Here is a 55744-nt window from a genome sequence, read left to right as displayed (position 1 = left end):
GCGAGTCGGGCACGTCCTTGAAATGGACGATGTCGCGGCGTTCCTCGCCGAATTCGCCGATCAGCACGTGATCGGACGTATAGATGCGCAGCGGTACCTTCGGACGATAGTCGGTCAGCGCGTCGAGCGACGGCATGTTCGGCCACGCGACGACGAGCGCGTAGCCGAGCACGAGGCCGCCGGCCACGACGAGGGCCACGCACATCGCGGCGAGGCCGATCAGGACTTTCAGCCACCAGGACCGCTTCTTCGGCTCGGGCGCGGGAGGCGGGGACGTAGGAGACGTGGATTGCATAGGCATACCGGAAAACAGTCCCGCGATTATAGCTGCCCGGTAAGACCGGTCCTGACGCGGGGGGCGGCGGCCGGAAACCGGCTGATCGCGGTGCCGCCGGCATAGTGTCCGCGAGGTCGCCCCGTGCCACAACTGGCCGTCCGGCCGACTGTCGGGCACACGCGCCGCTTTGCAGAATCAGGCCTCGGAAACGCGGCGTGGGCCGCAACGATCGCGGGAGGCTGGGATGACAGGACGATGGGCGGCGCGGTTCGCGCCGGGCAGGCACCGTTCGACGGGCATCGACGTCGGGGCGGACGAGGTGAGGGTGGCCGTGCTGAGCCGGCGCGGGCGGGCCGTGGAGGTGCGGGTCGAAGGACTCGAGCGGGAGCCGGTCGGATTGCAGGACGGGCCGGAGGAGGCGCGCTGGGCCGCGGTCGCACGCGCGTTGGCGGCGGCCGTGTCGCGATTGTCGGCGGCGGGCGTGCGCTGCGACACGCGCGGCGTGATGGCGCTGCGCGACGACGAAATGCGGACCGCGACGCTCGACCTGGCCGGGCGCGACGACATCGCGGACGCCGCCCGGCAGGCCGCTGAACGGATTTCGGGGCTGGCGCCCGACACCCTCGCGTTCGACTGGCGGCAGGACGACGGCGCGTGCCCGGGCGAGATCGAGGTCGCCGTGGCGCCGCAGGCATTGCTCGAACGGCGGATCGACGTGGCGGCGCAGGCCGGCGTCGACCTGACGGCCGTCGACGGCGAGTCCGCCGCCGCGCTGCGCGCGTTGCGCTATGCCGCGCAGTTCGAACCCGACGCCCACGGTCCGTACGCCGCATTCTGGTTCTGCGACACGGGCGTGCGCGGCTGGCGGGTCGACGGTGCGATCGCCGTACCGGTGCTCGCGGTGTCCGGCGACGTGCAGGCGGCGTTCCCCGACGCATTGCGCCAGTGCGTGTTCGAGCCGGTGCGCTGCGTGCTCGTGGCCGGCGACGCGCGCAGCATCGCCCGCTGCGGTACGTCGGCCGCCGATATCGGCGATGCGCTCGGCGTGGCCGCGGTGCCGTTCGACTGCACCGGATGGGACGGGCTGCCGGGCGTGCCCGCCGGAACGCAGGGCGGTCCGGCGTTTGCCCTCGCGATCGGGCTGGCGCTGCGCGGGGTGTGGGAATGATGGCCGATGTGGGGTTCGGGCGAACTGCCGCCGGTCACGCCGTGCTCGGCGGCTTCAATCTGCTGCCGTACCGTGAGCGGCTGGCGCAGGCTTTGCGGCGGCGCCGTGCCGCGCAGTGCGGGGCGGCGATCGTGCTCGGCGTGCTCGGGGCCTGCATTTGGACGGGGGCGGCGACGGCGTGGCGATGGCGCGTGGATGCGGAGCGTACGCGTGTGGAGGCGCGGCTGCGGCAATTGCAGCCACGGATCGATGCCGCACGGCGCGCCGCCGGCGTAGCCGCCGACCTTGCGCGACGCGATGCACAGGCGGTCGTGCTTGGCGCACCTTACCGGCGGGTCGCCGGGCTGCTCGCGACGCTGGCGCAGGTGCGCGACGATACCGTCCGGCTCGACGCATTGCGCACGACTGCGTCCGGCGCCGTGCTCGACGCGCGCACGACGAGTTACCGGGCGGCCGCGCGGTGGCTCGCACGGATGGCGGCCGAGCAGCGTGACTGGCGATTCGATGTCGGCGCGCTGACCCCGGCCACTCAAGTCACGGGTTCGGCCGCGCCGTTCCGGTTTTCCGTGCAGGTGCGTTGGGACGACCCGCCGCCGCGGCAGAAGGCCGCGGGAGGCGACGCATGACGGCGATCACGCATCGGACCATGCCGGCCGGTACCGGGCGGCGCGGCCGCGTGGCACGGCTGTCGCCGGCCGCGGCACATGCCGTCGGCTGCGTGGCGGCATTCGCGTGCGTGACGATGGGCACCATTCATCTGGTGGATGCCGTCGACGCGAGCGGACTCGCACGCAGTCGCGCGTTGCTGGCAACGGCACAAGTGCGTGCCGCCGACGCACAGCGGCTGCTCGCGACCGCGCCACGGCGCGACCCGGACCCGGCTGCCGGGCACGCCTCCAGCGTGCCGCGTGCATCGGGGTGGCCCGCACTGATGCTCGAGCTGGCGGACCTGGCCGGCGCGAGCGGACTGCGGATCGTGTCGATCGAGCCGCGGCGCACTGACGAAGCGGCCCCGGATGGCCGGCGCACGGTGCGGATCGTCGCGGACGGCGGCTTTCCGGCGCTGCTGCGGCTGATGGGCGGGCTGGCGAGTGTTCCCGCGCTGGTGGTGCCGTCGAGGCTGCATATCGAGCGGAAACCGCCCGCGTTGCGGGTGGACATGACGATCGACGTGTTTCCGGCGCTGTCGGGGGCTCGTGTTCCCGATGGCACGGTGCGGCTGCTTGCCGGCGTGCCGAGCGACGATCCATTCGGCGGCGATGGCTTGCCCGCGCGGGCCGACGATGCGACGCCGCGCCTGGCCGGCACGATTCGCGACGTACACGCCGGGCTCGCGCTGTTCGACGCGGGCGATGGCGCATTCGCGACCGTTGCGCCGGGCGAAGCGTTCGGGATGTCACGCGTGGTGAGCGTCGATGCCGGTGCGGTGACGCTTGCGACAGCCGACGGCGCGCGCCGGTTCGCCATGGATGACGGAGGTCGCCCATGACGAAGTACGGATGGCGGGCGATCGCATTCTGGGTCGGATCGGGCGTCGCCGCGGCACACGCGGCGCTGCCGCCGTTGCCCCTGTTGCCGCCTTTGCCGCCGGCCGACTGGCCGATCGCATCGATGCAGGCGCATGCCCAGGACACACCGCTGCCGCAGGGCGCGCCCGACGGTGCGGACGGCGCGGACGGTGCAGCGCCCGCGCATGACGGCCCGCCGCCGTTCGATCAGGCCGTGCGCGCGGCGCTTCAAGCGGACACAACCGCACCGGTGCCCCAGCTGGAGGGGCCGCCGATTCCATTGCCGCCGCCGATGCGCATGAGCGACGCCGCGGCGCGGCACCCCGGCGATGCGGATGACGCGCGGCGGATCTCGCTGAATCTGCAAGGCGCCGGGCTCGCTGCCGCGTTCGACGCGCTCGCGCGATTCACCGGGCTGAACATCATCGTCGGCGAGCAGGTGCGCGGCACCGTGACGTTACGTCTGAACAATGTCCGCTGGCGCGATGCGTTCGACACGTTGCTCGACACGCACGGGCTGGCGATGTCCCGGCGCGGCAACGTGATCTGGGTCACGGCGGCGGCCGAACTCGCGGCGCGCGAGCGCGAGCGCTTCGAAACGCACGCACGCGCGGCCGAGCTGGAGCCGCTCGCGAGCCGGACCTTCGCGCTGCATTACCCGCGCGCGCAGGACGTGCAGCGGTTGCTGGCCGGAGCGACCGGCCAGCGCCTGCTGTCGAAACGCGGTGCCGCGGCGGCCGATCCGCGCACGAACCTGTTGTTCGTCACCGATCTGGCGCCGCGCATCGCGCAGATCGCGGGCTTGATCGACGCGATCGACCGGCCATCGCGGCAGGTCCGGATCGAGGCGCGCATCGTCGAAGGCGAGCAGGGCTTCTCGCGCAACCTCGGTGCACGCGTCGCGCTGCGCGCGCAGGGACGGGCGCCCGCGGCCGACGGCGTGGCAGTCGCGACGGACACGCGCAACGCGCTCGACCTGGCCGCACGACCGCTCGGCGGCTTCGAGGCGGCGACGGCCGGCTTCACGTTGTTCGCCGCGCCGCTCAGCCGCGTGCTCGACGTTGAATTGAGCGCGCTCGAGGCGCAAGGGCGGGGCCAGATCGTTTCCAGCCCGCGCGTGGTGACGGCCGACCGCGTGAAGGCGATCGTCGAACAGGGCTCGGAGCTGCCGTACCAAGCCAAGGTCGGCAACGGCGTGAGCGGCGTGCAGTTCCGCCGCGCGACGCTGAAGCTCGAGGTCGAGCCGCAGATCACGCCCGACGGGCGCGTCGTGCTGGACCTGGACGTGACGAAGGACAGCATCGGCGAGCCGACGGCGGCCGGCCCGGCGATTCATACGAAGCACGTCCAGACACGCGTCGAGGTCGAGGACGGCGGAACGGTCGCGATCGGCGGGATTTACGAGCAGTTGAACCGGGACGATGTGACGAGGGTGCCGCTCTTGGGCAAAATACCGGTACTGGGCGCGCTTTTCCGGCACCGCGCACGGCGCGACCAGCGCAGCGAATTGGTCGTCTTCATCACGCCGACGGTCGTCGGCGCGCGTTGCGAGACGGCCGGCGCGGGCGACGCGGATGCGGGAAAAACGGGGCCGGAAGCCGGCGGCGCAGGCTCGACAAGGCAGCCGCTTTGCCAGTAAGCTGCGCCACACACCAGCAAGATTCAAGCAGAGGAAGCCGTTGCAAGCGCGGGACCCACATGCAAACGTATTTTTCGTCGGCCTTATGGGAGCGGGTAAGACCACCGTGGGCCGTGCGGTCGCGCGCCGGCTCGACAGGACGTTCTTCGACTCCGACCACGAAATCGAGGCCCGCACGGGTGCGCGCATTCCGGTGATCTTCGAGATGGAGGGCGAGGCCGGGTTTCGCGACCGCGAATCGCAGGTGATCGCCGATCTCACGCAGCGCGAGAACATCGTGCTCGCGACGGGCGGCGGCGCGGTGCTGCGGCCCGAGAATCGCGACTGCCTGAAAAGCAGCGGCATCGTCATCTATCTGCGCGCCAATCCGCACGATCTGTGGCTGCGCACCCGCAAGGACAAGAACCGCCCGCTGTTGCAGACCGACGATCCGAAGGCGCGTCTCGAAGCGCTCTACGAAGTGCGCGACCCGCTGTACCGCGAATGCGCGGACTTCATCATCGAGACCGGCCGCCCGTCGGTCAACGGCCTCGTCAACATGGTGCTGATGCAACTCGAACTGGCAGGCGTCATCGCCAAGCCGCTACAAGCATGATTACCGTCAACGTCGATCTGGGCGAGCGCGCCTACCCGATTCACATTGGTGCCGGCCTGATCGGCCGCACCGAGCTGTTCGCCCCTCACATCACCGGTTCGTCGGTCACGATCGTCACGAACACGACGGTCGATCCGCTCTACGGCGACGTGCTGCGCGCGGCGCTCGCGCCGCTCGGCAAGCGCGTGTCGACGGTCGTGCTGCCGGACGGCGAGGCCTACAAGAACTGGGAAACGCTGAACCTGATCTTCGACGGCCTGCTGACCGAGCGTGCCGACCGCAAGACGACGCTCGTCGCACTCGGCGGCGGCGTGATCGGCGACATGACCGGCTTCGCCGCCGCGTGCTACATGCGCGGCGTGCCGTTCATCCAGGTGCCGACGACGCTGCTGTCGCAGGTCGATTCGTCGGTCGGCGGCAAGACGGGCATCAACCACCCGCTCGGCAAGAACATGATCGGCGCGTTCTACCAGCCGCAGGCCGTGATCGCCGATATCGGCGCGCTGACCACGTTGCCCGATCGCGAGCTGGCGGCCGGCGTGGCCGAGGTCATCAAGACGGGCGCGATCGCCGATGCGGCGTTCTTCGACTGGATCGAGGCGAACGTCGAGGCGCTGAACCGCCGCGAGCCGGCCGCGCTCGCGCATGCGGTGAAGCGCTCGTGCGAGATCAAGGCGAGCGTGGTCGCAGCCGACGAACGCGAAGGCGGGCTGCGTGCGATCCTGAATTTCGGCCATACGTTCGGCCATGCGATCGAGGCCGGGCTCGGTTATGGCGAGTGGCTGCACGGCGAAGCGGTCGGCTGCGGGATGGTGATGGCGGGCGACCTGTCGGTGCGGCTCGGCCTGCTCGACGAAGCGTCGCGACAGCGGCTCGACGCGGTGATCGCCGCCGCACATCTGCCGGTGCGCGGGCCGGCACTCGGCGATGCGCGCTACATGGACCTGATGCGCGTCGACAAGAAGGCCGAAGCCGGTGCGATCAAGTTCATCCTGCTGAAGCGATTCGGCGATACGCTGATCACCCAGGCGCCCGACGAAGCCGTGTTCGCTACGCTGGCGCAGACGACCCGGTAACGGCGCCCCGGATGCCCCGGCGCCCCTGACATGGAGGAGACGTGAGCGAGACATCCAGCAGCAAACCGACCCGAGCCGGCCGCGCATCCGTCGCGGCGCTGGCCGAGCCGCCGACGCTGGCGGCGCTGGAAGCCCATCTCGCTCCGTATGCCGCCCACGCGTCGCAGTCGCGCGGCCGCCGCCATCAGGAAACGCCGCCGGCGGCGCGCACCGAATTCCAGCGCGACCGCGACCGCATCGTTCATTCGACCGCGTTCCGCCGGCTCGAATACAAGACGCAGGTCTTCGTCAATCACGAAGGCGACCTGTTTCGCACCCGCCTCACGCACAGCCTCGAAGTCGCGCAGATCGCGCGTTCGGTCGCGCGCAACCTGCGCCTGAACGAGGATCTCGTCGAAGCGATCTCGCTCGCGCACGATCTCGGTCATACGCCGTTCGGCCATGCCGGGCAGGACGCGCTGAATGCGTGCATGCGCGAGCACGGCGGCTTCGAGCACAACCTGCAGAGCCTGGCGGTGGTCGACGAACTCGAGGAGCACTACGGCGCGTTCAATGGCCTGAACCTGTGCTTCGAGACGCGCGAAGGCATCCTCAAGCACTGTTCGCGCGAGAACGCCCGCAAGCTCGGCGCACTCGGCGAGCGTTTCCTACAAGGCCGCCAGCCGTCGCTGGAAGCGCAGCTCGCGAACATTGCGGACGAAATCGCGTACAACAACCACGACGTCGACGATGGCCTGCGCTCCGGCCTGATCACGATCGAGCAGCTCGCCGAAGTCGAGCTGTGGCAGCGCCACTACGACGCGGCGCTTGCCGAATTCCCGCATCTCGAAGGCCGCCGCCTCGTGCACGAGACGGTGCGCCGCATCATCAACACGCTGATCGTCGACCTGATCGACGAGACCACGCGCAATCTCGCGCGCGTCGCGCCCGCGTCGCTCGACGACGTGCGCGCCGCGCCGCCGCTCGTCGCGCACAGCGAGCCGATCGCCGCGCAGGCGGCCGCCCTCAAGCGTTTCCTGTTCAAGAACCTCTATCGCCACTACAAGGTGATGCGCATGGCGAGCAAGGCGCAGCGCGTCGTCACCGGGCTGTTCGACGCGTTCATCGACGATCCGCGCCTGCTGCCGCCGCCGTACCAGTCGGACGATGAAGCGCAGCAGCCGCGCCTCGTCGCGCACTACATCGCCGGCATGACCGACCGCTTCGCGCTGAAGGAATACCAGCGCCTGTTCGTCATCAACGACAACTGACTGTCACAAACGATCACTAGACTTCGCCGGTTCAATGGCGACGGGAATGTTGCACACGCTGTTGGTAACGTTTTCACAGGAGAGAGATCGATGAAGAAGAAGCCCGCGGGGACAATGGTTCGCTCGATCGCGCTGGGCGGCGCGCTCATGTTCGGTGTGCAGCATGCGGCGTTCGCCGCGACGGAGATCCAGTTCTGGCATGCGATGGAGTCGGCGCTCGGTGAGCGCGTCAACGAGCTCGCCACGCAGTTCAACGCATCGCAGAGCGACTACAAGATCGTGCCGGTCTTCAAGGGCACGTACGACCAGGCACTCGCGGCGGGCATCGCCGCCTATCGCAGCGGCAACGCGCCGGCGATCCTCCAGGTCTATGAAGTCGGCACCGCGACGATGATGCAGGCGAAGAAGGCCGTCGTGCCGGTCTACGACGTGTTCAAGCAGGCCGGCGTGCCGCTCGACGAAAAGGCGTTCGTACCGACCATCGCGAGCTACTACAGCGACGCGAAGACGGGCCATCTCGTGTCGATGCCGTTCAACAGCTCGACGCCGGTGCTGTACTACAACAAGGACGCGTTCAAGAAGGCCGGGCTCGACCCGAACCAGCCGCCGAAGATGTGGGCCGACGTGCAGGCCGCCGCGGAGAAGCTGCGCAAATCCGGGATGACGTGCGGCTTCACGACCGGCTGGCAGGGCTGGATCCAGCTCGAGAACTACAGCGCGTGGCATGCGCTGCCGTTCGCGAGCCGCAACAACGGCTTCGACGGCGCCGACGCGGCGCTCGAATTCAACAAGCCGCAGCAGATCGCGCACATCGCGTTCCTGCAACAGATGCAGAAGGACGGCACGTTCACGTACGCGGGCCGCAAGGACGAGGCATCGGCGAAGTTCTACAGCGGCGACTGCGGGATCCTGACGACGTCGTCGGGTGCGCTCGCGAACGTGCAGAAGTTCGCGAAGTTCAGCTACGGCACCGGCATGATGCCGTACGACGCGAACGTGAAGGGCGCGCCGCAGAACGCGATCATCGGCGGCGCGAGCCTGTGGGTGCTGGCCGGCAAGGATCCGGCGACCTACAAGGGCGTCGCGAAATTCCTCGCGTTCCTGGCCTCGCCGCCGATCGCCGCGAAGTGGCACCAGGAAACCGGCTACCTGCCGGTCACGACGGCCGCGTACGACCTCACGCGCCAGCAGGGCTTCTATGCGAAGAACCCGAGCGCGGAAACCGCGATCAAGCAGATGATGAACAAGCCGCCGCTGCCGTATACGAAGGGGCTGCGCCTCGGCAACATGCCGCAGATCCGCACGGTCGTCGACGAAGAGCTGGAGCAGGTCTGGGCGGAGAAGAAGTCGCCGAAGGAGGCGCTCGATGCGGCGGCGTCGCGCGGTGACGAGCTGCTGCGCCGCTTCGAGAAGTCGGGCGGCTGAGCCCGCATCGCGTTCGTGCCGCCGCCCGTCGCATCGCGTATGCGCGCGTGCGGGCCGGCGGCACGGTTCCCTTTCCGTTTCGCCTCCGGACACCCGCGATGCAATCCCGTTCCCGTTTCGGCGCGAGCCTGCTGCCGTACCTGCTGATCGCGCCGCAGCTCGCGATCACCGCCGTGTTCTTCCTGTGGCCGGCCGGCGTCGCGCTGTGGCAGTCGACGCAGATGCAGGACGCGTTCGGCACGTCGAGTGAATTCGTCGGTTTCGCGAACTTCACGCACCTGTTCGCCGACCCGCTGTACCTCGACTCGTTCCGCACGACGCTGGTGTTCAGCTCGCTCGTCACGGTCAGCGGGCTCGTCGTGTCGCTGCTGCTCGCCGCCTGCGCCGACCGCGTGATCCGCGGCGCGCGCGTATACCGCACGCTGCTGATCTGGCCGTATGCGGTCGCGCCGACGATCGCGGCCGTGCTGTGGGCGTTCCTGTTCAACCCGAGCATCGGCCTCGTCACCTATGCGCTCGCGAAGGGCGGCATCGTGTGGAATCACGCGCTGAACGGCGGCCAGGCGATGTTTCTCGTCGTGCTCGCGTCGGTATGGAAGCAGGTGAGCTACAACTTCCTGTTCTTCTACGCAGGACTGCAGGCGATTCCGCGCTCGCTGATCGAGGCGGCGGCGATCGACGGTGCCGGGCCGGTGCGGCGTTTCTTCCACATCGTGCTGCCGCTGCTGTCGCCGACGAGCTTCTTCCTGCTGGTCGTGAACCTCGTCTACGCGTTCTTCGACACCTTCCCGGTGATCGACGCGGCCACCGCGGGCGGCCCCGCGCAGAGCACGAAGACGCTGATCTACAAGATCTTCACCGAAGGCTTCCAGGGGCTCGACATCGGCAGCTCGGGCGCGCAGTCGGTCGTGCTGATGATCATCGTCGTCGGCCTGACGGTGATCCAGTTCCGCTTCGTCGAACGCAGGGTGCAATACGCATGATCGAAAATCGCAAGGGCTTCGACCTGTTCTGCCACGCGGTGCTGATCGCGGGCGTCGTGCTGATCGTGTTCCCGGTGTACGTCGCGTTCTGCGCGGCGACCATGAACGCGCAGGAAGTGTTCACGATCCCGCTGTCATTGGTGCCGAGCACGCACCTGCTGGAGAACGTCGCCTATATCTGGGGGCACGGCAGCGGCGGCACGACGGCGCCGTTCGGCCGGCTGCTCGTCAACAGCTTCGTGATGGCGCTCGCGATCGCGGTCGGCAAGATCGCGGTGTCGATCCTGTCCGCGTACGCGATCGTCTACTTCCGCTTCCCGTTCCGCAACACGGCGTTCTGGCTGATCTTCATCACGCTGATGCTGCCGGTCGAGGTGCGGATCTTCCCGACCGTGCAGGTCGTGTCGACGCTCCACATGACGAACACCTACGCGGGGCTCTCGCTGCCGCTGATCGCATCGGCGACCGCGACGTTCCTGTTCCGCCAGTTCTTCATGACGCTGCCCGACGAGCTGATGGACGCCGCGCGCATCGACGGCGCGGGGCCGCTGCGCTTCTTCCGGGACGTCGTGCTGCCGCTGTCGAAGACGAGCATCGCGGCGCTGTTCGTGATCACGTTTATCTACGGCTGGAACCAGTATCTGTGGCCGATCCTGATCACGACGGAGGCGTCGCTGTCGACGGCGGTGGTGGGCATCAAGACGATGATCGCGAGCGGCGACGCCGCGACCGAATGGCAATACGTAATGGCGGCGACGCTGCTGGCGATGATTCCGCCGCTCGTCGTCGTGCTGGCGATGCAGCGCTGGTTCGTGCGCGGCCTCGTCGATTCCGAAAAATAACCGACGTAACCGGGAGAAGGACAAGGTATGGCTGCGCTGAGCTTGAAGGGCGTCAGGAAATCCTACGACGGCAAGCAGCACGTGCTGCATGGCATCGACGTGGAGATCGCCGACGGCGAATTCATCGTGCTGGTCGGCCCGTCGGGCTGCGGCAAGTCGACGCTGCTGCGGATGATCGCGGGGCTCGAGACGGTGACGGACGGCGAGATCGCGATCGGCGAGCGCGTGGTGAATGCGCTGGAGCCGAAGGATCGCGACATCGCGATGGTGTTCCAGAACTACGCGCTGTATCCGCACATGACGGTCGCGCAGAACATGGGCTACGGGCTGAAGATCCGCGGCATCGAGCGCGCGACGATCGACACGCGGGTGGCTGCCGCCGCGAAGATCCTCGAGCTCGAGCCGCTGCTCGCGCGGCGGCCGCGCGAACTGTCGGGCGGCCAGCGGCAGCGCGTCGCGATGGGGCGCGCGATCGTGCGCGAGCCGTCGGTATTCCTGTTCGACGAGCCGTTGTCGAACCTCGACGCGAAGCTGAGCGTGCAGATGCGGCTCGAGATCCAGCGGCTGCATGCGCGGCTCGCGACCACGAGCGTGTACGTGACGCACGACCAGATCGAGGCGATGACGCTCGCGCAGCGCGTGATCGTGATGAACCGCGGCTATGCGGAGCAGATCGGCGCGCCGGTCGACGTGTACGAGAAGCCGGCGACGGTGTTCGTCGCGGGCTTCATCGGCTCGCCGGCGATGAACCTGATGCACGGCCGGCTGTCGGAGGATGGCGCGACGTTTACGGTCGCGGGCGGCGGCCCGGCGCTGCCGGTCGCCGGCGCGCCCGGCATCGGCACCGCGATCGCCACCGGGCGCGACTGGGTGCTCGGCGTGCGGCCGGAGCACATGACGCCGCAGCCGGGCGTCGCGCAGGCGACGCTGCCGGTCGACTCGTGCGAGCTGCTCGGCGCGGACAACCTCGCGCACGGCCGCTGGGGCAATCACGACGTCGCGGTGCGGCTGCCGCACGCGGATCGACCCGCACGCGGCATGGCGCTGGGTGCCGCGCTGCCCGCGCACCGGCTGCATTTCTTCGATCCCGAGACCGGCAAGCGGGCCGGCTGAACCTGACGAACCCGTTGCGAGGCGCATGATGACTTCCCGTACCGACTGGCCCTATCCGTGCGTCGTCGCCCATCGCGGCGGCGGCACGCTCGCACCGGAGAACACGCTCGCCGCGTTCGACGAGGGCGCGCGGCGCGGTCACCGGATGGTCGAGTTCGACGCGAAGCTGTCCGCCGACGACGTGACGTTCCTCCTGCACGACGACACGGTCGACCGCACGTCGAACGGCCGCGGCCCGGCGGCGGGCATGCGTTATGCGGCGCTGGCCGCGCTCGACGCCGGTGCCTGGTTCGACGCGCGTTTCGCGGGCGAGCGGATGCCGACGCTCGAGGCGGCGGCGGCGCGCTGCGTCGCGCACGGGCTGGCGGCGAACGTCGAGATCAAGCCGTGCCCGGGCCGCGAGCGCGACACGGGGCAGCGGGTCGCGGCCGATGCGGCCGCGTACTGGCATGGCGCGGCGGTGCCGCCGCTCTTGTCGTCGTTCTCGTTCGAGGCGCTGCAACAGGCGCGCGCGAGCGCACCGGCGCTGCCGCGCGGGATGCTGTACGAGGCGGTACCGGACGACTGGCACGCGCAGGTCGTCGGTGCGCTGGGTTGCGTATCGTTGCACGCAAACCACAAGGCGCTCGACGAACCGCTCGTGCGCGCGATCAAGGCGGCCGGGCTGCGGATCCTGGTGTACACGGTCAACGACCTCGCCCGGGCGCGCGAACTCGCGCGCTGGGGCGTCGATGCGGTCTGCACGGACCGGATCGACCTGATCGCCCCCGATGCGCTGGACGACATCGCGTAGCGACCGGTCCTGCGCGATGGTCGGCGCGGGAAAACCCTGAGGCAAAAAAACGACGCCCCGGCGGGTTTCCGCCGGGGCGTTTTCCATCGAGGAGACGTTACGTCACGAAAAATCGGCTACAAATTGCAGCAGGATTAACCATTCCCCAAATATTCGACTACGCTTAGAAGCGGTAGCCGATGTTCAGGTACGTGACGATCGGGTTGAGCGAGATCTTCGCTTTCGACGTTTCGGTCAGGGTGCCGACCGGCGTCCGGCGGGCCGTCGTGAAGGTCGCGGTCACGCTGATCGGGATGTACGAGATCGACAGGCCGCCGAACCAGTGTTTCGTGAAGCTGTACGTGAAGCCGGCGTTGAACACGGGCGCCCACTGGTTGCTGGTCGTCGCGCTGGTCGGGCCGCCGAGCACGCCGTTCTCGAAGCTGCTGTTCGTGATCTTTGCGCCGGTGAACCAGGTATATGTCGCGCCGACGCCGACATACGGACGGAACTTCGCGTTGGCGTCGTTGAAGTGGTAGCGCAGCAATACGGCGGGGCTCCACTGGTACGCACGGCCGAGTACGCCGAAGTTTTCGAACCGACCCTTGCCGGTGATGTCGAACTTCGGCGGTATCCCCATGACGAGCTCGGTGGAGATATGGTCGGTGACGAAGTAGCCCGCTGCGAGACCGAGCGTATCGGCGTCGTTGATGCCGGCGCCGGTGTTGGGAATCGACTGGTTGATGGGCGTGCCGCCGACGCCGTACACGAACAGCGGGTCGCTGCTGTCCTGCGGCGAAAAGTGCAGCCAGCCGGTGCTGACGTAGAAGTCACCTGCGGATTGTGCGTGTGCCGTGCCGCCCGCAAATGCGAGCGCTACGGCCCCCGTAATGGCCAGTTTTCGTTTCATTGTGTCTCCTCCGATCAAAGGCGTGCTCATTATGACGACTGCGTTTAAAACCAAACAAGCTCGCAAGTTAGAGCTTTCTCCCTAGGATTCGCACGACCGTACGCTTCCGCGCCCCGCCGGGACAGGCATTCTACGCAGGTGCGCATTTTCGGACCTTCGGGTATTTCCTAACGCGTTCAAACGGACATTCAGCATGGCACGGTTAGCACGACTCTACGTTCCCGACCAGCCGCAGCACGTGATACTGCGCGGCCTGGATCAGCAACCCGCGTTTGTCGACGACCAGGACTACGAACTCTTCATCGATTGTCTGAAGGCCGCGGCACGCGATCACCATCTTTCGGTGCATGCCTATGTGCTGCTGCCGCGTCAGGTGCAGCTCCTCGTGACGCCGAGCGACGAGGCGAGCCTGCCGAAGGCGATGCAGGCGGTCGGCCGCCGCTACGTCGCGCATTTCAACCGGCGCTATTCGCGGCGCGGCACCCTGTGGGAAGGCCGCTATCGCGCGACCGTGATCGAAGGCGAGCGCTATTTCCTGCTCGCGAGCCGCGTGGTCGAGATGAGCCCGGTGCGCGCGCAGCTGGTCGCGACGCCCGACGCCTATCGCTGGTCGAGCTACCGGCACCACGTCGGGCTCACCGTCGACAGCCTGATCACCGACCATCCGCTCTACTGGGCGCTCGGCAACACGCCGTTCGACCGTCAGCGCGCGTACAAGGAGCTGTGCGAGCAGCCGCTCGACGAGCGGCAGGCCGATCAGCTCCAGCAGGCGACGCTGAAGGGCTGGGTGCTCGGCGGCGAGAACTACCGCGAGTGGGCGGCGCGCACGGCGAACCGCCGCGTGTCGCCGCTGCCGCGCGGGCGCCCCAGAAAGGTGCGTGAAAACACGCCGCCGATCCAGCAGTAACGCGGGAAAGGCGGATCACGAGGCGGCGCTGCGGGCGCCGCTTCTTTTTGCACCATAATGATACGGCCCCAATAAAACAGCACCAGATCCGAGCATTGGTTTAAATGGGGTTCGATCAAGCGGTTTTTGTTGCTATTCCTTTGATTCGTCGCGTATATTCCGAATTCCGGTGGCCCGGGTGAAGCTCGCCCAACCACCGTCGGCCGTGCCGTCTCCCGTCGGGAGCGGGATCGACGGCAACAAAAAATGGTTCAACGGCCCTCGAGGCCCCTTTACGACGGTGTCCCCATGAACGACCACCAGCAGCCGCTCGCCGCGGTGCCCGCCGCACAAGGTCTGTACGACCCGCAAAACGAACACGACGCCTGCGGCGTCGGCTTCGTCGCTCACATCAAGGGCAAGAAGAGCCACGAGATCATTCAGCAGGGTCTGAAGATCCTCGAGAACCTCGATCACCGCGGCGCGGTCGGTGCCGATCCGCTGATGGGCGACGGCGCCGGCATCCTGATCCAGATTCCGGACGCGTTCTATCGCGAGGAAATGTCGAAGCAGGGCGTGACGCTGCCGCCGGCCGGCGAATATGGGGTCGGCATGATCTTCCTGCCGAAGGAAAACGCATCGCGTCTCGCGTGCGAGCAGGAGCTCGAGCGGACGGTGCGGGCAGAAGGGCAGGTCGTGCTCGGCTGGCGCGACGTGCCGGTCGACCATACGATGCCGATCTCGCCGACGGTCAAGGCGAGCGAGCCGCTGATCCGCCAGATCTTCATCGGCCGCGGCAAGGACATCATGGTGACGGACGCGCTCGAGCGGAAGCTGTACGTAATCCGCAAGACCGCGAGCCACCGCATCCAGGCGCTGAAGCTCAAGCACGGCAAGGAATACTTCGTGCCGTCGATGTCGGCGCGCACGATCGTCTACAAGGGGCTGCTGCTCGCGGGCCAGGTCGGCGTGTACTACCGCGACCTGCAGGACGCGCGCGTCGTGTCGGCGCTCGCGCTCGTGCACCAGCGCTTCTCGACCAACACGTTCCCCGCCTGGGAGCTGGCGCACCCGTACCGGATGATCGCGCACAACGGCGAGATCAACACCGTCAAGGGCAACGTGAACTGGCTGAACGCGCGTACCGGCGCGATCGCGTCGCACGTGCTCGGCGACGACCTGCCGAAGCTGTGGCCGCTGATCTACCCGGGCCAGTCGGACACCGCATCGTTCGACAACTGTCTCGAACTGCTGGTGATGGCCGGCTACCCGCTCGTGCATGCGGTGATGATGATGATCCCGGAAGCGTGGGAACAGCACACGCTGATGGACGAGAATCGCCGCGCGTTCTACGAATACCACGCTGCGATGATGGAGCCGTGGGACGGCCCCGCCGCGATCGCGTTTACCGACGGCCGCCAGATCGGCGCGACGCTCGACCGTAACGGCCTGCGCCCGGCGCGCTACATCGTGACCGATGACGACCTCGTCATCATGGCGTCGGAAGCCGGCACGCTGCAGATCCCCGAATCGAAGATCGTCAAGAAGTGGCGCCTGCAGCCGGGCAAGATGTTCCTGATCGACATGGAACACGGCCGCATCATCGACGACAAGGAGCTCAAGGACAACCTCGCGAACGCGAAGCCGTACAAGAGCTGGATCGACGCCGTGCGCATCAAGCTCGACGAGATCGAGCCGAAGGCCGAGGACGTCGCGGCCGGCCGCACGCAGGGTGCCGCGCTGCTCGACCGCCAGCAGGCGTTCGGCTATACGCAGGAAGACCTGAAGTTCCTGATGGCGCCGATGGCGCAGCAGGGCGAAGAGGCCGTCGGCTCGATGGGCAACGACTCGCCGCTCGCGGTGATGTCGAACAAGAACAAGACGCTCTATCACTACTTCAAGCAGCTGTTCGCGCAGGTCACGAACCCGCCGATCGACCCGATCCGCGAGAACATGGTGATGTCGCTCGTGTCGTTCATCGGCCCGAAGCCGAACCTGCTCGACACGAACAACATCAACCCGCCGATGCGTCTCGAAGTGTCGCAGCCGGTGCTCGACTTCAAGGACATCGCGAAGATCCGCGCGATCGACCAGTACACGGGCGGCAAGTTCAGCGCGTACGAACTGAACATCTGCTATCCGGTCGCGTGGGGCAAGGAAGGCATCGAGGCGCGCCTCGCGTCGCTGTGCGCGGAAGCCGTCGACGCGGTCAAGTCGGGCTACAACATGCTGATCGTGTCGGACCGCAAGACGGACGCCGAGCACGTCGCGATTCCGGCGCTGCTCGCCACGTCGGCGATCCACTCGCACCTCGTCCAGCAAGGGCTGCGCACGAGCACGGGCCTCGTCGTCGAGACGGGCTCCGCACGCGAGACGCACCACTTCGCGCTGCTCGCGGGCTACGGCGCGGAAGCCGTGCACCCGTACCTCGCGATGGAAACGCTCGCGAAGATGGCCGAAGGCCTGTCTGGCGACCTGTCGCCGGAGAAGGCCGTCTACAACTTCACGAAGGCAGTCGGCAAGGGCCTGCAGAAGGTGATGTCGAAGATGGGCATCTCGACGTACATGTCGTACACGGGCGCGCAGATCTTCGAAGCGCTCGGCCTGTCGAGCGACCTCGTCGAGAAGTACTTCAAGGGCACGGCCTCGAAGGTCGGCGGCATCGGCCTGTTCGAAGTCGCGGAAGAAGCGATCCGCCTGCACCGCGATGCGTTCGGCGACAGCCCGGTCCTGCGCGACATGCTCGACGCGGGCGGCGAGTACGCGTATCGCGTGCGCGGCGAAGACCACATGTGGACGCCGGACTCGATCGCGAAGCTCCAGCACGCGACGCGCAGCAACTCGTACCAGACGTACAAGGAATACGCGCACCTGATCAACGACCAGACCAAGCGTCACATGACGTTCCGCGGCCTGTTCGAGTTCAAGGTCGAGCCGACCAAGGCGATCCCGATCGAAAACGTCGAACCGGCGAAGGAAATCGTGAAGCGCTTCGCGACGGGCGCGATGTCGCTCGGTTCGATCAGCACGGAAGCGCACGCGACGCTCGCGATCGCGATGAACCGGATCGGCGGCAAGTCGAACACCGGCGAAGGCGGCGAGGACGAGAAGCGCTACCGCAACGAACTGCGCGGCATTCCGATCAAGTCGGGCGAGACGCTGAAGTCGGTGATCGGCGACGAGATCGTCAGCGACATTCCGCTGAAGGACGGCGATTCGCTGCGCTCGAAGATCAAGCAGGTCGCGTCGGGCCGCTTCGGCGTCACCGCCGAGTACCTGGCATCGGCCGACCAGATCCAGATCAAGATGGCGCAGGGCGCGAAGCCGGGCGAAGGCGGCCAGCTGCCGGGCCACAAGGTGTCCGAATACATCGGCAAGCTGCGCTACTCGGTGCCGGGCGTCGGCCTGATCTCGCCGCCGCCGCACCACGATATCTACTCGATCGAGGATCTGGCGCAGCTGATCCACGACCTGAAGAACGTGAACCCGAGCTCGAGCATCTCGGTGAAGCTGGTGTCGGAAGTCGGCGTCGGCACGGTCGCGGCCGGTGTCGCGAAGGCGAAGGCCGATCACGTCGTGATCGCCGGCCATGACGGCGGCACGGGTGCGTCGCCGCTGTCGTCGGTCAAGCATGCGGGCACGCCGTGGGAACTCGGCCTGGCCGAAACGCAGCAGACGCTGGTGCTGAACCGCCTGCGCGGCCGCATCCGCGTGCAGGCCGACGGCCAGATGAAGACGGGCCGCGACGTCGTGATCGGCGCGCTGCTCGGCGCGGACGAATTCGGCTTCGCGACGGCGCCGCTCGTCGTCGAAGGCTGCATCATGATGCGCAAGTGCCACCTGAACACGTGCCCGGTCGGCGTCGCGACGCAGGATCCGGTGCTGCGTGCGAAGTTCAAGGGCCAGCCCGAGCACGTCGTGAACTACTTCTTCTTCGTCGCCGAGGAAGTGCGCGAGATCATGGCGCAGCTCGGCGTCGCGAAGTTCGACGACCTGATCGGTCGCGCCGACCTGCTCGATACGCGCAAGGGCATCGAGCACTGGAAGGCGAAGGGCCTCGACTTCTCGCGCGTGTTCTACCAGCCGGAAGAGTGCGAGGACGTCGCGCCGCGTCACGTCGACGTGCAGGATCACGGCCTCGAGCGCGCGCTCGACCACGTGCTGATCGAGAAGGCGAAGGCTGCGATCGAGAACGGCGAGCATGTGTCGTTCATCCAGCCGGTGCGCAACGTGAACCGCACGGTCGGCGCGATGCTGTCGGGCGTGATCGCGAAGAAGCACGGCCACGAAGGCCTGGCCGACGACGCGGTGCACATCCAGCTGAAGGGCACGGCCGGCCAGAGCTTCGGCGCGTTCCTCGCGAAGGGCGTGACGCTCGACCTCGTCGGCGACGGCAACGACTACGTCGGCAAGGGCCTGTCGGGCGGTCGGATCATCATCCGTCCGACCAACGACTTCCGCGGCAAGTCCGAGGAAAACATCATCTGCGGCAACACGGTGATGTACGGCGCGATCGAAGGCGAATCGTTCTTCCGCGGCGTCGCGGGCGAACGCTTCTGCGTGCGCAACTCGGGCGCGACGGCGGTCGTCGAAGGCACGGGCGACCACGGTTGCGAATACATGACGGGCGGCACGGTCGTCGTGCTCGGCGAAACCGGGCGCAACTTCGCGGCCGGCATGTCGGGCGGTCTCGCGTACATCTACGATCCGGAGGGCACGTTCGCGGCGAAGTGCAACAAGTCGATGGTCGCGCTCGAGCCGGTGCTGCAGCAGGCCGAGCAGGAGCGCACGGTTGACCGCGCGCTCTGGCATGCGGGCACGACGGACGAAGCGCTGCTCAAGGGGCTCGTCGAGCGTCATTTCCAGTTCACGGGTTCGCCGCGCGCGAAGTCGCTGCTGGAAAACTGGGACGCGGCGCGCCGCCAGTTCGTGAAGGTGTTCCCGCACGAATACAAGCGCGCGCTGGGCGAGATCGGTGCGAAGAAGGCGGCGAAGGAAGTGCTGGCCGCCTGAGCGACGAACGACATAGCGAATGCCGCGCGCGCCTGACGGCCGCGCGCGGCTCCCCCACCCGATACACCGAACAGAAGAGCACCTTATGGGCAAGGCAACCGGTTTTCTGGAGTTCGAACGCCGCCACGAGGCGTACGAAGCACCGCTCACGCGCGTGAAGCACTACAAGGAATTCGTCGCGGCGCTGACCGACGCGGACGCGAAGGTCCAGGGCGCACGCTGCATGGACTGCGGCATCCCGTTCTGCAACAACGGCTGCCCGGTCAACAACATCATTCCGGACTTCAACGATCTCGTTTACCGCCAGGACTGGCAGCAGGCGATCGAAGTCCTGCATTCGACCAACAACTTCCCCGAGTTCACGGGCCGCATCTGCCCGGCGCCGTGCGAGGCAGCCTGCACGCTCGGGATCAACAACGATCCGGTCGGCATCAAGTCGATCGAGCACGCGATCATCGACAAGGCATGGGCTGAAGGCTGGGTGAAGCCGCTGCCGGCCGAACACAAGACCGGCAAGAAGGTCGCGGTCGTCGGTTCGGGCCCCGCGGGCCTCGCCGCCGCGCAGCAGCTCGCGCGTGCCGGCCACGACGTGACGGTTTTCGAGAAGAACGATCGCGTCGGCGGCCTGCTGCGTTACGGGATCCCCGACTTCAAGCTCGAGAAGTGGCTGATCGATCGCCGCATGCGCCAGATGGAAGCGGAAGGCGTGACGTTCCGCACCAGCGTGTTCATCGGCAAGGATCCGCTGCCCGAGTCGATCGGCAGCCTCGCGAAGGAAACCATTTCGCCGGACACGCTGAAGGAGGAATTCGACGCGGTCGTGATCGCGGGCGGTTCGGAAACGCCGCGCGACCTGCCGGTGCCGGGCCGCGAGCTCGCCGGCGTGCATTTCGCGATGGACTTCCTGCCGCAGCAGAACCGCGTGAACGCGGGCGACAAGCTCGCCGACCAGCTGCTCGCGAAGGGCAAGCACGTGATCGTGATCGGCGGCGGCGATACGGGTTCGGACTGCGTCGGCACGTCGAACCGTCACGGCGCGAAGCAGGTCACGCAGTTCGAGCTGCTGCCGCAGCCGCCGGAAGAGGAAAACAAGCCGCTCGTGTGGCCGTACTGGCCGATCAAGCTGCGCACGTCGTCGTCGCACGAGGAAGGCTGCGAGCGTGACTGGGCGGTTGCGACGAAGCGTCTCGAAGGCAAGAACGGCAAGGTCGAGAAGCTGATCGCGGTGCGCGTCGAGTGGAAGGACGGCAAGATGCAGGAAGTGCCGGGCTCCGAGTTCGAGATGAAGGCCGACCTGGTGCTGCTCGCGATGGGCTTCACGCAGCCGGCAGCCACCGTGCTCGAGGCATTCGGCGTCGCGAAGGATGCACGCGGCAACGCGCGTGCGGCGACCGAAGGCGATCGCTCGTACTACACGTCGGTCGACAAGGTGTTCGCGGCAGGCGACATGCGTCGCGGCCAGTCGCTCGTCGTCTGGGCGATCCGCGAAGGCCGCCAGTGCGCGCGCTCGGTCGACGCGTACCTGATGGGGCATTCGGAACTGCCGCGCTGAGCTGAAGCGCGCGAGCGGGTTTCGCAGACGGCCGGGCGTCCGAAGGGGCGCCCGGTTTTTTAATTGGGCCGAGCGCTGCCGGCAATCAATAAAGCAGCAATTAAATCGACAATTTATAAAAACAAAAATATCAAACGATATATTGAGGTAGAGATTGAATCGGGGTCTATCGCCACCTATAGTGATTTTCGCCTGATTAATTCAGGTGCATGAAAAAGGTCTGGTTTTCATACTTTTTGGAGAAAATCATGGCGTATATATCGATGTCGTTTCAGTTTACGCAAGACCCCACGCGCGTCCTCGGTGTTGCCCAGAACAATACCAACGGCAACGTGATCGGCCCCAATGCCCCGGTACAACTGCGCTACTTCACCGACCCGAATGTGCAGACCCTGTGGGACTACGATCCCACCCACGGTTGCATCATTCTGGATTTCAGCGATTCGAACGGCGGCGGCAAGCTGGCGGTCGACTTCGCAGACGGGAAGGTCGCGCCCGAAACGCCGCTGGTCCTGCGTCCGTTCACGGGGGCGCCGTCGCAGCGCTGGAGCATTTCGATTCGCCCGGGATATATTACGTCCCTCGCCAACACAGGCCTCGTGATCGACGACCATTACGATAGCCTGCAAGCGAACAACCTCGTCTGGGCATTCCCCTACAACGGGACCCACGCACAGCAATGGACGCCGGTTCATGCCTTCCAGGCTGTCGCCGAAAGAGCGCCGCAATCGCTACGAGCATAAGAACGGTTCGGTGTCGCCACGGGGAGGTGGTGCCCGTGGCGGCAACGGGGCGGCCCATTCCGTGCGCGAATGCCGTGACCTCGATAAGTCGGAATCATGGAAAACCGCTTCGGTTCGCCACATTAATTTCTGCTTTGGCATGCTCGCTTTTTGAGAAATTTTCCATGACTAATCGGATGGCATGAAAAGCCGGTTCAATGACGGGTTTTGTTTTCCATCGTGATTTCTATTTGGCGTTCCGCTATTGCGAACGTTTTCCGGTGCGAAAAGGCCGCGAATCGCCCACCGCGCCATTTTCGGACTGGATCGCTACCTGGCGCCGCGCCAACCACTCCGCGTGACGAAGTGCGTGGCTTCGCGGCACACATGAGTCCCACGCATGCATGCGCCGCTCGCTCCCCCCGCTGCGCGTCCCGCATCTTCCCGAAGCGTCGCCTAACCTGATCACATCGGGCGTTGATGTTTCGCGATTTCGAAGCCTTTGGTTTTGTAATAACCATTGAGAGCTGTCTTCGCCGCGTTCGCACGGCCGCCGCGTATGACGACCCCATTTACAACGACTCTGGATGGAGGCATTCGTGCATGGGTTGATCGACGCCGCCAACGGCGTGTTGTGGAATGACGTGCTGATCGCACTGCTGCTCGGCGCCGGCGCGTGGTTGACGTTGCGGTTCCGGATGATCCAGCTGAAGGCGCGGCTCCTCGGCATGAAACGGGGCGGCAGCAAGGGCGAGCAGGGCGGAATCTCGACGTTTCAGGCGTTCGTTCCCGAACTCGCACACGTGCTGCCGGCCGACGTGTGGGGCGAGCACGGCCCGCTGCCGCAGCGGGCGGCGTCGGTCGAAGCGTTGGCCGAGGTGCGCGTGGCGGTGCGCGAGTCATGAACGGCGACCGGCTTCGTGCGTTCGTCGCGCTGATGCCCGATACGGCGTCGCGCGACGCGCTGCACGCGCTGCCGGTCACCCGCGGCGCGCGGCGCACGCTGCCCGCGCAACTGCACGTGACGCTCGCGTTCATCGGCGCGATCGAACGCGCGCGTTGCGACGCGCTGGCCGCACGCCTGCCGGCGCTCGCGGCCGCGCATGCATTGCCGTTGCAGCCGGTCGAGCGGATTGCATGGTGGCCGAGCCTGCCGCGCGCGAGGCTGATCGTCGCGGAACTCGCGCCCGATCCCGCCTGTGCGGCGCTGAATGCCGAGTTGTCCTCGCTGCTGCGCGAGCTGGGCGTGCCGGCCGACCGCCGGCCGTTCCGGCCGCACGTCACGCTCGCGCGGCTGCCGCGCGACGCGGACGGGCAGCCTGCGCACGGCGGCGCGACTGGGCGGCCGGTTGCGCTGCGTTTCGTCGCGCTGACGCTATTTGAAAGCCGGTTGTCGCACGACGGCGTGTCGCATGTGCCGATCGTGTCGGTGCCGATCGTGCCGGCGTAGCGGGAAGACGGGGGGCGGGGGAGCGGGAAGACGGGAAGACGGGGAGGCGGGGAGGCGGGGCGGCGGGGGGCGGGAAGGCGCGAAGGCAGGAAGGACGCGGAAGAGAAGGCCGGCGCGGCATGCGCCGGCCTTCTGTTGAGCGGTTACGCGGCGACCTTGTCGCTGTCGTTCACGCGTTCGACGTTGATCGTGCCGACGTGGAACGCGGCCAGCGACTCGCGGTGCGCGATGCTGACGATCGCGGCCTTCGGCAGCCGTTCGGCGAACAGATGATAGAGCCGCGCTTCGTTGTCGGCGTCGAGCGCGCTCGTCGCTTCGTCGAGGAACAGGAAGTCCGGCTTGTGCAGCAGCACGCGCGCGCCGGCGAGACGCTGCTGTTCGCCCGGCGAAAGCACGCGCGTCCAGTGGCCGGTCTCGCCGAGGCGCTCGACGTAGTCTTCGAGGCGGCACGCGCGCAGCGCGTCGCGGCACGCGTCGTCGGTGAACGTGTCGGGCGCGGCCGGATACGTGAGCGCTGCTTTCAGCGTGCCGATCGGCAGGTAACTCGTCTGCGGCACGAACATCATCCGCGCGCCGACCGGCGCGTCGATCGCGCCGTCGCCGAATGGCCAGAGGCCCGCGAGCGCGCGCATGAACGTGCTCTTGCCGGAACCCGACTTGCCGATCACGAGCCAGCGCGAGCCGGGTTCGATCGTCACGTTGCCGATGTTCGCGAGCGCGTTGCCGTTCGGCAGCGCGAGCTTCAGCGACGACGTCGACAGCTTCGCGGCATCGACGTAGTGCAGGTTGATGCCGCCGTGCTCGGTCGCGGGCGACAGGCTTTCCTTCAGATGCGACGTGCCCATCACGCGCTTGAATTCACGCAGACGGTTGACGGTGGCGCGCCATTCGACGAGGGTCGAGTAACTGTTGATGAACCACGAGAACGAATCGCTGACGGTGCCGAACGCGGACGAGATCTGCATCAGCACGCCGAACGAGAACGCGCCGGCGAAATAGCGCGGCGCCGCGACGACGAGCGGGAAGATGATCGCGATCTGCCCGTAGAAGCTCAGCACGAACGTGAGGCGCTTCGTGTACTTCATCACGCGCCACCAGTTGTCGCGAATGCGCGTGAACAGGCTCTGCGCGTTGGCGGTCTCGGTTTTCTCGCCGTCGTAGAACGCGATCTGCTCGGCGTTCTCGCGCACGCGGATCAGCCCGAAGCGGAAGTCGGCCTCGACGCGCTGCTGCTGGTAGTTGATCGACACGAGCGGGTGACCGACCTTCTGGATGATCAGCGAGCCGACCACCGCGTACAGCGCGGCCGCCCACACCATGTAGCCGGGGATCGTGATCGGCGTCGCGCCGAGCGAGAGCGTCAGCGCGCCGGCAAGCGACCACAGGATCGTGATGAACGACACGAGCGTGACGACCGTCGACAGCAGGTCGAGCGACAGCGCGAGCGTCGTCGTCGCGAACGACTGGAGGTCGTCGGTGATCCGCTGGTCGGGGTTGTCGGCGAGGCGGTCGCGTTCGATCCGGTAGAACGCGCGATCGCCGAGCCACTGGCCGAGAAACCGGTCGGTGAGCCACTGGCGCCAGCGGAACCCGAGCATCTGGCGCAGGTAGCGCCCGTACACCGCGAGGATGATGAAGCCGAACGCGAGCGCGGAGAACTGCATCAGCAGGTTCGGGAAGTCGTGGACGTCCTTCGACTGCAGCGCGTTGTAGAACTGCGCGTTCCACTTGTTCAGCTTGACGTTGATCCAGACCACGCAGAGGTTGATCGCGATGATCGTGACCAGCAGCCCCCACGCGACTTTCCATTCGGACGACACCCAGTAGGGCTTGATGAGGCTCCATGCGGATACCGGGCGCTCGTCCTGCGGCGCGTCGGAGGCGGAGCGGACGGGATCGATCGATTGGGTCATGTGCTTCCTGATGAGTAGCCGGCGCGCGGGCCGGGCGGAGCCGGACGCGCGCCGCGATACGGCATGCCGGGACGAGGTGCCGACTGACGGCGGGCGTCCGGATGGTGGCCCGCGCGTCTTAAACGGCACTTAAGGCCGGCGGTGACGCGGCAACCGGCCGCTCGCGCGGCCGGCCTGCGGGCATTGTGCCAGAGCGGCGCGGCGCGACGGCGAATTTGCCGCAAGGGGACAGTTTGCGGCGCTTTCCGCTTTTATGGTCTAATGGCCGACGACGAAACAGGGGTGCTTCGAGCGCGGCCGACGGACAGTTCCGGGCAACGCGGCGAGGCTGAGAAAGACCCTTCGCACCCGATCCGGGTAATACCGGCGAGGGAAGTTTCTGATCCCGCCGGGCCGCGCTGGCTGCCATCCCACATGGTCAGCGCCCGAGTCCCGCCCGGCCGGCCTTTGCTGCCGGTTTCGTCCTTTTGGGTACGCGCGTCGCGCGTTACGGAAGGAATGATGACCGCTCAATCTTCAGTCTTTTGCGCTGTTCCCGATCCGCTGTCGCGTGCGTCTGCACGGGACGGTGTGCGCGCGTCGACATCCGTCGCATGCGCCCGCCTGGTTCGCGGGGAGGGGGCGCGATGAACCTCCATGCTTCCCGGCCGGATTTCGCGGTACTCGGCGGCGGCCTCGTCGGCCGCCTGATCGCGTGGCGGCTCGCGGGCGACGGGCATCGCGTCGCACTGTACGAACGCGGCGGCCCGGACGGCGAGCAGTCGGCCGCGTGGGTCGCGGCCGCGATGCTCGCGCCGCTCGCCGAGGCGGCGAGTGCCGAGCTGCTGATCACCGAGCTCGGCGCCGCATCGCTCGCGCGCTGGCCGCAATGGCTCGCGGAACTGCCCGAACCGGTCTTCTTCCAGCAGCACGGCACGCTCGTCGTCTGGCATCACGCGGATCGTGCCGAGGCGCCGCTGTTCGAGCGGCGCGTGCGCGCGAACGCGCCGGCCGAGCTGTTCGACGGCGGCTTCGTCGCGCTGGCCGGTGCGCAGGTCGATGCGGCCGAGCCCGCGCTCGCGGGGCGCTTCGCGCGCGGCCTGATGCTGCCGCGCGAAGGGCAACTCGACAACCGGCAGGCGTTGCGCGCGCTCGCGGCGGGCCTCTCGCAACGCGGCGTCGAGCTGCACTGGCACGCGACGATCGACGACGCGAACCGGCCCGACGCGCATTTCACGATCGATTGCCGCGGGCTCGGCGCGAAATCCGCGCTGCCCGCGCTGCGCGGCATCCGCGGCGAGGTCGCGCGCGTGCATGCGCCCGGCATCGGGCTCACGCGGCCCGTGCGGCTGCTGCATCCGCGCTATCCGCTGTACATCGCGCCGAAACAGGACGACCTGTACGTGATCGGCGCAACCGAGGTGGAGGGCGAGGACATGTCGCCCGTCAGCGTGCGCTCGGCGCTCGAACTGCTGAGCGCGGCGTTCTCCGTGCACCCGGCATTCGGCGAGGCGCGCATCCTCGAACTCAATGCGCAGTGCCGCCCGACGCTGCCCGACCATCGCCCGACGGTGATCTGGGACGGCGCGACGACGCTTGCCGTCAACGGCCTGTACCGGCACGGCTTCATGATCGCGCCGGAAGTCGCGCATGCGGCGGTCGCGTTCGCGCAAGCCGCGCTCGGCGGCAGGTTCGCCGATGCCGACGCGTTCGCCGCGTGGCGCGATGCCGCGCGCTGGCCGACGCTCCTTCATCACCGCGACGACGCGCGCCAGCCGGCCTGACGCGCGCCGCCGACCGAATTCGATCAAGCCTCATGGATATCCAGATCAACCAACAGACGCTGACGCTGCCCGACGGCGCGACGGTGGCCGACGCGCTCGCCGCGTACGGCGCGCGTCCGCCGTACGCGGTCGCGCTGAACGGCAATTTCGTCGCGCGCACGCAGCATGCGGCGCGCGCGCTCGCGACGGGCGACAAGCTCGACGTGGTGCACCCCGTCGCGGGCGGCTGAGCGCCGCCGGTTCGCCCCCGCTCTTCCAGGAAAACGACATGACGTCCCTCACTTCCGCCGACGCGCTGACGCTGTACGGCGTAACCTTCGCAAGCCGCGTGCTGCTCGGCACGTCGCGCTATCCGTCGCTGCAGTCGCTGTCCGACTCGATCGCCGCGTCGCGCCCCGGGATGGTGACGGTCGCGCTGCGCCGCCAGATGACCGGCGGCACCGCCGAGGCCGGCTTTTTCGACCTGCTCAAGCGTCACGCGGTGCCGCTGCTGCCGAACACGGCCGGCTGCCAGACCGTCGCCGAGGCGGTGACGACCGCGCACATGGCGCGCGAGGTGTTCGACACCGACTGGATCAAGCTCGAGCTGATCGGCGACGACTACACGCTGCAGCCCGACCCGGTCGGGCTGATCGAGGCGGCCGCGCAGCTGGTCAAGGACGGCTTCAAGGTGCTGCCTTACTGCACCGAGGATCTCGTGATCGGCCGGCGCCTGCTCGACGTCGGTTGCGAGGCGCTGATGCCGTGGGGCGCGCCGATCGGCACCGGGAAGGGCGTCGTGAACCCGTACGGGTTGCGCGTGCTGCGCGAGCGGCTGCCGGACGTGCCGCTGATCGTCGACGCGGGGCTCGGGGTGCCGTCGCATGCATGCCAGGTGATGGAGTGGGGTTTCGACGGCGTGCTGCTGAACACGGCCGTGTCGCAGGCCACCCATCCGGAGATCATGGCGCGCGCGTTCGCACAGGGCGTCGAGGCCGGCCGTGCGGCCTACCTCGCCGGGCCGATGGATGCGCGCGAGACCGCGCATGCGAGCACGCCGGTCGTCGGGATGCCGTTCTGGCACCAGGACGGGGGCGGCGCATGAGCGCGCGCTTTGCCGATGCCTTCTGGCCGCCGGCCGACGAGCTGGCCGAAGCGGCCGAGCGGATTCGCGCGCGCCTCGGCGACTGGCCGGCCGGCACGACGCCGTGGCGGCTCTGCGTCGCGGCGCCCGACGTGCCGGCCGACGGCGACGTGCTGATCGTGTCGGCCGGCGACCGTGCCGCGCAGGCGCGCGCGTCGGCCGCATCGCGCCCCGCATCGCCGGATGCGGTCGCGATCGAATTCGACGAGCGCGGCGCCGTGCTGCATGCCGCGGGCGTGCGCCACGCGCTGGAAGCCGCGCATCCGCTCGTCGACGACTGGATCGCGGCGCTCGCCGCGTTCCTCGACTGCGGTTTCGCGCCGATCGACGCGCTGGTGCTCGCGCTGGCCTGGCGCGACGGCGACGAAACCCGCGATGCCGATGCGTGGCCGGTCGACGCCGCACGGTTTCCGCGTGTCGCCGGCCTGGCCGCCGCACCGGAGCCGGCATTCCCGCCGTGCCCCGCGCAACTGGGCCTGTATCCGGTTGTCCCGGATGCCGAATGGGTCGAACGCGTGCTGGATTGCGGCGCGCGGACCGTGCAGCTGCGCGTGAAAGGCGCGGAGCCGGACGCATTGCGCCGGGAAATCGCGCGCGCGGTCGCGGCAGGGCGCCGCTATCCCGATGCGCGCGTGTTCATCAACGATCACTGGCAGATCGCAGTAGAAGAGGGTGCGTACGGCGTACATCTGGGCCAGGAGGATCTGGAAACGGCCGATCTGGCCGCGATCGCGCGCGCCGGCCTGCGGCTCGGGCTGTCGAGCCACGGTTATTACGAGATGTTGCGGGCCTTGCACGAGCGCCCGAGCTATCTGGCGCTCGGTCCCGTCTACGCGACCGCGACCAAGGCAGTCGCGGCGCCGCCGCAGGGCCTGGCGAGGATTGCCCGCTATGCGCGCTTCGCGGGGGCGCGGGCGCCGCTCGTCGCGATCGGCGGCGTGGGGCTCGACGCGTTGCCGGACGTGCTGGCGACGGGCGTCGGCAGCGTCGCGGTGGTCAGCGCGATCACGGGCGCCAACGATTATCGGGCGGCGATTGTTGCATTGCAGCAATGCTTTGCCCGACAATTTGACATTCATTGACCGCAGGGCCCGGAACGGCGTCACGACATCATTCCAATGCAGGCCCTATAATTCGGCGTTCTGCGTAAAAGGACTGTCAGCTCCGTGAGCCCCACTCCTACCGAGACCCTGCTGGAACTTCGCGACGTCGACTTTGGCTACGGCGACCGCCTCGTCCTGTCGAACCTGAACATGCGCTTCGGGCGCGGCCAGGTCGTCGCCGTCATGGGCGGGTCGGGTTGCGGCAAGACGACCGTGCTGCGCCTGATCGGCGGGCTGGTGCGCGCACGCCGCGGCCAGGTGCTGTTCGACGGCGCCGACGTCGGCGCGCAGACGCGCGACGGCCTGTACGCGCTGCGCCGCAAGATGGGCATGCTGTTCCAGTTCGGCGCGCTGTTTACCGACATGTCCGTGTTCGAGAACGTCGCGTTCGCGCTGCGCGAACACACCGACCTGCCCGACGACCTGATCCGCGATCTGGTGCTGATGAAGCTCAACGCGGTCGGCCTGCGCGGCGCGCGCGACCTGATGCCGTCCGAGGTGTCGGGCGGGATGGCGCGCCGGATCGCACTCGCGCGCGCGATCGCGCTCGACCCGCAGCTCATCATGTACGACGAACCGTTCGCCGGCCTCGATCCGATCTCGCTCGGCATCACCGCGAACCTGATCCGCACGCTGAACGAGGCGCTCGGCGCGACGTCGATCCTCGTCACGCACGACGTGCCGGAATCGTTCGCGATCGCCGACTACGTGTATTTTCTGGCCAACGGCGGCGTGCTCGCGCAGGGTACGCCCGACGACCTGCGCGCATCGACCGACCCGAGCGTGCGCCAGTTCATCGACGGCGCGCCGGACGGCCCGTTCAAATTTCATTACACGAGCCCGCCGCTGGCAGCGGATTTCGGGCTCGGCGGAGGGCGCGCATGATCAGCGCGATCGGACGTTACGTCATCGGCGGCCTCGTGCGCGCGGGCTACGGCACGCGGCTGTTCGTGCGCCTCGTGCTGGAGTTCTTCCCGCTGTTGCGCCGGCCGCGGCTGGTCACGAAGCAGATCCACTTCCTCGGCAACTATTCGTTCGTGATCATTGCCGTGTCGGGCCTGTTCGTCGGCTTCGTGCTCGGCCTGCAGGGCTACTACACGCTGAATCGCTACGGGTCCGAGCAGGCGCTCGGCCTGCTGGTCGCGCTGTCGCTCGTGCGCGAGCTCGGCCCGGTCGTGACCGCGCTGCTGTTCGCGGGCCGCGCGGGCACGTCGCTGACGGCCGAGATCGGCCTGATGAAGGCCGGCGAGCAGCTCACCGCGCTCGAGATGATGGCCGTCGACCCGGTCAAGACGGTGATCGCGCCGCGCCTGTGGGCCGGCATCATCGCAATGCCGCTGCTCGCCGCGATCTTCAACGCGGTCGGCGTGCTCGGCGGTTATTTCGTCGGGGTCGTGCTGATCGGCGTCGATCCGGGCGCGTTCTGGTCGCAGATGCAGGGCGGGGTCCAGGTATGGGCCGACGTCGGCAACGGCGTGATCAAGAGCATCGTGTTCGGGTTCGCCGTGACCTTCATTGCGCTGTTTCAAGGGTATGAAGCGAAGCCCACGCCCGAGGGCGTGTCGCGCGCGACGACCAAGACGGTCGTGTTCGCGTCGCTCGCCGTACTCGGCCTCGATTTCCTGCTGACCGCGCTGATGTTCAGCTAAGCCTCAGCCAAGCCAAATTTTGGGATGACGATGAAAAAGACTGCTCTCGACTTCTGGGTCGGCCTGTTCGTGGTGGTGGGCTTCCTTGCGGTGCTGTTCCTGGCGCTCAAGGTCGGCAACATGAGCTCGCTGTCGTTTCAGCCGACCTACTCGGTGCGGATGAAATTCGACAACATCGGCGGGCTGAAGCCGCGCGCGGCCGTGAAAAGCGCGGGTGTCGTGGTCGGCCGCGTGAAGGCGATCGGCTTTGATCCCAACACCTACCAGGCGCTGGTGACGATCGATATCGACGGCCAGTATCCGTTCCCGAAGGATTCGTCGGCGAAGATCCTGACGTCGGGCCTCCTCGGCGAGCAGTACATCGGCCTCGATCCGGGCGGCGACACCGAAATGCTGAAGGCGGGCGATACGATCACGATGACGCAGTCGGCGATCGTGCTCGAGAACCTGATCGGCCAGTTCCTGTACAGCAAGGCAGCCGACGCGGGTGGCGCGAAGCCGGCATCCGGCGCCGCGGCTGCACCGGCGGCGCCCGCACCGGTCGCGGTGCCGGCCTCCGCGGTGTCCGGTTCGGCCGCCCAATAAACCACACGAGAGAAAGACAAGAGGGTAATGACCATGCAGACGATCCGCATCAGGCACGCCGCGCTCGCGGTGGCGGCAGTCGCCGCGTTAAGCGGTTGCGCGACCGTGCAGACGCCGACCAAGGGCGATCCGCTCGAAGGCTTCAACCGGTCGATGTACAAGTTCAACGACACGGTCGACACGTACGCGCTGAAACCGGTCGCGAAGGGCTACCAGTACGTGGTGCCGCAGCCGGTGCGCGACAGCGTGACGAACTTCTTCTCGAACATCGGCGACGTCTACATCGCGGCGAACAACATCGTGCAACTGCGGATCGCGGACGGCGTCGGCGACATCATGCGCGTCGTGATCAACACGGTGTTCGGCGTCGGTGGCCTGTTCGACGTCGCGACGATCGCGAAACTGCCGAAGCACACGGCCGACTTCGGGATCACGATGGGCCGCTACGGCATGCCGTCGGGTCCGTATCTCGTGCTGCCGCTGCTCGGCCCGAGCACGCTGCGCGACACGGCCGGCCTCGGCGTCGACTACGTCGGCAACCCGCTCACCTACGTGAAGCCGGACGGCCTGAGCTGGGGCCTGTTCGGCGTGAACCTCGTCAACACGCGTGCGAACCTGCTCGGCGCGGGCGACGTGCTGGATGCCGCGGCGCTCGACAAGTATTCGTTCGTGCGCAACGCGTACCTGCAACGCCGCCAGATGCTGATCGACAACGCGCGCGGCGAGGCCTCGACGACCTCGAGCAACGATGCGCTGCCGAAGTACGACCTGCCGGACGACGGCGCCGCACCGGCGGCGGCCGGTGCGGCCGGGACGGCGGGCGCCGCGGCAGTCGGCGGCGCGACGGCGCCGGCCGGCGCATCGGGCGCGGCCGTTGCCGCACCGGCGTCGGGCGCCGCCCAGGCGCCGAACCCGGCGAGCGCGACGACCGTGCCGCCGATGCAGGTGGCGCCGCCGTCGCCGGGCGGATTCCGCTTCCCGAGCATCCGGCTGCACTGACGCGCTTACATTCGTTACAGCCGGAAACGATTCAGTCGGTAGCGCACGCGAACCTTCGCGTAAGCTACCGGCTCCAACCTTCGCATCGACTCTTCATGCAGGTCTCCATGATGAAAAAACTGTTCCTGATTCCCGTTTTCGCGGCGCTGTTCTCGTTCGGCAGCGCAGCCCACGCGCAAGTCGACCAGTCGAACCCGCAGGCGCTGATCAAGACGGCGACGCAGCAGGTGCTCGACGAGGTCAAGCAGCAGACGATCAAGCAGGGCGACACCAATCGCATCATTACGATCGTCAACAAGGACATCCTGCCGTACACCGATTTCCGCCGCACCACGCAGCTCGCGATGGGCCGCAACTGGCGCACGGCGTCGGCCGAGCAGCAGCAACAGGTTCAGGAGCAGTTCAAGCTGCTGCTGATCCGCACGTATTCGGGCGCGCTTGCGCAACTGAAGCCGGACCAGCAGATCCAGTACCCGCCGTTCCGTGCCGATCCGGCCGACACCGACGTCGTCGTGAAGACGGTCGCGATGAACAACGGCCAGCCGGTCCAGATCGACTACCGCCTGTACAAGACGGCCAACGGCTGGAAGGTGTATGACCTGAACGTGCTGGGCGCATGGCTGATCCAGACGTACCAGCAGCAGTTCAACGAGAAGATCCAGCAAAGCGGCGTGGACGGCCTGATCAAGTTCCTGACGCAGCGCAACCAGGAACTTGCCGCCGGCAAGCAGGCGTCGTGAGCGGCTTCGCGGCCGGCTCCTCGCTGACCGTCGCGAGCGCGAAGTCCGCGCTCGCGGACGGTCTCGCGCGCATCGACGCGGGCGAAACCGCCGTCGATTGCGCGGCGCTGACGCAGTTCGACTCGTCCGCGCTCGCCGTGCTGCTCGCATGGCAACGTGCCGCCAAAGCGCGCGGCGCGACCCTCGACATCCTCAATCTCCCCTCGAAGCTCGCCAGCCTCGCGCGCGCCTACGGCGTCGACGCGCTCATCGACGGCACCGGGCGACATTGACCCTGTCCGACCGAAGCCTGCCGCGCCAGCCGGCGCGCGCACGCTTCAGGCCGCGCGCCTTAGGCGCCGGCTCCGCCAGCCGGTTTGCCCTATAATCAAGCGTTTTGCGGGGCAGCCAATCGGCGTCCGGCCCCCATTTTCTTTCGCAGCAAGCACAGAATAGGCGTCGCGGCCCCTGCGCCGCGCACAGTCATGTCAGCCATAGAAATCCGTCACGTCAAGAAGCGCTACAAATCGCTTCAGGCGCTCAAGGGCGTCAGCCTGTCGGTCGAGGAGGGCGAGTTTTTCGGTCTGCTCGGCCCGAACGGCGCAGGCAAGACCACGCTCATCAGTATCCTCGCCGGGCTCGCCCGGGCCGATGAAGGCAGTATCTCGGTGCGCGGCCACGACGTCGTCAAGGACTTCCGCGGTGCGCGCCGCGCGCTCGGCGTCGTGCCGCAGGAACTCGTGTTCGACCCGTTCTTCACCGTCCGCGAGACGCTGCGGATCCAGTCCGGCTATTTCGGGCTGCGCCGCAACGACGACTGGATCGACGAAGTGATGGCCAATCTCGACCTCACCGAGAAGGCCGACGCGAACATGCGCGCGCTGTCGGGCGGCATGAAGCGCCGCGTGCTGGTCGCGCAGGCGCTCGTGCACCGGCCGCCCGTGATCGTGCTCGACGAGCCGACGGCCGGCGTCGACGTCGAGCTGCGCCAGACGCTGTGGAAATTCATCTCGCGGCTGAACCGCGAGGGCCACACGATCGTCCTGACCACGCATTACCTCGAGGAAGCCGAGTCGCTGTGCGACCGCATCGCGATGCTGCGTCGCGGGGAAGTCGTCGCGCTCGACCGCACCGACGCGCTGCTGCGCCGCTTCGCGGGCTTGCAGCTGTACCTGCGGCTGGCAACGGGCGCGCTGCCCGCCGAGCTGCGCGGGCTGGAGACCGATCCGGCCGCACGCGCGCCGGGCGAGCATCTGCTGCGTCTCGCGAGCTACGACGATGTCGAGCGGATTCTCGCGCAGTGTCGCGCGGCGGGCTGCACGTTCGACGAGATCGAGGTCCGCAAGGCCGACCTCGAGGATGTGTTCGTCCAGGTGATGAACGGGGCAGAAGTCGTCGAGGGATTGGCATGAGCGGTTTTCAAACGCTGTTCTACAAGGAACTCCTGCGTTTCTGGAAGGTATCGTTCCAGACGGTTTGCGCGCCGATCGTGACGGCGCTGCTGTACCTGACGATCTTCGGCCATGCGCTGTCGGGCCGTGTCGAGGTGTATCCGGGCGTCGAGTACGTGAGCTTCCTGGTCCCCGGCCTCGTGATGATGAGCGTGCTGCAGAACGCATTCGCGAACAGCTCGTCGTCGCTGATCCAGTCGAAGATCACCGGCAACCTCGTGTTCGTGCTGCTGCCGCCGCTGTCCTACCGGGACATGTTCGGCGCGTACGTGCTCGCGTCCGTCGTGCGCGGGCTCGCGGTCGGCGCGGGCGTGTTCGTCGTGACGATCTGGTTTGTCCCGATGCATTTCGCGGCGCCGTTGTTCATCATCGCGTTCGCGCTGCTCGGCTCGGCGATCCTCGGCACGCTCGGGCTGATCGCCGGGATCTGGGCCGAGAAGTTCGACCAGCTCGCCGCGTTCCAGAACTTCCTGATCATGCCGCTGACGTTCCTGTCCGGCGTGTTCTATTCGACGCACTCGCTGCCGCCCGTGTGGCGCGAGATCTCGCGTCTCAACCCGTTTTTCTACATGATCGACGGCTTCCGTTTCGGGTTCTTCGGCGCGTCCGACATCAACCCGCTCGCGAGCCTCGCGATCGTCACCGGTTTCTTCGTGCTGCTCGCGATGTTCGCGATGCGGCTGCTCGCGACCGGCTACAAACTGCGTCATTGATATCGACGGCGGCGGCCGCCACGGGCGGCGCGCGCCGACAGGAGCCCCTCATGTTGCCGACTCCCGAACAGGTCAAGCAATACATCGCCGGCGGTCTCGCCTGCACTCATCTGGAAGTCGAAGGCGACGGCCAGCATTTCTTCGCGACGATCGTGTCGGCGGCCTTCGAAGGCAAGCGGCCGATCCAGCGGCACCAGCTCGTCTATGCGGCGCTCGGCGATCGCATGAAGCAGGAAATCCACGCGCTCAGCATGAAGACGCTGACGCCCGCCGAATGGCAGAACGCATAAACCGGAACCACTGAGTGCAAGTCACCGTCAACGAGCGCGACGCCGTCCAGAGCGTCGCCACGGCACACCCGGCCGCCAACGGGGAATCGCAGGGACATGGGATGGACAAGCTGGTGATCGAAGGCGGTCGTCGGCTGTCGGGCGAGATCGTCGTGTCGGGCGCGAAGAACGCCGCGCTGCCGATCCTGTGCGCGGGGCTGCTCAGCGCCGAGCCGGTCGAACTCGACAACGTGCCGAACCTGAAGGACGTGCGCACCACGCTGAAGGTGCTGAACCAGATGGGCGTGAAGAGCGCAACGGACGGCTGCCGCGTGCAGCTCGACGCATCGCGCGTCGACAACCTCGTCGCGCCGTACGAGCTCGTCAAGACGATGCGCGCGTCGATCCTCGTGCTCGGGCCGCTGCTCGCGCGCTTCGGCGAGGCCAAGGTGTCGCTGCCGGGCGGCTGCGCGATCGGCGCGCGGCCGGTCGACCAGCACATCAAGGGCCTGCAGGCGATGGGCGCCGAGATCAGCATCGAGCACGGCTTCATCGAGGCACGCGCGAAGCGCCTGAAGGGCGCGCGCATCGTGACCGACATGATCACGGTGACGGGGACGGAAAACCTGCTGATGGCCGCGACGCTGGCCGACGGCGAGACGGTGATCGAGAACGCGGCGCGCGAGCCGGAAGTGAGCGATCTCGCACACTTGCTGGTCGCGATGGGCGCGAAAATCGACGGCATCGGCACCGACCGCCTCGTGATCCAGGGCGTCGAGCGGCTGCATGGTGCACGCCATTCGGTGATTCCCGACCGCATCGAGGCCGGCACGTTCCTGTGCGCGGTCGCGGCGGCGGGCGGCGACGTGATGCTGACGGGCGTGCGCCCGCACATCCTCGACGCGGTGATCGACAAGCTGCGCGAGGCCGGCGTGTCGATCGAGGAAGGCGACAGCTGGCTGCGCGTGAAGATGGACCGCCGCCCGCAGGCGGTGACGATCCGCACGTCGGAATACCCGGCGTTCCCGACCGACATGCAGGCGCAGTTCATGGCCCTCAATTCGGTCGCGACGGGCACCGCGCAGGTCGTCGAGACCATCTTCGAGAACCGCTTCATGCACGTGCAGGAGCTGAACCGGCTCGGCGCGAACATCACGATCGACGGCAACACGGCGCTCGTGACGGGCGTCGACAAGCTGTCCGGCGCGAACGTGATGGCGACCGACCTGCGCGCGTCGGCGAGCCTCGTGATCGCCGGGCTGCGCGCCGAAGGCGAAACGCTCGTCGACCGCATCTATCACCTGGACCGCGGCTACGACCGCATGGAAACCAAACTGACCGCCGTCGGCGCGAACGTGCGCCGCCTCTCCGGGAGCCAAGCATGACCGCGCCGCTGACCCTCGCCCTGTCGAAGGGCCGGATTTTCGAGGAAACCCTGCCGCTGCTGGCGGCCGCCGGCGTGCAGGTGGCCGAGGATCCGGAAACGTCGCGCAAGCTGATCCTGCCGACGACCGATCCGAACCTGCGCGTGATCATCGTGCGCGCGAGCGACGTGCCGACCTATGTCGAATACGGCGCGGCCGACTTCGGCGTGGCCGGCAAGGACGTGCTGGTCGAGCACGGCGGCTCGGGCCTCTACCAGCCGATCGATCTGAACATTGCACGCTGCCGGATGTCGGTGGCCGTGCCGGCCGGTTTCGACTACGCGAACGCGGTGCGCCAGGGCGCGCGCCTGCGGGTCGCGACCAAGTACGTCGAAACGGCACGCGAACACTTCGCCGCGAAGGGCGTGCACGTCGACCTGATCAAGCTGTACGGCTCGATGGAGCTGGCGCCGCTGGTCGGGCTGGCCGACGCGATCGTCGACCTCGTCAGCTCGGGCGGCACGCTGAAGGCGAACAATCTGGTCGAGGTCGAGGAGATCATGGCGATCTCGTCGCGCCTCGTCGTGAACCAGGCTGCGCTGAAGTTGAAGCGCGCGGCGCTCAAGCCGATTCTCGACGCGTTCGAACGCGCGTCGCAGAATGGCAATTGAGCGCATCACCGTAACGGAACTTCCATGGCCATCACCATCCGCAAACTCGATTCGACCAGCGACGGCTTCGACGCCGCGCTGCGTGCGGTGCTCGCGTTCGAGGCGAGCGAGGACGAAGCGATCGAGCAGTCGGTCGCGCAGATTCTCGCCGACGTGAAGTCGCGCGGCGACGCCGCGGTGCTCGAGTACACGAACCGCTTCGACCGGCTGGACGCCAGCAGCGTCGCCGCGCTCGAGCTGCCGCAGGACGCGCTGCAGACGGCGCTCGACGGCCTCGCGCCGAAGGCGCGCGCGGCGCTGGAAGCCGCCGCCGCCCGCGTGCGGGCGTACCACGAGAAACAGAAGATCGAGTGCGGCACCCATAGCTGGCAGTACACGGAAAGCGACGGCACGGTGCTCGGCCAGAAGGTCACGCCGCTCGACCGCGTCGGCCTGTACGTGCCGGGCGGCAAGGCCGCCTATCCGTCGTCGGTGCTGATGAACGCGATTCCCGCGCGGGTCGCGGGCGTCGGCGAGATCGTGATGGTCGTGCCGACCCCGGACGGCGTGAAGAACGACCTCGTGCTCGCCGCGGCGCTGCTCGGCGGCGTCGATCGCGTGTTCACGATCGGCGGCGCGCAGGCGGTCGGCGCGCTCGCGTACGGCACGGCCACGGTGCCGGCGGTCGACAAGATCTGCGGGCCGGGCAATGCGTACGTCGCGTCGGCCAAGCGCCGCGTGTTCGGCACGGTCGGCATCGACATGATCGCCGGCCCGTCGGAAATCCTCGTGCTGTGCGACGGCACGACCGATCCGAGCTGGGTCGCGATGGACCTGTTCTCGCAGGCCGAACACGACGAACTCGCGCAGTCGATCCTGCTGTGCCCGGACGCCGCGTTCCTCGAGCGCGTCGAGAAGGCGATCGACGAGCTGCTGCCGACGATGCCGCGCCAGGACGTGATCCGCGCGTCGCTCGAAGGCCGCGGCGCGCTGATCAAGGTGCGCGACATGGCCGAAGCGTGCCGGATCGCGAACGACATCGCGCCGGAGCACCTCGAGATTTCCGCGCTGGAGCCGCAGCAATGGGGCCAGCAGATCCGCCACGCCGGCGCGATCTTCCTCGGCCGCTACACGAGCGAAAGCCTCGGCGACTACTGCGCCGGCCCAAACCACGTGCTGCCGACCTCGCGCACCGCGCGCTTCTCGTCGCCGCTCGGCGTGTACGACTTCATCAAGCGCTCGAGCCTGATCGAAGTCAGCGCCGAAGGTGCGCAGACGCTGGGCGAGATTGCTTCCGAACTCGCATACGGCGAAGGGCTGCAGGCGCACGCGCGCAGCGCCGAGCTCCGGATGAAGGGGTGACCCGCGCGCCGGAGCCGATGCCGACGCATCGACGCCGGACGACGAGGAGACCAAGCGCAGGGCGGCAGCCGCCGCCCTGCCGACCAATTTGACGCCGGCGCGACGCACGCCGGCTTGAGACCATGACGACGCCACAAGACATCATCCGCCGCGACGTGCTCGCAATGACGAGCTACCCGGTGCCCGACGCGAGCGGGTTCGTGAAGCTGGATGCGATGGAGAATCCGTATTCGCTGCCGGCGCCGCTCGCGGCGGCGCTCGGCGAGCGCCTCGCGCAGGTCGCGCTGAACCGCTACCCGGCGCCGCGCCCGGGCGCGTTGCTCGACAAGCTGCGCCGCACGATGGGCGTGCCGGCCGCGTGCGACGTGCTGCTCGGCAACGGTTCGGACGAAATCATCAGCATGATGTCGGTGGCCTGCGCGAAGCCGGGCGCGAAGGTGCTCGCGCCGGTGCCGGGCTTCGTGATGTACGAGCTGTCCGCGAAGTTCGCGCAGCTCGAATTCGTCGGCGTGCCGCTCAAGGCCGACCTGACGCTCGACGCCGACGCGATGATCGCGGCGATCGCCGAGCACCGGCCCGCGATCGTCTATCTCGCGTACCCGAACAACCCGACCGGCACGCTGTACGACGAAGCCGACGTCGAGCGGATCATCGCGGCCGCGCGGCACAGCCTGATCGTGATCGACGAGGCGTACCAGCCGTTCGCGGAGCGCTCGTGGCTGCCGCGCGCCGCCGAGTTCGACAACGTCGTCGTGATGCGCACGGTGTCGAAGCTCGGCCTCGCGGGAATCCGCCTCGGCTATCTCGCCGGGCTGCCGACGTGGCTGACCGAGTTCGACAAGGTGCGCCCGCCGTACAACATCAACGTGCTGACCCAGGCGACCGCCGATTTCCTGCTCGACCACCTCGACGTGCTCGACGCGCAGGCGGCCGAATTGCGTGCGGAACGCACGCGCCTCGCGCAGGCCGTGGCCGCGCTGCCGGGCGCGACGGTGTTCCCGAGCGCCGGCAATTTCCTGCTGGTGCGCGTGCCGGACGCGGCGGCCGTGTTCGATGCGTTGCTCACCGAGCGGGTGCTGGTCAAAAACGTGAGTAAAATGCATCCGTTGCTGGCCGAATGCGTGCGGCTGACCGTCGGTTCTCCCGACGAAAACGCGCGCCTGCTCGCTGCCTTGAAACTCGCGCTGCCCGGTTGACCCCAGGGCGCGGCGGCGCGCGACGATCAATCCCCATTTACATCAGACTCAATCAAGGAATTGCCATGCGTGTGGCGGAAGTCGTTCGCAATACCAGCGAAACGCAGATCCGTGTGAAGCTCGATCTCGACGGTACGGGCCGGCAGAAGCTGGCCACCGGCGTGCCGTTTCTCGACCATATGCTCGATCAGATCGCGCGACATGGTCTGATCGATCTCGAGGTCGAAGCGCATGGCGATACGCATATCGACGACCACCATACGGTCGAGGACGTCGGCATCACGCTCGGTCAGGCCGTCGCGAAGGCGATCGGCGACAAGAAGGGCATCCGCCGCTACGGCCATTCGTACGTGCCGCTCGACGAGGCGCTGTCGCGCGTCGTGATCGACTTCTCGGGCCGGCCGGGTCTCGAATTCCACGTGCCGTTCACGCGCGCGCGGATCGGCACGTTCGACGTCGACCTGTCGATCGAATTCTTCCGCGGGTTCGTGAACCACGCGGGCGTCACGCTGCACATCGACAACCTGCGCGGGATCAACGCGCACCACCAGCTCGAAACGGTGTTCAAGGCCTTCGGCCGGGCGCTGCGTGCGGCGGTGGAGCTCGACGAGCGCGCGGCGGGGCAGATTCCGTCGACGAAGGGCAGCCTCTAACTTTCGAACGGACAGGACGCCACGGACAACCTCACGGCTTCGGCGCGGCGCGCCGGCTTGCGATGGATCTGCTCAAATCGTTCATTTCTCTGCTCGCGCTGATCAATCCGGTCGGCGCGGTGCCGTTCTTCCTGAGCCTGACGGCGCAGCAGACGGACGACGAGCGGCGCCGCACGATCCGGATCGCGTCGGTGTCGGTGTTCTGCGTGATGACGGTGACGACGCTGCTCGGGCAGCAGATCATCGACTTCTTCGGCATATCGGTCGGCTCGCTGGAGGTGGGCGGCGGGATCATCATGCTGCTGATGGCGATCAGCATGCTGAACGCTCAGGCCGGCAACACCCGCTCGACGCCGGAGGAGCGCCACGAAGCCGAGCAGAAGGACAACATCGCGGTCGTGCCGCTGGCGATTCCGCTGCTGACGGGCCCCGGCTCGATCAGCACGGTGATCATCTATGCGGCGAACTCGCATCACTGGTATGAGCGAGCCGGGCTCGTCGCGATCGGCGCGGCGCTGGCTCTGCTGTGTTTCTTCGCGATGCGGCTTGCCGAGCCGATCGCGAACTGGATCGGCCGCACCGGCATCAACATCGCCACGCGGCTGATGGGTTTGATGCTGTCGGCGCTGGCGGTGGAATTCATCGTCAATGGACTGAGGGCGCTACTGCCTGCACTGAGATGAAAACTTCGATTGCGATTGTGGATTATGGGATGGGCAACCTGCGCTCGGTCGCGCAGGCGCTCAAGAAGGCCGAACCGGCCGCCGACGTGGCGATCGTCGACACGCCGGCCGCGATTCGCGCGGCCGACCGCGTCGTGCTGCCCGGCCAGGGCGCGATGCCCGACTGCATGCGCTGCCTCGGCGAATCGGGGCTGCAGGAAGCGGTGATCGAGGCGTCGCGCACGAAGCCGCTGCTCGGCGTGTGCGTCGGCGAGCAGATGCTGTTCGACTGGAGCGCGGAAGGCGACACGAAGGGCCTGGGCCTGCTGCCCGGCAAGGTCGTGCGTTTCGAGCTCGACGGCCGGCTGCAGGACGACGGCTCGCGCTTCAAGGTGCCGCAAATGGGCTGGAACCGCGTGCGCCAGTCGCAGCCGCACCCGCTGTGGGACGGCGTGCCCGACGACGCGTATTTCTACTTCGTTCACAGCTATTACGTGAGCCCGGACAACCCGGCGCACACGGTCGGCGAAACGGCCTACGGCGCGCCGTTTACGTCAGCGGTCGCGCGGGACAATCTCTTCGCGACCCAATTCCACCCCGAGAAAAGCGCGGAAGTTGGGTTGCGTCTGTATCGCAACTTCGTACACTGGAAGCCGTGAACGTGGTGCGCGAGCCACAGTTGACAGGGCGCAAACGCCTGTCGTGCGGGGCTCGCACGCTTAAGCACCGAAAGAGTTGTACTAAACTAGCGAGACGGCGCGGCACCGGTTTGGCCGGTGCGCGCCGGATTCTTTTCATTTTCCACGACGACACCCGATTGCTATGTTGCTGATTCCGGCCATCGATCTCAAAGACGGTCAGTGTGTGCGCCTCAAACAGGGCGATATGGACCAGGCCACGATTTTCTCCGAGGACCCGGCGGCGATGGCCCGCAAGTGGGTCGATCTCGGCGCCCGGCGGCTGCATCTGGTCGACCTGAACGGCGCATTCGCCGGCAAGCCGAAGAATCTCGAGGCGATCGAAGCGATCCTCGACGAAGTCGGCGACGAAATCCCCGTTCAGCTCGGCGGCGGCATCCGCAGCCTCGAGACGATCGAGAAGTATCTCGACGCGGGCCTGTCCTACGTGATCATCGGCACCGCGGCCGTGAAGGATCCGGGCTTCCTGCAGGACGCGTGCACCGCGTTCGCGGGCAACATCATCGTCGGCCTGGACGCGAAGGACGGCAAGGTCGCGACCGACGGCTGGAGCAAGCTGACGGGCCACGAGGTGATCGATCTCGCGCAGAAGTTCGAGGATTACGGCGTCGAATCGATCGTCTATACGGACATCGGCCGCGACGGGATGCTGCAGGGCATCAACATCGAGGCGACCGTGAAGCTCGCGCAGGCGGTCGGCATTCCGGTGATCGCCAGCGGCGGCCTGTCGAACCTCACGGACATCGAGAGCCTGTGCGAAGTGGAAGAGCACGGCGTCGAAGGCGTGATCTGCGGCCGTGCGATCTACTCCGGCGATCTCGATTTCGCGGCCGCGCAAAAGCGCGCGGACGAACTGAACGGCGAACTCGACAACGCGTAACCGCGGTGTCCCGTTCGCCGGGGCTGCCCGCAGGCGGCCCCGACCGGAAGCCTCGCGCGAGGCTTCCGCAACCGGCCGTTCCACCGCGGCCTATGGCGTACATCATGGCTCTAGCTAAACGCATCATCCCCTGCCTGGACGTGACTGCCGGGCGTGTCGTCAAGGGCGTCAACTTCGTCGAGCTGCGCGATGCCGGCGACCCCGTCGAAATCGCCCGCCGTTACGACGACCAGGGCGCCGACGAACTGACGTTCCTCGACATCACCGCGACTTCCGACCAGCGCGACCTGATCCTGCCGATCATCGAAGCCGTCGCGTCGCAGGTCTTCATTCCGCTGACCGTCGGCGGCGGCGTGCGCGCCGTCGAGGACGTGCGGCGCCTGTTGAACGCCGGCGCGGACAAGGTCAGCATGAATTCGTCGGCGGTCGCGAACCCGCAGCTCGTGCGCGACGCGGCCGACAAATACGGCTCGCAGTGCATCGTCGTCGCGATCGACGCGAAGCGCGTGTCGGCCGACGGCGAGGCGCCGCGCTGGGAAGTCTTCACGCACGGCGGCCGCAAGGGCACGGGCCTGGATGCGATCGAATGGGCGCGCAAGATGGCCGAGCTCGGCGCGGGCGAGATCCTGCTCACGAGCATGGACCGCGACGGCACGAAGTCGGGCTTCGACCTCGCACTCACGCGCGGCGTGTCGGACGCGGTGCCGGTGCCGGTGATCGCATCGGGCGGTGTCGGCTGCCTGCAGGATCTCGCGGACGGCATCAAGGACGGCCGCGCCGACGCGGTGCTGGCCGCCAGCATCTTCCACTACGGCGAGCACACGGTCGGCGAGGCGAAGCGCTTCATGGCCGACCAGGGCATCGCGGTGAGGCTGTGATGAATACGGAAACGAAATCCCTGCCCGCGTGGCTCGACAAGGTCCGCTGGGACGACAACGGCCTCGTGCCGGTGATCGCGCAGGAAGCGTCGACGAACGACGTGCTGATGTTCGCGTGGATGAACCGCGAGGCGCTGGCGAAGACGATCGAGACGCAGCGCGCGGTCTACTATTCGCGCTCGCGCAAGCGCCTGTGGTTCAAGGGCGAGGAGTCGGGCCACGTGCAGCACGTGCACGAGGTGCGGCTCGACTGCGACGAGGACGTCGTGCTGCTGAAGGTCGAGCAGGTGTCGGGCATTGCCTGCCACACCGGCCGGCATTCGTGCTTCTTCCAGAAATTCGAAGGTACGGTGGACAGCGGCGACTGGGTCGCGGTCGATCCGGTGCTCAAAGACCCCGAACACATCTACAAATGACGCAATCGACCGAAGACACGCTGCTGCGCCTTGCTGCCGTGATCGACAGCCGCAAGGGCGGCGACCCCGAACAATCGTACGTATCGCGCCTGTTCCACAAGGGCGACGACGCGGTGCTGAAGAAGATCGGCGAAGAGGCGACCGAAGTCGTGCTGGCCGCGAAGGACGTACGCCAGGGCGGCGCGCCGACGGCGCTGGTCGGCGAGGTAGCCGATTTGTGGTTCCACTGCCTCGTGATGCTGTCGCATTTCGACCTGAGCCCGGCCGACGTGATCGCCGAACTCGAGCGCCGCGAAGGGTTGTCGGGCATCGAGGAAAAGGCGCTGCGCAAGCGCCGCGAGCGCGAGGAAAACGGCGGTTGACGGCTCGCGGCCTGCCGCGCCGGCGACAGTGCGGTAAGCTGTAAGAATTGTCATCCAACGAGGGTAGCATCATGACCGATACGCCGAGCCAGCTTCCGACGCCGTCGGTGCCGGGTGCAGCGGACGCCGAGCGGCTGAACGGTTTGCGCACGTTGACGCACGTGCTGTACGGCCTCTACGCGATTCATTGGCTGACGGGCGGCGTCACCGGTCTCATCGCGATCATCATCAACTACGTGAAGCGCGGCGACGTGGCCGGCACGCCGTACGCCGACCATTTCGAGTGGCAGATCCGCACGTTCTGGCGCGCGCTGATCGCTTACGTGATCGGCTTCGCGCTGATGTTCGTGGGCGTGGGATTCGTCATCATGTTTGTCACGTGGATTTGGACGCTGTACCGTATCATCAAAGGTTGGCTGTACCTGAACGACAACAAGACGCTCGATCCGCAGGCCTGGTTCTGACCGGCGCGCGGGCGTTTCGCAGGAGCAACATGAGTCACGATCCGAATTGCCTGTTCTGCAAGATCGCGGCGGGCGAGATCCCGAGCACGAAGGTGCACGAGGACGACGAATTCGTCGCGTTCCGCGACATCCGCCCCGCGGCCGAGACGCATGTGCTCGTGATTCCGCGCCGGCACGTGCCGACGCTGTCGGCGGCGAGCGAGGCCGACGCGCCGATGCTCGGCCGGCTGATGCTGCTGGTCGCGCGTCTGGCCGACCAGCTCGGTGTCGCGTACACGGGTGGCGAAACCGGTTTTCGCACGGTGATCAACACGGGCCCCGGTGGCGGGCAGGAGGTGTACCACCTGCACGCGCACATTCTGGCCGGCCCGCGCCCGTGGCTGCGGATGGGTTGACGTCGCGGGGCGTTTCCCCGCATCGATAGTCGAAGCCGGCGTGCCGCCGGCGATTTGCGCCGCGACGCGGCGTGGTTGAGGAGAGGTTTCATCATGGGTGGATTGAGCATTTGGCACTGGCTGATCGTGCTGCTGATCGTCGCGCTGGTTTTCGGTACGAAGAAGTTGCGCAACATCGGCAACGACCTCGGCAGCGCCGTGAAGGGTTTCAAGGACGGCATGAAGGACGGCGAGACGCCGGCGGACGCGCAGCAGCTGCCGCGCAACGGCTCGGTCGACGTCAACGCGAAGGAAACGACGCGTTCCGACTCGAACAAGGCGTAACGCCGGCACGCTGACAGGCATTCGCGATGCTGGATCTCGGTCTTTCGAAGATGGCGCTGATCGGCGTCGTCGCGCTCGTGGTGCTCGGCCCCGAGCGCCTGCCGCGCGTCGCGCGTACGGCCGGCGCACTGTTCGGCCGCGCGCAGCGGTACATCAACGACGTGAAGGCCGAGGTCTCGCGCGAAATCGAACTCGACGCGTTGCGGACGATGAAGACCGATTTCGAGACGGCCGCGCGCAATGTCGAGACGACGATTCACGACAACCTGCGCGAGCACGAGAAGGAACTGAACGACACGTGGAACTCCGCGGTCGGCGGCCTTAACGAAGGCTCGGTCGATGCCGGCACGTACGGCTCCGACACGCCCGCGGCGCCGTCGTGGCGCGGCAGCACGGCCGCGCTTGCGCCAAAGCGTCGCAACTGGCGTGTGAAACAGGCGGCGACGCCTGTCTGGTACAAGCGCGCGACGACCCGCCGCACGCACGTGCAGTCGGGCGCCGCGCGTGTCGCGCGCCACCAGCCGGCCAGCCTGCGCCGGCCGACGCGCTTCTTCTGAGCCGAGCGCATGCTCGCTCGTCAATCCTACCGAGGGCCGGTGTGAGCGACCCCCAGCAGAACCCGGGCGACGCCCCGGAAGAAACCTTCATTTCCCATCTCGTCGAGCTTCGCGACCGCATCATTCGCGCGGGGCTGGCCGTGATCGTCGTGTTCCTCGGGCTCGTGTACTGGGCGCCCGACATCTTCCGGCTGCTCGCGCGGCCGCTGATGGAAAACCTGCCCAAGGGCGGCAGGATGATCGTGACCGACGTCACCGGCTCGTTCTTCGTGCCGATGAAGGTCACGATGCTCGTCGCGCTCGTGATCGCGCTGCCGATCGTGCTGTACCAGATCTGGGCGTTCGTCGCGCCGGGGCTGTACCAGCACGAGAAGAAGCTCGTCGCGCCGCTCGTCGGCAGCAGCTATGTCCTGTTCCTGTGCGGGATGGCGTTCGCGTACTTCCTCGTGTTCCCGACGATCTTCCGCGTGATGGCGCACTACAACGCGCCGCTCGGCGCGGAGATGTCGACCGATATCGACAACTACCTGAGCTTCGTGCTCGGGATGTTCATCGCGTTCGGCGTCACGTTCGAGGTGCCGATCGTCGTCGTGCTGCTCGTCCGGATGGGCGTGCTGACGTTGAAGAAGCTGAAGGAGATGCGGCCGTACGTGATCGTCGGCGCGTTCGTCGTCGCGGCGGTCGTCACGCCGCCGGACGTGTTCTCGCAGCTGATGCTCGCGTTGCCGCTCGTCGTGCTGTTCGAGATCGGGCTGCTGGCCGCGCGATTCTTCGTACCGAAGCCGACGGAAGAACCCGAGGCGGAGAACGGCGCCGCGAGTTGATGCGGGACCGGTGCCGGCGGCCGGCATGGTCGCGGTCGTCGATGCGGCCCCTCGACAGCGTTGAAGCCGGGCGGGCCGACCGGATGGCGCAGATCGCGAGGGCGCCCGCAGCTTCTTCGCCGTGAAGAAGGCATGCCGGGGCAACGCCGCCGGACCAAAGCAACAGGGCAGCCGATCAGGCTGCCCTTTTTTGTTTCCGTCCTTGGCCGGCAAGCGGCGCCGGTACGCCGCCCGCCGGAGGTCATTCGCTGTCGCTGTCCTGTTCGTCGAGCGCCTGCTTCGGCGGCGGCGGGCGCTTGCCGATCACGACCTTCACGTCGAACTCCTTGCCCTTGCGCACGACGTGCACTTTGGTCGGCGTGCCCGGCTTGATCTGCGCGACGGTGTTCAGCAGCTTCGTCGTGTCGGTGATGTCGTCGCCGTTCACGCTCACGAGGATGTCGCCCGGCTTGATGCCGGCCTTGTCGGCCGGCCCGCCCTGCAGCACGCCCGCGACGATCGCGCCCGACTTCTGCTGGAGCCCGAACGATTCGGCGATTTCCGGCGTGACGTCCTGCGGCTCGACGCCGATCCAGCCGCGCGTGACCGAGCCCGTCGTGATGATGCTTTCGAGCACGGTGCGCGCGGTCGACACGGGGATCGCGAAGCCGATGCCGAGCGAGCCGCCCGAGCGCGAGTAGATCGCCGTGTTGATGCCGAGCAGGTTGCCGTTGACGTCGACCAGCGCGCCGCCCGAGTTGCCCGGGTTGATCGGCGCGTCGGTCTGGATGAAGTTCTCGAACGTGTTGATGCCGAGGTGATTGCGGCCGAGCGCGCTGATGATCCCCATCGTGACCGTCTGGCCGACGCCGAACGGGTTGCCGATCGCGAGCACGACGTCGCCGACCCGCGACTGGTCGGAACGGCCGAGCGTGATCGTCGGCAGGTTCGTCATGTTGATCTTCAGCACGGCGAGGTCGGTTTCCGGGTCGCTGCCGATCACCTTCGCGGTGCCCGTGCGGCCGTCGGCGAGCGCGACTTCGATCTGGTCGGCGCCGTCCACGACGTGCTGGTTCGTTAGAATGTAACCTTCAGGGCTCACGATAACGCCCGAGCCCAGGTTGGCGGCCGGCTCGTCGTGCTGCTTGCGCGCATTGCGGTCGCCGAAGAAGTAGCGGAACAGCGGATCCTTCGCGCGCGGATCGGGCGGCAGCGAGCCGTCCTTGCTGGAGAAGACGTTGACGACGGCGGGCATCGCCTTTTGCGCGGCCTCGGCGTACGACGTGGTCGCGGGGGCGCCGCCGATGCCCGGTGCGACTTCGCGCAGCGCGACGATCGGCGTGGCGAGCTGCTTGCCGAGCTGTCCTTGCCGTTGCAGCCATTGCGGCTTGAGCGTCACGACGATGAACATCAGCGCGAGCAGTACGGTCACCGCCTGCGCGAAGAACAGCCAGAAGCGTCTAAGCATCTGAAAGGATTAGAGGTTTATATGGATCGGATCGAACTTGAATTGTACTTGAACAATACCCTTGAAATCGCGCGCTTCAAGGACTATTGCCCGAACGGCCTCCAGGTCGAGGGGCGCCGCAAGATCGAGAAGATCGCTACCGGCGTGACGGCGTCGGTCGCGTTCCTCGAAGCCGCGCTCGAATGGGGCGCGGATGCGGTGCTCGTCCATCACGGCTATTTCTGGCGCAACGAGGCGCCGCAGATCACCGGCCGCAAGTACCAGCGGCTGAAGCTGCTGCTCGCGAACGACCTGAACCTGTTCGCATTCCACCTGCCGCTCGACGCGCACCCCGAGTTCGGCAACAACGCGCAGCTCGGCGAGAAGCTCGGGCTGCTCGGCGAGCAGCGTTTCGGCGACGGCGACCTCGGCTGGATGGCCACGCTGCCGATGCCCGTCTCGCTCGAGCACTTCGTCGCGAAGGTCGAGCGCACGCTCGGCCGCACGCCGCTCGTGCTCGGCGATCCGGAGATGCAGTTGCGCCGCATCGCATGGTGTACGGGCGCCGCGCAAAGCTATTTCGACGCGGCGATCGACGCGGGCGCCGACGTGTTCCTGACGGGCGAGGTGTCGGAATCCGTCACGCACGCGTCGGCCGAGAGCGGCGTCGCGTTCGTTGCGGCAGGGCACCACGCGACCGAACGCTACGGAATCCAGGCGCTCGGCGCCCACTTGTCCGAAGAATTCGATCTCGAACACCTTTTTATCGATATTCATAATCCGGTCTGAACCCCGGATTTGCGGCGGTGCATCGAAATTCCGCAATGTAGCGCATGCTTAAAAGTGAAATGATTTAATCGCTCCGATAGTGGGGGAAAACCCTTAACTATCAATTACTTCGAAGGGATTTTCGTCTCCGGGCCTTGTAAATGGCGACTCCATTCGCGCAAACTAGCGGCGGAATGAAAAGTCGTGACGGAAAATCCAACTCAGAAGTGGGGCGTGTGATGCGAGACAAGGAAGAGAAACGCGTCGACAGCGGCCGCCGTACCTGGCTGATTGCGACATCCGTAGCAGGTGGCGTGGGAGGCGTAGCCACCGTCATACCTTTCGCGGCGTCGCTTGCGCCGTCCGCGAAAGCGAAAGCGGCCGGAGCCCCGGTCGAGGTCGACATCAGCAGCCTGAAGCCCGGCGAGATGGTCACGGTGCCGTGGCGCGGCAAACCCGTCTGGATCCTGAATCGCACCGATTCGATGCTGGCCGACGTCGTCAAGGCCGACAAGGAAGTGGCCGATCCGACCTCGAAATCCCCGTATTCGATGCCGTTGCCCGCGTATTGCGCGAACGAATATCGCGCGCGGGCCGATCGCAAGAACATTCTCGTCGTGATGGCCGTGTGTACGCACCTCGGCTGCACGCCTAGCCAACGCTTCACGCCGGGTCCGCAGCCGAACCTGCCGGACGACTGGCCGGGCGGCTTCCTGTGCCCGTGCCACGGTTCGACCTACGACCTCGCCGGCCGCGTGTTCAAGAACAAGCCGGCGCCCCAGAATCTCGACATCCCGCCCTACATGTTCACGTCGGCGACGACCCTCGTGATCGGCAAGGACGAGAAAGGAGAAGCGTGATGGCCGACAACAAGGAAGTCTCCACGACAGGTCTCACCGGCTGGGTCGACCAGCGCTTCCCGCTCACGTCCACCTGGAAGAAGCACGTTTCCGAGTACTACGCGCCGAAGAACTTCAACTTCTGGTACTTCTTCGGCTCACTCGCGCTGCTGGTGCTCGTCAACCAGATCGTCACGGGCATCTTCCTGACGATGAACTACAAGCCCGATTCGACGCTCGCGTTCGCATCGGTCGAGTACATCATGCGCGAGGTGCCGTGGGGCTGGCTGATCCGCTACATGCACTCGACCGGTGCGTCGATGTTCTTCGTCGTCGTGTACCTGCACATGTTCCGCGGGCTGATGTACGGGTCGTACCGCAAGCCGCGCGAACTCGTGTGGATCTTCGGCTGCGCGATATTCCTGTGCCTGATGGCCGAGGCGTTCTTCGGCTACCTGCTGCCGTGGGGCCAGATGTCGTTCTGGGGCGCGCAGGTGATCGTGAACCTGTTCTCGGCGATCCCGTTCGTCGGCCCGGACCTGTCGTTGTGGATCCGCGGCGACTACGTGGTGTCCGACGTCACGCTGAACCGCTTCTTCGCGTTCCACGTGATCGCGATTCCGCTCGTGCTGGTCGGCCTCGTGATCGCGCACCTCGTCGCGCTGCACGAAGTGGGGTCGAACAACCCCGACGGCATCGAGATCAAGGCGAAGAAGGACGCGGACGGCATTCCGCTCGACGGCATCCCGTTCCACCCGTACTACTCGGTGCACGATTTCTTCGGCGTCTGCGTGTTCCTGATGGTGTTCGCGCTGATCGTGTTCTTCTCGCCGGAGATGGGCGGCTACTTCCTCGAGTCGAACAACTTCGTCCCGGCGAATCCGCTGCAGACGCCGCCGGAAATCGCGCCGGTGTGGTACTTCACCGCGTTCTACGCGATGCTGCGCGCGACCACCGATCCGTTCAAGATCGTGCTGATGATCGTGATCGCGCTGCTCGGCGTGCTCGCGCTGATCCGCGCGCGCGGCAAGTGGAAGGTCGGGCTGCCGGTGCTGGCCGCGGCGATCGTCGTGTTCATGTTCCTGACCGAATCGAAGTTCTGGGGCGTCGTCGTGATGGGCTCGGCGGTGATCACGCTGTTCTTCCTGCCGTGGCTCGACCGCAGCCCGGTCAAGTCGATCCGCTACCGGCCGCTGTTCCACAAGGTGTTCCTCGGGATCTTCGTCGCGGCGTTCCTGATCCTCGCGTTCCTCGGCACGCGGCCGCCGTCGCCGGTCTCGACGCTGATCGCGCAGGGCTGTGCGCTGATCTACTTCGCGTTCTTCCTCGGCATGCCCGTCTGGACGCCGCTTGGCACGTTCAAGCAGCCGCCGGAACGGGTGCGCTTCAAGCCCCATTAACGTGAGCGAGGAGAGAACGACATGAAGAAACTGCTTTCGACGCTCGCGCTGATCGGGGCGACGGCCGTCGCGCTGCTGGCGGCGCCGGCCGTGCGCGCGGAGGGTAATTTTCCGCTCGACCGGGCGCCCGATAACACGGAAAATCTCGTTTCGCTTCAGCACGGCGCGCAATTGTTTGTAAACTATTGCCTGAACTGCCACAGCGCGAACCTGATGCGCTACAACCGTCTGACGGATCTGGGCATATCCCAGAAGGAGATCGAAACGAATCTCCTGTTCACGACCGACAAGGTCGGGAACACGATGTCCGTCGCGATGCGGCCCGAAGATGCGAAGAACTGGCTCGGCACGACGCCGCCCGACCTGTCGGTCGAGGAGCGGGCGCGCGGTCGCGACTGGCTGTACACGTATCTGCGGAGTTTCTACCGCGACGATACGCGGCCGAGCGGCTGGAACAACGCGGTGTTCGAGAACGTCGGCATGCCCCATGTATTGTGGCAACTGCAGGGGCAGCGCACTGCCAAATTCGAAGACAAGACGGACGAGGAGACGGGCGAGAAGGTCCACACGCTCGTCGGCTTCCAGCAGGTCACGCCGGGGACGTTGTCGCCGCCGGACTATGATGCTGCGGTGGCCGACCTGGTGGCCTATATGACATGGATGTCCGAGCCGGCCCAGCAGACCCGCAAACGCCTCGGCGTGTGGGTGCTGGTCTTTCTCGGTGTCCTGACTTTCCTGGCCTGGCGGCTCAATGCCGCGTACTGGAAAGATATCAAGTAAACACGCCTGACCGGCGTGGGGCCGGCGCAAGGCGGAACCCGTGAAAGGGGTTGCGCTGCGTGCCGGCCCTCGGCTTTTTTGAGGAAACGCAAATATGATGGTTCTGTATTCCGGCACAACTTGCCCGTTCTCCCAGCGTTGCCGGCTGGTGCTGTTCGAGAAGGGGATGGATTTCGAGATCCGTGACGTCGACCTGTTCAACAAGCCGGAAGACATCTCGGTGATGAACCCGTACGGTCAGGTGCCGATTCTGGTCGAGCGCGACCTGATCCTGTACGAATCGAACATCATCAACGAATACATCGACGAGCGCTTCCCGCACCCGCAGCTGATGCCGGCCGACCCGGTGCAGCGCGCCCGTGCACGCCTGTTCCTGCTCAACTTCGAGAAGGAGCTGTTCGTTCACGTCAGCACGCTCGAGAACGAGAAGGGCAAGGCAGCGGAGAAGAACCACGAGAAGGCACGCCTCGCGATCCGCGATCGCCTGACGCAGCTCGCGCCGATCTTCGTGAAGAACAAGTACATGCTCGGCGAGGAGTTCTCGATGCTCGACGTCGCGATCGCGCCGCTGCTGTGGCGTCTGGATCACTACGGCATCGAACTGTCGAAGAACGCCGCGCCGCTGATGAAGTATGCCGAGCGGATCTTCAGCCGTCCGGCCTATATCGAAGCACTGACGCCGTCCGAAAAGGTCATGCGTCGCTGATGATGCAATGAGGGCAAGACGGAGCGGGCGGCGCGGCGTGCCGCGTGCCCGCTCCGGGTTCGAGGATTGTGATGCAAGAGATTTCAACGAAGCCTTATCTGCTGCGCGCGCTGTACGAGTGGTGCACCGATAACGGTTACACGCCGCATATCGCGGTGAGGGTCGACAACTCGACGCGCGTGCCGCGTCAGTTCGTGCGTGACGGCGAGATCGTGCTCAACATCAGCTTCGAGGCGACGAGCCAGCTGCAGATGGGTAACGAGTGGATCGAGTTCACCGCCCGGTTCTCCGGGAAGGCGCACAAGATCGAGATTCCGGTGGCCAACGTGCTCGCGATCTACGCGCGCGAGAACGGCCAGGGGATGGCGTTCCAGGTCGATGCGGTGGCGGGCGAGGGCGCGGATTCGGGCGCGTTCGAGGACGATGCCGAGCAGACCGATGAGGTGCGGCGCGACGAGTCGCCAGTCGTGCTGGCGCCGGTTGCCGATCAAGGTGCGAACGAAGAACCGTCCGAAGGCGCCGACGAACCGCCGAAAACCGACGGGGATGGCTCGAAAGGCGGCAGCAGACCTCGCCTCAAGATCGTGAAATGAGGTAGAATCTCGCGTTTACGCCGGCTTAGCTCATCTGGTAGAGCAGTTGATTTGTAATCATCAGGTGGCGGGTTCGAGTCCTGCAGCCGGCACCAATGCTGAAGCGGGTCCCAGAGATGGGGCCCGCTTTTTTTGTTCTACAACAAGGCGGCTGTTCTACAAAACTTGCCGGCACGGCCCTCTTCTAGCCAACGCTAGGACGCCGGTTAAAGCAAGTCCGCCGCGTCGCGTATGCGCTGAGCTGTCGAGGGGAGACCGCTACGCTCCAAGGCTTGGGCAAAGTCTTCAACGGTCGATTCTGGTTTCCGCCGACGCGACCGCATCTGCTTAAATGCGGTCATGGCCCCGAGTGAATCTAGGTCCCACTGGTTAATGATGAACCTATCGGGGTCGACAATTTCTATTCCATATTCGGAGGCGATTGTATCCGGGAAATCGCGGCGGTTTGACGTCACGATGCAGTCTGCATGACCTGCAATGGCGGCAGCGAGAACGTGCCGATCGTCAGGATCGGGCAGGGCAAAACTCCCGATAAGTGGCGTCCAAGCCGCCTCGGATACCTCCCAGTCAGGAATCGCCTCGCGCATGCTATCCCGACGGGTGAGTAGCCGCCCTTGAAGGTCGGGCCGTTGTTCCTCTAACGATCTAATCCACTCAGTCTCTATCAACTGGGTCCACTTTGCCGCGAAAAAGCCAGCGGTTGCGAGGCTCAAGAGAGCGTCGGTAGTTACTAGAGGAAACAGGACGCATGCGTCCAATAGCGCCGTGTAGCGCGCATAGCCTGCCATCTCAGTAATCGAGACCCAAATCGCGAGCGTTATCGGCCATGCGCTCCAACGCAGCCATTTGCTTGCCTCGCATATCTTTCCGATAAGCAAGGAGGTCATCGAATGCGATTCGACGATGTGTTCCCACCATCCGATGGCCTAACCTTCCGGCTTCAATTTCCTTTATGACGAACGGTCGTGACACGTTAAGGAAGTGCGCTGCCTCAACAGTCGTGAACTCCCGGTTTGCCGGACTCAAGAGAATCGACCGACCCTCACTCATTGCCCCTAGCAACTGACCAATCAACTTCAAAGCTGCGGGCGGGACGTCAACAGACGGGTGATCACCCTTGTCAGTTGTAAGCGTGATTGCGGCTGCACGAGAATGATCGAGCGCCTCCATGATGCATCGCTGTGCTACGCGCGCCATTTCTACTTCACGCTCCGTCATCGGTGGAGGCGTCACCTCGCGGAATCGATCTACGGTTCGCATGTCATTTCTTCCCTAAAAAAACAAACTGTGCCATCAGCTAAGCTGGCTTACGTGTAAGCCAGCTTAGCTGATGGTGGGTTTAAATGCAATAAGTGAAACCTGTGCAATAAATGATAGGCGGGAAAGAGCACGGGCCGGGACAAATTGCACTATCGTGGTGCATTTTTGCGCCCCACGGGAAGCAGATTGCCCGAGGGGAGTCTGGGGGATGGAAAGTAGCTGCGTCACGACATTCCCCCCTGCGTGCCTGCCCCTCGCGTACTCGGTCGGTACGCTGTAGCGATTGCGTTGGAAGTGGATCAGGCTAGTTGCTGACACTCGCACCGGCTGCTCGATGTAGCCGTCGAAGGACTTCGGGTTTTGCATCAACCGCGGCTGTTCGTCTTGCAGCGGCTCTGCCACGGTCAACTCAGGCCACTGAGGATGCCTCAGTTCGTGCCATGCCTGACGGCAGCGCTCCGCTAGCCATATATTAAGGACATCGAGCGACTCCCAACGCATCCGGATCGCCTCATGCCAGATCTGGCGACGCCGATCCTGAACGTTTTTCTCGACGACTCCTTTCTCCCAACCAGCGGCCCGGTTGCAGAATTCGGGCTCGAACAGGTAGTGATTGCATGGAAGCGAGCGTTGATAGCCCGCTCCTTGCCGGGGCCAACTTTGTCGACCGCAGTTTTCATGTTGTCGTAAATGCCGCGACGCGGCACCCCGCCGAACGCGGCGAAGGCGCGGGCGTGGGCATCGAATAACATTTCGTGACTTTGGGTGTGGTACCCAACCAGCCAGAATGCCCGGCTTGCAGCGAGCTTTACATGAGCG

Annotated in this window: 58 protein-coding genes, 1 tRNA gene, 2 pseudogenes and 1 riboswitch (1 of these 62 cut by a window edge); of the genes and pseudogenes, 54 read left to right on the top strand and 7 right to left on the bottom strand. The window is 66.6% G+C overall.

Translation table 11 applies throughout. From position 1 onward, the window contains the following. Positions 1–295: the 5' portion of a penicillin-binding protein 1A gene (locus tag NQV17_RS32805; RefSeq protein ID WP_257775439.1), read on the bottom strand. The gene continues 2093 nt to the left of window position 1, outside the view; the window shows 295 of its 2388 coding nt (coding positions 1–295); its start codon is at positions 293–295; its stop codon lies off the left edge, out of view. A gap of 226 nt (positions 296–521) precedes the next feature. Here NQV17_RS32805 and NQV17_RS32800 point away from each other — a divergent pair, with 226 nt between their 5' ends. The 12 genes from NQV17_RS32800 (at position 522) to ugpQ (ending at position 12669) form a co-directional block, all read left to right on the top strand. Then, a complete protein-coding gene (locus NQV17_RS32800) occupies positions 522–1445 on the top strand; it encodes a competence protein ComA (protein WP_257775438.1) in 924 nt (307 codons plus the stop codon). Further along, a complete protein-coding gene (locus NQV17_RS32795; protein WP_257775444.1) occupies positions 1442–2071 on the top strand; it encodes a fimbrial protein in 630 nt (209 codons plus the stop codon). The genes NQV17_RS32800 and NQV17_RS32795 overlap by 4 nt, the downstream gene beginning before the upstream one ends. After that, positions 2068–2934, top strand: coding sequence for a type II secretion system protein M (locus NQV17_RS32790; protein WP_257775437.1), 867 nt, complete (start codon positions 2068–2070; stop codon positions 2932–2934). The genes NQV17_RS32795 and NQV17_RS32790 overlap by 4 nt, the downstream gene beginning before the upstream one ends. Beyond that, complete coding sequence (locus NQV17_RS32785) at positions 2931–4592, top strand: type IV pilus secretin PilQ (protein WP_257775436.1); 1662 nt, start codon at positions 2931–2933, stop codon at positions 4590–4592. The genes NQV17_RS32790 and NQV17_RS32785 overlap by 4 nt, the downstream gene beginning before the upstream one ends. Before the next feature lie 40 nt (positions 4593–4632). Beyond that, on the top strand, positions 4633–5187 hold the full coding sequence (locus NQV17_RS32780) for a shikimate kinase (RefSeq protein ID WP_082088580.1): 555 nt from the start codon (positions 4633–4635) through the stop codon (positions 5185–5187). After that, complete coding sequence (gene aroB, locus NQV17_RS32775) at positions 5184–6263, top strand: 3-dehydroquinate synthase (protein WP_044845981.1); 1080 nt, start codon at positions 5184–5186, stop codon at positions 6261–6263. The genes NQV17_RS32780 and aroB overlap by 4 nt, the downstream gene beginning before the upstream one ends. A gap of 41 nt (positions 6264–6304) precedes the next feature. Then, entirely contained in the window at positions 6305–7513 is a 1209-nt protein-coding gene (locus tag NQV17_RS32770) for a deoxyguanosinetriphosphate triphosphohydrolase (protein ID WP_257775435.1), read from the top strand. Between the two features lie 90 nt (positions 7514–7603). Continuing rightward, a complete protein-coding gene (gene ugpB, locus NQV17_RS32765) occupies positions 7604–8938 on the top strand; it encodes a sn-glycerol-3-phosphate ABC transporter substrate-binding protein UgpB (RefSeq protein WP_257775434.1) in 1335 nt (444 codons plus the stop codon). A 98-nt stretch (positions 8939–9036) separates the two neighbouring features. After that, positions 9037–9921 carry a sn-glycerol-3-phosphate ABC transporter permease UgpA gene (gene ugpA, locus NQV17_RS32760; RefSeq protein ID WP_044845978.1) on the top strand — a complete coding sequence of 295 codons (885 nt, stop codon included), beginning with the start codon at positions 9037–9039 and terminating at the stop codon, positions 9919–9921. Further along, a complete protein-coding gene (gene ugpE, locus NQV17_RS32755) occupies positions 9918–10763 on the top strand; it encodes a sn-glycerol-3-phosphate ABC transporter permease UgpE (RefSeq protein ID WP_044845977.1) in 846 nt (281 codons plus the stop codon). The genes ugpA and ugpE overlap by 4 nt, the downstream gene beginning before the upstream one ends. A gap of 27 nt (positions 10764–10790) precedes the next feature. Then, a complete protein-coding gene (locus NQV17_RS32750) occupies positions 10791–11876 on the top strand; it encodes a sn-glycerol-3-phosphate import ATP-binding protein UgpC (protein ID WP_257775433.1) in 1086 nt (361 codons plus the stop codon). Positions 11877–11904: 28 nt separating this feature from the next. After that, positions 11905–12669 (top strand): glycerophosphodiester phosphodiesterase, encoded by a 765-nt coding sequence (gene ugpQ / locus NQV17_RS32745; RefSeq protein ID WP_257775443.1) that lies wholly within the window; start codon positions 11905–11907, stop codon positions 12667–12669. A gap of 163 nt (positions 12670–12832) precedes the next feature. Here ugpQ and NQV17_RS32740 read toward each other — a convergent pair whose 3' ends face one another. Next, on the bottom strand, positions 12833–13558 hold the full coding sequence (locus NQV17_RS32740; protein ID WP_257775432.1) for an OmpW family protein: 726 nt from the start codon (positions 13556–13558) through the stop codon (positions 12833–12835). 193 nt (positions 13559–13751) lie between these two features. Between NQV17_RS32740 and NQV17_RS32735 the strand changes: the two genes are divergently transcribed. The 6 genes and pseudogenes from NQV17_RS32735 (at position 13752) to thpR (ending at position 23181) form a co-directional block, all read left to right on the top strand. Continuing rightward, entirely contained in the window at positions 13752–14465 is a 714-nt protein-coding gene (locus NQV17_RS32735) for a transposase (protein WP_006752972.1), read from the top strand. Positions 14466–14753: 288 nt separating this feature from the next. Beyond that, positions 14754–19457 (top strand): glutamate synthase-related protein, encoded by a 4704-nt coding sequence (locus NQV17_RS32730; protein ID WP_257775431.1) that lies wholly within the window; start codon positions 14754–14756, stop codon positions 19455–19457. Between the two features lie 85 nt (positions 19458–19542). After that, the gene (locus NQV17_RS32725) at positions 19543–21009 is read left to right on the top strand and encodes a glutamate synthase subunit beta (RefSeq protein ID WP_044845973.1); all 1467 of its coding nucleotides are present in this window, start codon (positions 19543–19545) and stop codon (positions 21007–21009) included. A gap of 209 nt (positions 21010–21218) precedes the next feature. Continuing rightward, positions 21219–21752 carry an RICIN domain-containing protein gene (locus NQV17_RS32720; RefSeq protein WP_257775430.1) on the top strand — a complete coding sequence of 178 codons (534 nt, stop codon included), beginning with the start codon at positions 21219–21221 and terminating at the stop codon, positions 21750–21752. A 566-nt stretch (positions 21753–22318) separates the two neighbouring features. Beyond that, positions 22319–22531, top strand: a pseudogene (locus NQV17_RS32715) (sodium:alanine symporter family protein); the annotation flags it as partial. Positions 22532–22632: 101 nt separating this feature from the next. Further along, complete coding sequence (gene thpR / locus NQV17_RS32710) at positions 22633–23181, top strand: RNA 2',3'-cyclic phosphodiesterase (protein WP_257775429.1); 549 nt, start codon at positions 22633–22635, stop codon at positions 23179–23181. 143 nt (positions 23182–23324) lie between these two features. Here the strand turns inward: thpR and NQV17_RS32705 are convergent, their stop codons facing one another. Further along, entirely contained in the window at positions 23325–25094 is a 1770-nt protein-coding gene (locus NQV17_RS32705; protein WP_044845970.1) for an ABC transporter ATP-binding protein/permease, read from the bottom strand. Positions 25095–25362: 268 nt separating this feature from the next. Then, positions 25363–25486, top strand: a riboswitch (TPP riboswitch). A 234-nt stretch (positions 25487–25720) separates the two neighbouring features. Here NQV17_RS32705 and NQV17_RS32700 point away from each other — a divergent pair. The 29 genes from NQV17_RS32700 (at position 25721) to tatC (ending at position 47153) form a co-directional block, all read left to right on the top strand. Beyond that, the gene (locus NQV17_RS32700) at positions 25721–26857 is read left to right on the top strand and encodes an FAD-dependent oxidoreductase (RefSeq protein WP_257775428.1); all 1137 of its coding nucleotides are present in this window, start codon (positions 25721–25723) and stop codon (positions 26855–26857) included. Positions 26858–26889: 32 nt separating this feature from the next. Beyond that, positions 26890–27087 carry a sulfur carrier protein ThiS gene (gene thiS, locus NQV17_RS32695; RefSeq protein ID WP_014898319.1) on the top strand — a complete coding sequence of 66 codons (198 nt, stop codon included), beginning with the start codon at positions 26890–26892 and terminating at the stop codon, positions 27085–27087. 38 nt (positions 27088–27125) lie between these two features. Continuing rightward, the gene (locus NQV17_RS32690) at positions 27126–27941 is read left to right on the top strand and encodes a thiazole synthase (RefSeq protein WP_257775427.1); all 816 of its coding nucleotides are present in this window, start codon (positions 27126–27128) and stop codon (positions 27939–27941) included. Continuing rightward, complete coding sequence (gene thiE / locus NQV17_RS32685; protein WP_257775426.1) at positions 27938–29062, top strand: thiamine phosphate synthase; 1125 nt, start codon at positions 27938–27940, stop codon at positions 29060–29062. The genes NQV17_RS32690 and thiE overlap by 4 nt, the downstream gene beginning before the upstream one ends. An 84-nt stretch (positions 29063–29146) precedes the next feature. Next, entirely contained in the window at positions 29147–29968 is an 822-nt protein-coding gene (locus tag NQV17_RS32680) for an ABC transporter ATP-binding protein (protein WP_257775425.1), read from the top strand. After that, entirely contained in the window at positions 29965–30732 is a 768-nt protein-coding gene (mlaE, locus tag NQV17_RS32675; RefSeq protein ID WP_044845965.1) for a lipid asymmetry maintenance ABC transporter permease subunit MlaE, read from the top strand. The genes NQV17_RS32680 and mlaE overlap by 4 nt, the downstream gene beginning before the upstream one ends. 24 nt (positions 30733–30756) lie before the next feature. Continuing rightward, positions 30757–31317, top strand: coding sequence for an outer membrane lipid asymmetry maintenance protein MlaD (gene mlaD / locus NQV17_RS32670; RefSeq protein ID WP_257775424.1), 561 nt, complete (start codon positions 30757–30759; stop codon positions 31315–31317). Positions 31318–31350: 33 nt separating this feature from the next. Continuing rightward, positions 31351–32316 carry a VacJ family lipoprotein gene (locus tag NQV17_RS32665; RefSeq protein WP_044845963.1) on the top strand — a complete coding sequence of 322 codons (966 nt, stop codon included), beginning with the start codon at positions 31351–31353 and terminating at the stop codon, positions 32314–32316. 110 nt (positions 32317–32426) lie between these two features. Then, complete coding sequence (locus tag NQV17_RS32660) at positions 32427–33056, top strand: phospholipid-binding protein MlaC (RefSeq protein ID WP_044846000.1); 630 nt, start codon at positions 32427–32429, stop codon at positions 33054–33056. Further along, the gene (locus tag NQV17_RS32655; protein WP_044845962.1) at positions 33053–33328 is read left to right on the top strand and encodes a lipid asymmetry maintenance protein MlaB; all 276 of its coding nucleotides are present in this window, start codon (positions 33053–33055) and stop codon (positions 33326–33328) included. Before NQV17_RS32660 ends, NQV17_RS32655 begins: the two co-directional genes overlap by 4 nt. Before the next feature lie 192 nt (positions 33329–33520). Continuing rightward, positions 33521–34447: an ABC transporter ATP-binding protein gene (locus NQV17_RS32650; protein ID WP_044845961.1), complete on the top strand. Its 927-nt coding sequence runs from the start codon at positions 33521–33523 to the stop codon at positions 34445–34447. Next, the gene (locus NQV17_RS32645) at positions 34444–35199 is read left to right on the top strand and encodes an ABC transporter permease (RefSeq protein WP_257775423.1); all 756 of its coding nucleotides are present in this window, start codon (positions 34444–34446) and stop codon (positions 35197–35199) included. The genes NQV17_RS32650 and NQV17_RS32645 overlap by 4 nt, the downstream gene beginning before the upstream one ends. A 50-nt stretch (positions 35200–35249) precedes the next feature. Next, entirely contained in the window at positions 35250–35489 is a 240-nt protein-coding gene (locus tag NQV17_RS32640) for a BolA family protein (protein WP_006477131.1), read from the top strand. A 14-nt stretch (positions 35490–35503) separates the two neighbouring features. Continuing rightward, on the top strand, positions 35504–36853 hold the full coding sequence (gene murA, locus NQV17_RS32635) for a UDP-N-acetylglucosamine 1-carboxyvinyltransferase (RefSeq protein ID WP_044845959.1): 1350 nt from the start codon (positions 35504–35506) through the stop codon (positions 36851–36853). Then, complete coding sequence (gene hisG, locus NQV17_RS32630; RefSeq protein WP_006751807.1) at positions 36850–37503, top strand: ATP phosphoribosyltransferase; 654 nt, start codon at positions 36850–36852, stop codon at positions 37501–37503. The genes murA and hisG overlap by 4 nt, the downstream gene beginning before the upstream one ends. A gap of 24 nt (positions 37504–37527) precedes the next feature. Then, on the top strand, positions 37528–38844 hold the full coding sequence (gene hisD / locus NQV17_RS32625) for a histidinol dehydrogenase (RefSeq protein WP_044845958.1): 1317 nt from the start codon (positions 37528–37530) through the stop codon (positions 38842–38844). Between the two features lie 122 nt (positions 38845–38966). Further along, complete coding sequence (hisC, locus tag NQV17_RS32620; RefSeq protein ID WP_257775422.1) at positions 38967–40040, top strand: histidinol-phosphate transaminase; 1074 nt, start codon at positions 38967–38969, stop codon at positions 40038–40040. A 65-nt stretch (positions 40041–40105) separates the two neighbouring features. Further along, complete coding sequence (gene hisB, locus NQV17_RS32615) at positions 40106–40693, top strand: imidazoleglycerol-phosphate dehydratase HisB (protein ID WP_006751804.1); 588 nt, start codon at positions 40106–40108, stop codon at positions 40691–40693. A 62-nt stretch (positions 40694–40755) separates the two neighbouring features. After that, positions 40756–41376: a YchE family NAAT transporter gene (locus tag NQV17_RS32610; RefSeq protein ID WP_044845956.1), complete on the top strand. Its 621-nt coding sequence runs from the start codon at positions 40756–40758 to the stop codon at positions 41374–41376. Then, the gene (gene hisH / locus NQV17_RS32605) at positions 41373–42014 is read left to right on the top strand and encodes an imidazole glycerol phosphate synthase subunit HisH (RefSeq protein ID WP_044845955.1); all 642 of its coding nucleotides are present in this window, start codon (positions 41373–41375) and stop codon (positions 42012–42014) included. Before NQV17_RS32610 ends, hisH begins: the two co-directional genes overlap by 4 nt. A 163-nt stretch (positions 42015–42177) precedes the next feature. Beyond that, positions 42178–42933: a 1-(5-phosphoribosyl)-5-[(5-phosphoribosylamino)methylideneamino]imidazole-4-carboxamide isomerase gene (hisA, locus tag NQV17_RS32600; RefSeq protein ID WP_257775421.1), complete on the top strand. Its 756-nt coding sequence runs from the start codon at positions 42178–42180 to the stop codon at positions 42931–42933. 104 nt (positions 42934–43037) lie between these two features. Next, on the top strand, positions 43038–43811 hold the full coding sequence (gene hisF / locus NQV17_RS32595) for an imidazole glycerol phosphate synthase subunit HisF (RefSeq protein ID WP_257775420.1): 774 nt from the start codon (positions 43038–43040) through the stop codon (positions 43809–43811). Continuing rightward, positions 43811–44227, top strand: coding sequence for a phosphoribosyl-AMP cyclohydrolase (gene hisI, locus NQV17_RS32590; RefSeq protein WP_044845954.1), 417 nt, complete (start codon positions 43811–43813; stop codon positions 44225–44227). Before hisF ends, hisI begins: the two co-directional genes overlap by 1 nt. Continuing rightward, a complete protein-coding gene (locus NQV17_RS32585) occupies positions 44224–44589 on the top strand; it encodes a phosphoribosyl-ATP diphosphatase (RefSeq protein ID WP_044845953.1) in 366 nt (121 codons plus the stop codon). The genes hisI and NQV17_RS32585 overlap by 4 nt, the downstream gene beginning before the upstream one ends. Positions 44590–44660: 71 nt before the next feature. Continuing rightward, positions 44661–45053 (top strand): hypothetical protein, encoded by a 393-nt coding sequence (locus NQV17_RS32580; RefSeq protein ID WP_124487859.1) that lies wholly within the window; start codon positions 44661–44663, stop codon positions 45051–45053. A gap of 29 nt (positions 45054–45082) precedes the next feature. Then, a complete protein-coding gene (locus NQV17_RS32575) occupies positions 45083–45448 on the top strand; it encodes a histidine triad nucleotide-binding protein (RefSeq protein WP_044845951.1) in 366 nt (121 codons plus the stop codon). A gap of 93 nt (positions 45449–45541) precedes the next feature. After that, positions 45542–45772, top strand: coding sequence for a Sec-independent protein translocase subunit TatA (gene tatA, locus NQV17_RS32570; protein ID WP_044845950.1), 231 nt, complete (start codon positions 45542–45544; stop codon positions 45770–45772). A 26-nt stretch (positions 45773–45798) separates the two neighbouring features. Next, on the top strand, positions 45799–46329 hold the full coding sequence (tatB, locus tag NQV17_RS32565; RefSeq protein ID WP_044845949.1) for a Sec-independent protein translocase protein TatB: 531 nt from the start codon (positions 45799–45801) through the stop codon (positions 46327–46329). Between the two features lie 41 nt (positions 46330–46370). Continuing rightward, positions 46371–47153 carry a twin-arginine translocase subunit TatC gene (gene tatC, locus NQV17_RS32560; RefSeq protein ID WP_044845948.1) on the top strand — a complete coding sequence of 261 codons (783 nt, stop codon included), beginning with the start codon at positions 46371–46373 and terminating at the stop codon, positions 47151–47153. Between the two features lie 241 nt (positions 47154–47394). On the opposite strand, the gene NQV17_RS32555 is transcribed toward tatC, so the two are convergent. Then, positions 47395–48600 (bottom strand): Do family serine endopeptidase, encoded by a 1206-nt coding sequence (locus NQV17_RS32555; RefSeq protein WP_044845947.1) that lies wholly within the window; start codon positions 48598–48600, stop codon positions 47395–47397. 21 nt (positions 48601–48621) lie between these two features. Here NQV17_RS32555 and NQV17_RS32550 point away from each other — a divergent pair, with 21 nt between their 5' ends. From NQV17_RS32550 to NQV17_RS32520, 7 genes are all read left to right on the top strand, one after another. Further along, positions 48622–49368 (top strand): Nif3-like dinuclear metal center hexameric protein, encoded by a 747-nt coding sequence (locus NQV17_RS32550; protein ID WP_044845946.1) that lies wholly within the window; start codon positions 48622–48624, stop codon positions 49366–49368. Between the two features lie 218 nt (positions 49369–49586). Continuing rightward, positions 49587–50207: a ubiquinol-cytochrome c reductase iron-sulfur subunit gene (gene petA / locus NQV17_RS32545; protein WP_124453489.1), complete on the top strand. Its 621-nt coding sequence runs from the start codon at positions 49587–49589 to the stop codon at positions 50205–50207. After that, positions 50204–51586, top strand: a complete 1383-nt coding sequence (locus NQV17_RS32540) for a cytochrome bc complex cytochrome b subunit (RefSeq protein ID WP_124487862.1) — start codon at positions 50204–50206, stop codon at positions 51584–51586. The genes petA and NQV17_RS32540 overlap by 4 nt, the downstream gene beginning before the upstream one ends. Positions 51587–51607: 21 nt before the next feature. Then, positions 51608–52366, top strand: coding sequence for a cytochrome c1 (locus tag NQV17_RS32535; protein ID WP_257775419.1), 759 nt, complete (start codon positions 51608–51610; stop codon positions 52364–52366). A 94-nt stretch (positions 52367–52460) separates the two neighbouring features. Next, positions 52461–53072 (top strand): glutathione S-transferase N-terminal domain-containing protein, encoded by a 612-nt coding sequence (locus tag NQV17_RS32530; RefSeq protein WP_006400565.1) that lies wholly within the window; start codon positions 52461–52463, stop codon positions 53070–53072. A 71-nt stretch (positions 53073–53143) separates the two neighbouring features. After that, positions 53144–53665 carry a ClpXP protease specificity-enhancing factor gene (locus NQV17_RS32525; protein ID WP_257775418.1) on the top strand — a complete coding sequence of 174 codons (522 nt, stop codon included), beginning with the start codon at positions 53144–53146 and terminating at the stop codon, positions 53663–53665. 19 nt (positions 53666–53684) lie between these two features. Continuing rightward, a tRNA-Thr gene (locus NQV17_RS32520) sits at positions 53685–53760 on the top strand. A 111-nt stretch (positions 53761–53871) separates the two neighbouring features. On the opposite strand, the gene NQV17_RS32515 is transcribed toward NQV17_RS32520, so the two are convergent. From NQV17_RS32515 to istA, 3 genes and pseudogenes are all read right to left on the bottom strand, one after another. After that, positions 53872–54453 carry a PIN domain-containing protein gene (locus tag NQV17_RS32515; protein WP_257775417.1) on the bottom strand — a complete coding sequence of 194 codons (582 nt, stop codon included), beginning with the start codon at positions 54451–54453 and terminating at the stop codon, positions 53872–53874. Position 54454: 1 nt separating this feature from the next. Continuing rightward, positions 54455–54925: an excisionase family DNA-binding protein gene (locus tag NQV17_RS32510; RefSeq protein ID WP_209821255.1), complete on the bottom strand. Its 471-nt coding sequence runs from the start codon at positions 54923–54925 to the stop codon at positions 54455–54457. 255 nt (positions 54926–55180) lie between these two features. Continuing rightward, a pseudogene (istA, locus tag NQV17_RS32505) lies at positions 55181–55744 on the bottom strand (IS21 family transposase); the annotation flags it as partial.

This window comes from Burkholderia sp. SCN-KJ, from assembly GCF_024656005.1.
Taxonomy (GTDB): Bacteria; Pseudomonadota; Gammaproteobacteria; order Burkholderiales; family Burkholderiaceae; genus Burkholderia.
This window is presented reverse-complemented; position numbering and strand designations above follow the sequence as displayed.

Bases quoted from the DNA above. Each gene is read 5' to 3' on its own strand.
- NQV17_RS32800 (WP_257775438.1), top strand. From the start codon at position 522: ATGACAGGACGATGGGCGGCGCGGTTCGCGCCGGGCAGGCACCGTTCG.
- NQV17_RS32795 (WP_257775444.1), top strand. From the start codon at position 1,442: ATGATGGCCGATGTGGGGTTCGGGCGAACTGCCGCCGGTCACGCCGTG.
- NQV17_RS32790 (WP_257775437.1), top strand. From the start codon at position 2,068: ATGACGGCGATCACGCATCGGACCATGCCGGCCGGTACCGGGCGGCGC.
- NQV17_RS32785 (WP_257775436.1), top strand. From the start codon at position 2,931: ATGACGAAGTACGGATGGCGGGCGATCGCATTCTGGGTCGGATCGGGC.
- aroB (WP_044845981.1), top strand. From the start codon at position 5,184: ATGATTACCGTCAACGTCGATCTGGGCGAGCGCGCCTACCCGATTCAC.
- ugpB (WP_257775434.1), top strand. From the start codon at position 7,604: ATGAAGAAGAAGCCCGCGGGGACAATGGTTCGCTCGATCGCGCTGGGC.
- ugpA (WP_044845978.1), top strand. From the start codon at position 9,037: ATGCAATCCCGTTCCCGTTTCGGCGCGAGCCTGCTGCCGTACCTGCTG.
- ugpE (WP_044845977.1), top strand. From the start codon at position 9,918: ATGATCGAAAATCGCAAGGGCTTCGACCTGTTCTGCCACGCGGTGCTG.
- NQV17_RS32750 (WP_257775433.1), top strand. From the start codon at position 10,791: ATGGCTGCGCTGAGCTTGAAGGGCGTCAGGAAATCCTACGACGGCAAG.
- ugpQ (WP_257775443.1), top strand. From the start codon at position 11,905: ATGACTTCCCGTACCGACTGGCCCTATCCGTGCGTCGTCGCCCATCGC.
- NQV17_RS32740 (WP_257775432.1), bottom strand. From the start codon at position 13,558: ATGAAACGAAAACTGGCCATTACGGGGGCCGTAGCGCTCGCATTTGCG.
- NQV17_RS32735 (WP_006752972.1), top strand. From the start codon at position 13,752: ATGGCACGGTTAGCACGACTCTACGTTCCCGACCAGCCGCAGCACGTG.
- NQV17_RS32730 (WP_257775431.1), top strand. From the start codon at position 14,754: ATGAACGACCACCAGCAGCCGCTCGCCGCGGTGCCCGCCGCACAAGGT.
- NQV17_RS32725 (WP_044845973.1), top strand. From the start codon at position 19,543: ATGGGCAAGGCAACCGGTTTTCTGGAGTTCGAACGCCGCCACGAGGCG.
- NQV17_RS32720 (WP_257775430.1), top strand. From the start codon at position 21,219: ATGAAAAAGGTCTGGTTTTCATACTTTTTGGAGAAAATCATGGCGTAT.
- thpR (WP_257775429.1), top strand. From the start codon at position 22,633: ATGAACGGCGACCGGCTTCGTGCGTTCGTCGCGCTGATGCCCGATACG.
- NQV17_RS32705 (WP_044845970.1), bottom strand. From the start codon at position 25,094: ATGACCCAATCGATCGATCCCGTCCGCTCCGCCTCCGACGCGCCGCAG.
- NQV17_RS32700 (WP_257775428.1), top strand. From the start codon at position 25,721: ATGAACCTCCATGCTTCCCGGCCGGATTTCGCGGTACTCGGCGGCGGC.
- thiS (WP_014898319.1), top strand. From the start codon at position 26,890: ATGGATATCCAGATCAACCAACAGACGCTGACGCTGCCCGACGGCGCG.
- NQV17_RS32690 (WP_257775427.1), top strand. From the start codon at position 27,126: ATGACGTCCCTCACTTCCGCCGACGCGCTGACGCTGTACGGCGTAACC.
- thiE (WP_257775426.1), top strand. From the start codon at position 27,938: ATGAGCGCGCGCTTTGCCGATGCCTTCTGGCCGCCGGCCGACGAGCTG.
- mlaE (WP_044845965.1), top strand. From the start codon at position 29,965: ATGATCAGCGCGATCGGACGTTACGTCATCGGCGGCCTCGTGCGCGCG.
- mlaD (WP_257775424.1), top strand. From the start codon at position 30,757: ATGACGATGAAAAAGACTGCTCTCGACTTCTGGGTCGGCCTGTTCGTG.
- NQV17_RS32665 (WP_044845963.1), top strand. From the start codon at position 31,351: ATGCAGACGATCCGCATCAGGCACGCCGCGCTCGCGGTGGCGGCAGTC.
- NQV17_RS32660 (WP_044846000.1), top strand. From the start codon at position 32,427: ATGAAAAAACTGTTCCTGATTCCCGTTTTCGCGGCGCTGTTCTCGTTC.
- NQV17_RS32650 (WP_044845961.1), top strand. From the start codon at position 33,521: ATGTCAGCCATAGAAATCCGTCACGTCAAGAAGCGCTACAAATCGCTT.
- NQV17_RS32645 (WP_257775423.1), top strand. From the start codon at position 34,444: ATGAGCGGTTTTCAAACGCTGTTCTACAAGGAACTCCTGCGTTTCTGG.
- NQV17_RS32640 (WP_006477131.1), top strand. From the start codon at position 35,250: ATGTTGCCGACTCCCGAACAGGTCAAGCAATACATCGCCGGCGGTCTC.
- hisG (WP_006751807.1), top strand. From the start codon at position 36,850: ATGACCGCGCCGCTGACCCTCGCCCTGTCGAAGGGCCGGATTTTCGAG.
- hisD (WP_044845958.1), top strand. From the start codon at position 37,528: ATGGCCATCACCATCCGCAAACTCGATTCGACCAGCGACGGCTTCGAC.
- hisC (WP_257775422.1), top strand. From the start codon at position 38,967: ATGACGACGCCACAAGACATCATCCGCCGCGACGTGCTCGCAATGACG.
- hisB (WP_006751804.1), top strand. From the start codon at position 40,106: ATGCGTGTGGCGGAAGTCGTTCGCAATACCAGCGAAACGCAGATCCGT.
- NQV17_RS32610 (WP_044845956.1), top strand. From the start codon at position 40,756: ATGGATCTGCTCAAATCGTTCATTTCTCTGCTCGCGCTGATCAATCCG.
- hisH (WP_044845955.1), top strand. From the start codon at position 41,373: ATGAAAACTTCGATTGCGATTGTGGATTATGGGATGGGCAACCTGCGC.
- hisA (WP_257775421.1), top strand. From the start codon at position 42,178: ATGTTGCTGATTCCGGCCATCGATCTCAAAGACGGTCAGTGTGTGCGC.
- hisF (WP_257775420.1), top strand. From the start codon at position 43,038: ATGGCTCTAGCTAAACGCATCATCCCCTGCCTGGACGTGACTGCCGGG.
- hisI (WP_044845954.1), top strand. From the start codon at position 43,811: ATGAATACGGAAACGAAATCCCTGCCCGCGTGGCTCGACAAGGTCCGC.
- NQV17_RS32585 (WP_044845953.1), top strand. From the start codon at position 44,224: ATGACGCAATCGACCGAAGACACGCTGCTGCGCCTTGCTGCCGTGATC.
- NQV17_RS32580 (WP_124487859.1), top strand. From the start codon at position 44,661: ATGACCGATACGCCGAGCCAGCTTCCGACGCCGTCGGTGCCGGGTGCA.
- NQV17_RS32575 (WP_044845951.1), top strand. From the start codon at position 45,083: ATGAGTCACGATCCGAATTGCCTGTTCTGCAAGATCGCGGCGGGCGAG.
- tatA (WP_044845950.1), top strand. From the start codon at position 45,542: ATGGGTGGATTGAGCATTTGGCACTGGCTGATCGTGCTGCTGATCGTC.
- tatB (WP_044845949.1), top strand. From the start codon at position 45,799: ATGCTGGATCTCGGTCTTTCGAAGATGGCGCTGATCGGCGTCGTCGCG.
- NQV17_RS32555 (WP_044845947.1), bottom strand. From the start codon at position 48,600: ATGCTTAGACGCTTCTGGCTGTTCTTCGCGCAGGCGGTGACCGTACTG.
- NQV17_RS32550 (WP_044845946.1), top strand. From the start codon at position 48,622: ATGGATCGGATCGAACTTGAATTGTACTTGAACAATACCCTTGAAATC.
- petA (WP_124453489.1), top strand. From the start codon at position 49,587: ATGCGAGACAAGGAAGAGAAACGCGTCGACAGCGGCCGCCGTACCTGG.
- NQV17_RS32535 (WP_257775419.1), top strand. From the start codon at position 51,608: ATGAAGAAACTGCTTTCGACGCTCGCGCTGATCGGGGCGACGGCCGTC.
- NQV17_RS32530 (WP_006400565.1), top strand. From the start codon at position 52,461: ATGATGGTTCTGTATTCCGGCACAACTTGCCCGTTCTCCCAGCGTTGC.
- NQV17_RS32525 (WP_257775418.1), top strand. From the start codon at position 53,144: ATGCAAGAGATTTCAACGAAGCCTTATCTGCTGCGCGCGCTGTACGAG.
- NQV17_RS32515 (WP_257775417.1), bottom strand. From the start codon at position 54,453: ATGGCAGGCTATGCGCGCTACACGGCGCTATTGGACGCATGCGTCCTG.
- NQV17_RS32510 (WP_209821255.1), bottom strand. From the start codon at position 54,925: ATGCGAACCGTAGATCGATTCCGCGAGGTGACGCCTCCACCGATGACG.